This window comes from Phocaeicola sp. RTP21359st1_B8_RTP21360_211022, assembly GCF_040911965.1.
In the GTDB taxonomy this organism is placed as follows: Bacteria; Bacteroidota; Bacteroidia; order Bacteroidales; family Bacteroidaceae; genus Phocaeicola; species Phocaeicola vulgatus.
The window spans coordinates 1-51,662 of the sequence record NZ_JBDFXP010000038.1 but is presented as its reverse complement, the minus strand read 5'-3'; the positions used below and the strand labels follow the sequence as shown (position 1 = coordinate 51,662).

General features: G+C 49.9%; 64 protein-coding genes and 2 pseudogenes. 50 read left to right on the top strand and 16 right to left on the bottom strand.

Going from position 1 to position 51,662, the window contains the following annotated elements; translation table 11 throughout:
• The first annotated feature begins 182 nt into the window (after nt 1–182).
• From AB5062_RS17475 to AB5062_RS17340, 28 genes and pseudogenes are all read left to right on the top strand, one after another.
• Nucleotides 183–1,397, top strand: coding sequence for a site-specific integrase (locus AB5062_RS17475; protein WP_004292757.1), 1,215 nt, complete (start codon nt 183–185; stop codon nt 1,395–1,397).
• A gap of 521 nt (nt 1,398–1,918) precedes the next feature.
• Nucleotides 1,919–2,470, top strand: a complete 552-nt coding sequence (locus tag AB5062_RS17470; protein WP_004292758.1) for a UpxY family transcription antiterminator — start codon at nt 1,919–1,921, stop codon at nt 2,468–2,470.
• A gap of 103 nt (nt 2,471–2,573) precedes the next feature.
• Entirely contained in the window at nt 2,574–2,963 is a 390-nt protein-coding gene (locus AB5062_RS17465) for a hypothetical protein (protein ID WP_004292759.1), read from the top strand.
• 19 nt (nt 2,964–2,982) lie between these two features.
• Nucleotides 2,983–3,804 (top strand): polysaccharide biosynthesis/export family protein, encoded by an 822-nt coding sequence (locus AB5062_RS17460; protein ID WP_004292760.1) that lies wholly within the window; start codon nt 2,983–2,985, stop codon nt 3,802–3,804.
• Between the two features lie 18 nt (nt 3,805–3,822).
• Nucleotides 3,823–4,602: a helix-turn-helix domain-containing protein gene (locus tag AB5062_RS17455; RefSeq protein WP_124316200.1), complete on the top strand. Its 780-nt coding sequence runs from the start codon at nt 3,823–3,825 to the stop codon at nt 4,600–4,602.
• A gap of 20 nt (nt 4,603–4,622) precedes the next feature.
• Nucleotides 4,623–5,321, top strand: coding sequence for a GNAT family N-acetyltransferase (locus tag AB5062_RS17450; protein WP_004292762.1), 699 nt, complete (start codon nt 4,623–4,625; stop codon nt 5,319–5,321).
• Between the two features lie 151 nt (nt 5,322–5,472).
• Nucleotides 5,473–6,018 (top strand): AAA family ATPase, encoded by a 546-nt coding sequence (locus AB5062_RS17445; RefSeq protein ID WP_009145352.1) that lies wholly within the window; start codon nt 5,473–5,475, stop codon nt 6,016–6,018.
• 59 nt (nt 6,019–6,077) lie between these two features.
• On the top strand, nt 6,078–6,995 hold the full coding sequence (locus AB5062_RS17440) for an aminoglycoside phosphotransferase family protein (RefSeq protein WP_002779679.1): 918 nt from the start codon (nt 6,078–6,080) through the stop codon (nt 6,993–6,995).
• 4 nt (nt 6,996–6,999) lie between these two features.
• On the top strand, nt 7,000–7,419 hold the full coding sequence (locus AB5062_RS17435) for a peptidase C15 (protein WP_002788929.1): 420 nt from the start codon (nt 7,000–7,002) through the stop codon (nt 7,417–7,419).
• 156 nt (nt 7,420–7,575) lie between these two features.
• A complete protein-coding gene (locus AB5062_RS17430) occupies nt 7,576–8,121 on the top strand; it encodes an AAA family ATPase (RefSeq protein ID WP_004292764.1) in 546 nt (181 codons plus the stop codon).
• A gap of 96 nt (nt 8,122–8,217) precedes the next feature.
• Nucleotides 8,218–9,033, top strand: coding sequence for a bifunctional 2-polyprenyl-6-hydroxyphenol methylase/3-demethylubiquinol 3-O-methyltransferase UbiG (locus tag AB5062_RS17425; RefSeq protein ID WP_021416142.1), 816 nt, complete (start codon nt 8,218–8,220; stop codon nt 9,031–9,033).
• Nucleotides 9,034–9,068: 35 nt separating this feature from the next.
• Nucleotides 9,069–9,830 (top strand): 23S rRNA (adenine(2058)-N(6))-methyltransferase Erm(B), encoded by a 762-nt coding sequence (gene erm(B), locus AB5062_RS17420; protein WP_007841008.1) that lies wholly within the window; start codon nt 9,069–9,071, stop codon nt 9,828–9,830.
• 145 nt (nt 9,831–9,975) lie between these two features.
• Nucleotides 9,976–10,182 (top strand): annotated as a pseudogene (locus AB5062_RS17415) (topoisomerase DNA-binding C4 zinc finger domain-containing protein); the annotation flags it as partial.
• Between the two features lie 42 nt (nt 10,183–10,224).
• Nucleotides 10,225–10,312: pseudogene (locus AB5062_RS17410) on the top strand (chromosome partitioning protein ParA); the annotation flags it as partial.
• Nucleotides 10,313–10,403: 91 nt separating this feature from the next.
• On the top strand, nt 10,404–10,619 hold the full coding sequence (locus tag AB5062_RS17405) for a peptide-binding protein (RefSeq protein ID WP_002321610.1): 216 nt from the start codon (nt 10,404–10,406) through the stop codon (nt 10,617–10,619).
• A gap of 16 nt (nt 10,620–10,635) precedes the next feature.
• On the top strand, nt 10,636–10,908 hold the full coding sequence (locus AB5062_RS17400) for an antitoxin (protein ID WP_000301765.1): 273 nt from the start codon (nt 10,636–10,638) through the stop codon (nt 10,906–10,908).
• 1 nt (nt 10,909) lies between these two features.
• On the top strand, nt 10,910–11,776 hold the full coding sequence (locus AB5062_RS17395; RefSeq protein WP_007857419.1) for a methyltransferase domain-containing protein: 867 nt from the start codon (nt 10,910–10,912) through the stop codon (nt 11,774–11,776).
• Complete coding sequence (locus tag AB5062_RS17390; protein ID WP_071585656.1) at nt 11,773–12,012, top strand: aspartate/glutamate racemase family protein; 240 nt, start codon at nt 11,773–11,775, stop codon at nt 12,010–12,012. Before AB5062_RS17395 ends, AB5062_RS17390 begins: the two co-directional genes overlap by 4 nt.
• Before the next feature lie 156 nt (nt 12,013–12,168).
• Complete coding sequence (locus tag AB5062_RS17385; RefSeq protein ID WP_001255868.1) at nt 12,169–13,035, top strand: aminoglycoside 6-adenylyltransferase AadE; 867 nt, start codon at nt 12,169–12,171, stop codon at nt 13,033–13,035.
• Between the two features lie 843 nt (nt 13,036–13,878).
• The gene (locus tag AB5062_RS17380) at nt 13,879–14,838 is read left to right on the top strand and encodes a hypothetical protein (RefSeq protein ID WP_004292788.1); all 960 of its coding nucleotides are present in this window, start codon (nt 13,879–13,881) and stop codon (nt 14,836–14,838) included.
• The gene (locus AB5062_RS17375; RefSeq protein WP_004322045.1) at nt 14,835–15,599 is read left to right on the top strand and encodes a YjbH domain-containing protein; all 765 of its coding nucleotides are present in this window, start codon (nt 14,835–14,837) and stop codon (nt 15,597–15,599) included. Before AB5062_RS17380 ends, AB5062_RS17375 begins: the two co-directional genes overlap by 4 nt.
• A gap of 80 nt (nt 15,600–15,679) precedes the next feature.
• Nucleotides 15,680–16,882, top strand: a complete 1,203-nt coding sequence (locus tag AB5062_RS17370; RefSeq protein ID WP_004292790.1) for a DUF2012 domain-containing protein — start codon at nt 15,680–15,682, stop codon at nt 16,880–16,882.
• Nucleotides 16,883–17,411: 529 nt separating this feature from the next.
• The gene (locus tag AB5062_RS17365) at nt 17,412–19,727 is read left to right on the top strand and encodes a hybrid sensor histidine kinase/response regulator (RefSeq protein ID WP_004292791.1); all 2,316 of its coding nucleotides are present in this window, start codon (nt 17,412–17,414) and stop codon (nt 19,725–19,727) included.
• Nucleotides 19,715–21,016: a sigma-54 dependent transcriptional regulator gene (locus AB5062_RS17360; protein ID WP_004292796.1), complete on the top strand. Its 1,302-nt coding sequence runs from the start codon at nt 19,715–19,717 to the stop codon at nt 21,014–21,016. The genes AB5062_RS17365 and AB5062_RS17360 overlap by 13 nt, the downstream gene beginning before the upstream one ends.
• A gap of 26 nt (nt 21,017–21,042) precedes the next feature.
• A complete protein-coding gene (locus AB5062_RS17355) occupies nt 21,043–21,210 on the top strand; it encodes a hypothetical protein (protein ID WP_008673580.1) in 168 nt (55 codons plus the stop codon).
• Nucleotides 21,211–21,283: 73 nt separating this feature from the next.
• Complete coding sequence (locus AB5062_RS17350; RefSeq protein ID WP_004292800.1) at nt 21,284–21,919, top strand: RteC domain-containing protein; 636 nt, start codon at nt 21,284–21,286, stop codon at nt 21,917–21,919.
• 163 nt (nt 21,920–22,082) lie between these two features.
• The gene (locus tag AB5062_RS17345) at nt 22,083–23,546 is read left to right on the top strand and encodes an ATP-binding protein (RefSeq protein WP_004292801.1); all 1,464 of its coding nucleotides are present in this window, start codon (nt 22,083–22,085) and stop codon (nt 23,544–23,546) included.
• A 1-nt stretch (nt 23,547) separates the two neighbouring features.
• Nucleotides 23,548–24,702 carry a GNAT family N-acetyltransferase gene (locus AB5062_RS17340; protein ID WP_004292804.1) on the top strand — a complete coding sequence of 385 codons (1,155 nt, stop codon included), beginning with the start codon at nt 23,548–23,550 and terminating at the stop codon, nt 24,700–24,702.
• A 100-nt stretch (nt 24,703–24,802) separates the two neighbouring features.
• On the opposite strand, the gene mobC is transcribed toward AB5062_RS17340, so the two are convergent.
• From mobC to mobA, 3 genes are all read right to left on the bottom strand, one after another.
• Entirely contained in the window at nt 24,803–26,812 is a 2,010-nt protein-coding gene (gene mobC / locus AB5062_RS17335) for a conjugal transfer protein MobC (protein WP_004292806.1), read from the bottom strand.
• A 172-nt stretch (nt 26,813–26,984) separates the two neighbouring features.
• Nucleotides 26,985–28,232, bottom strand: a complete 1,248-nt coding sequence (gene mobB / locus AB5062_RS17330) for a conjugal transfer protein MobB (RefSeq protein WP_004292807.1) — start codon at nt 28,230–28,232, stop codon at nt 26,985–26,987.
• Nucleotides 28,211–28,657: a conjugal transfer protein MobA gene (gene mobA / locus AB5062_RS17325; protein ID WP_004292808.1), complete on the bottom strand. Its 447-nt coding sequence runs from the start codon at nt 28,655–28,657 to the stop codon at nt 28,211–28,213. Before mobA ends, mobB begins: the two co-directional genes overlap by 22 nt.
• Before the next feature lie 6 nt (nt 28,658–28,663).
• Here mobA and AB5062_RS17320 point away from each other — a divergent pair, with 6 nt between their 5' ends.
• A complete protein-coding gene (locus AB5062_RS17320) occupies nt 28,664–28,831 on the top strand; it encodes a hypothetical protein (protein ID WP_153880984.1) in 168 nt (55 codons plus the stop codon).
• On the opposite strand, the gene AB5062_RS17315 is transcribed toward AB5062_RS17320, so the two are convergent.
• Together AB5062_RS17315 and AB5062_RS17310 are read right to left on the bottom strand one after the other, a co-directional pair.
• On the bottom strand, nt 28,805–29,233 hold the full coding sequence (locus AB5062_RS17315; protein WP_032539464.1) for a hypothetical protein: 429 nt from the start codon (nt 29,231–29,233) through the stop codon (nt 28,805–28,807). The two genes, AB5062_RS17320 and AB5062_RS17315, sit on opposite strands and share 27 nt — an antisense overlap.
• A gap of 359 nt (nt 29,234–29,592) precedes the next feature.
• Nucleotides 29,593–29,949 (bottom strand): hypothetical protein, encoded by a 357-nt coding sequence (locus tag AB5062_RS17310; RefSeq protein WP_227238917.1) that lies wholly within the window; start codon nt 29,947–29,949, stop codon nt 29,593–29,595.
• Nucleotides 29,950–29,991: 42 nt separating this feature from the next.
• Between AB5062_RS17310 and AB5062_RS17305 the strand changes: the two genes are divergently transcribed.
• The 21 genes from AB5062_RS17305 to AB5062_RS17205 all read left to right on the top strand — a co-directional run bounded on the left by AB5062_RS17305 (nt 29,992) and on the right by AB5062_RS17205 (nt 46,227).
• A complete protein-coding gene (locus AB5062_RS17305) occupies nt 29,992–30,276 on the top strand; it encodes a hypothetical protein (protein WP_129593460.1) in 285 nt (94 codons plus the stop codon).
• 20 nt (nt 30,277–30,296) lie between these two features.
• Nucleotides 30,297–31,058, top strand: a complete 762-nt coding sequence (locus AB5062_RS17300; RefSeq protein ID WP_004322043.1) for a ParA family protein — start codon at nt 30,297–30,299, stop codon at nt 31,056–31,058.
• Between the two features lie 4 nt (nt 31,059–31,062).
• On the top strand, nt 31,063–31,473 hold the full coding sequence (locus tag AB5062_RS17295; protein WP_004322040.1) for a DUF3408 domain-containing protein: 411 nt from the start codon (nt 31,063–31,065) through the stop codon (nt 31,471–31,473).
• Between the two features lie 29 nt (nt 31,474–31,502).
• Entirely contained in the window at nt 31,503–31,856 is a 354-nt protein-coding gene (locus AB5062_RS17290; protein WP_004322038.1) for a DUF3408 domain-containing protein, read from the top strand.
• 2 nt (nt 31,857–31,858) lie between these two features.
• Nucleotides 31,859–32,572 (top strand): hypothetical protein, encoded by a 714-nt coding sequence (locus tag AB5062_RS17285; RefSeq protein WP_004322036.1) that lies wholly within the window; start codon nt 31,859–31,861, stop codon nt 32,570–32,572.
• 175 nt (nt 32,573–32,747) lie between these two features.
• On the top strand, nt 32,748–33,059 hold the full coding sequence (locus tag AB5062_RS17280; protein ID WP_004322034.1) for a DUF4134 domain-containing protein: 312 nt from the start codon (nt 32,748–32,750) through the stop codon (nt 33,057–33,059).
• A gap of 41 nt (nt 33,060–33,100) precedes the next feature.
• Nucleotides 33,101–33,436 carry a DUF4133 domain-containing protein gene (locus tag AB5062_RS17275; protein WP_004322031.1) on the top strand — a complete coding sequence of 112 codons (336 nt, stop codon included), beginning with the start codon at nt 33,101–33,103 and terminating at the stop codon, nt 33,434–33,436.
• Nucleotides 33,433–35,937 carry a TraG family conjugative transposon ATPase gene (locus AB5062_RS17270; RefSeq protein WP_004322029.1) on the top strand — a complete coding sequence of 835 codons (2,505 nt, stop codon included), beginning with the start codon at nt 33,433–33,435 and terminating at the stop codon, nt 35,935–35,937. The genes AB5062_RS17275 and AB5062_RS17270 overlap by 4 nt, the downstream gene beginning before the upstream one ends.
• Nucleotides 35,938–36,062: 125 nt before the next feature.
• On the top strand, nt 36,063–36,476 hold the full coding sequence (locus tag AB5062_RS17265; RefSeq protein ID WP_004322027.1) for a DUF3876 domain-containing protein: 414 nt from the start codon (nt 36,063–36,065) through the stop codon (nt 36,474–36,476).
• Between the two features lie 27 nt (nt 36,477–36,503).
• Nucleotides 36,504–37,142 carry a DUF4141 domain-containing protein gene (locus AB5062_RS17260; protein ID WP_004322026.1) on the top strand — a complete coding sequence of 213 codons (639 nt, stop codon included), beginning with the start codon at nt 36,504–36,506 and terminating at the stop codon, nt 37,140–37,142.
• Between the two features lie 3 nt (nt 37,143–37,145).
• Nucleotides 37,146–38,171, top strand: a complete 1,026-nt coding sequence (gene traJ / locus AB5062_RS17255; RefSeq protein WP_007841019.1) for a conjugative transposon protein TraJ — start codon at nt 37,146–37,148, stop codon at nt 38,169–38,171.
• 81 nt (nt 38,172–38,252) lie between these two features.
• A complete protein-coding gene (gene traK / locus AB5062_RS17250; protein ID WP_004322024.1) occupies nt 38,253–38,876 on the top strand; it encodes a conjugative transposon protein TraK in 624 nt (207 codons plus the stop codon).
• Nucleotides 38,876–39,142, top strand: coding sequence for a TraL conjugative transposon family protein (locus tag AB5062_RS17245; protein ID WP_008761198.1), 267 nt, complete (start codon nt 38,876–38,878; stop codon nt 39,140–39,142). The genes traK and AB5062_RS17245 overlap by 1 nt, the downstream gene beginning before the upstream one ends.
• Nucleotides 39,139–40,227, top strand: coding sequence for a hypothetical protein (locus tag AB5062_RS17240; protein ID WP_004322022.1), 1,089 nt, complete (start codon nt 39,139–39,141; stop codon nt 40,225–40,227). The genes AB5062_RS17245 and AB5062_RS17240 overlap by 4 nt, the downstream gene beginning before the upstream one ends.
• Before the next feature lie 19 nt (nt 40,228–40,246).
• Nucleotides 40,247–41,578, top strand: a complete 1,332-nt coding sequence (traM, locus tag AB5062_RS17235) for a conjugative transposon protein TraM (protein WP_004322021.1) — start codon at nt 40,247–40,249, stop codon at nt 41,576–41,578.
• A gap of 85 nt (nt 41,579–41,663) precedes the next feature.
• On the top strand, nt 41,664–42,656 hold the full coding sequence (traN, locus tag AB5062_RS17230) for a conjugative transposon protein TraN (protein WP_032539475.1): 993 nt from the start codon (nt 41,664–41,666) through the stop codon (nt 42,654–42,656).
• Nucleotides 42,653–43,210, top strand: coding sequence for a conjugal transfer protein TraO (locus AB5062_RS17225; RefSeq protein WP_004322018.1), 558 nt, complete (start codon nt 42,653–42,655; stop codon nt 43,208–43,210). Before traN ends, AB5062_RS17225 begins: the two co-directional genes overlap by 4 nt.
• A gap of 12 nt (nt 43,211–43,222) precedes the next feature.
• A complete protein-coding gene (locus tag AB5062_RS17220; protein ID WP_007841022.1) occupies nt 43,223–44,116 on the top strand; it encodes a toprim domain-containing protein in 894 nt (297 codons plus the stop codon).
• A 5-nt stretch (nt 44,117–44,121) separates the two neighbouring features.
• A complete protein-coding gene (locus AB5062_RS17215; RefSeq protein ID WP_004322015.1) occupies nt 44,122–44,631 on the top strand; it encodes a DUF3872 domain-containing protein in 510 nt (169 codons plus the stop codon).
• Nucleotides 44,628–45,149: a hypothetical protein gene (locus tag AB5062_RS17210; RefSeq protein WP_004322014.1), complete on the top strand. Its 522-nt coding sequence runs from the start codon at nt 44,628–44,630 to the stop codon at nt 45,147–45,149. The genes AB5062_RS17215 and AB5062_RS17210 overlap by 4 nt, the downstream gene beginning before the upstream one ends.
• 94 nt (nt 45,150–45,243) lie before the next feature.
• A complete protein-coding gene (locus AB5062_RS17205; protein WP_004322013.1) occupies nt 45,244–46,227 on the top strand; it encodes a phage exclusion protein Lit family protein in 984 nt (327 codons plus the stop codon).
• A gap of 122 nt (nt 46,228–46,349) precedes the next feature.
• Here the strand turns inward: AB5062_RS17205 and AB5062_RS17200 are convergent, their stop codons facing one another.
• The 11 genes from AB5062_RS17200 to AB5062_RS17150 form a co-directional block, all read right to left on the bottom strand.
• Entirely contained in the window at nt 46,350–46,553 is a 204-nt protein-coding gene (locus AB5062_RS17200; protein WP_008156960.1) for a hypothetical protein, read from the bottom strand.
• A 60-nt stretch (nt 46,554–46,613) separates the two neighbouring features.
• Nucleotides 46,614–46,859 carry a hypothetical protein gene (locus AB5062_RS17195; RefSeq protein ID WP_004322012.1) on the bottom strand — a complete coding sequence of 82 codons (246 nt, stop codon included), beginning with the start codon at nt 46,857–46,859 and terminating at the stop codon, nt 46,614–46,616.
• The gene (locus AB5062_RS17190; protein ID WP_004322011.1) at nt 46,856–47,074 is read right to left on the bottom strand and encodes a DUF3873 family protein; all 219 of its coding nucleotides are present in this window, start codon (nt 47,072–47,074) and stop codon (nt 46,856–46,858) included. The genes AB5062_RS17195 and AB5062_RS17190 overlap by 4 nt, the downstream gene beginning before the upstream one ends.
• 11 nt (nt 47,075–47,085) lie before the next feature.
• Entirely contained in the window at nt 47,086–47,343 is a 258-nt protein-coding gene (locus tag AB5062_RS17185; RefSeq protein ID WP_004322010.1) for a hypothetical protein, read from the bottom strand.
• A 27-nt stretch (nt 47,344–47,370) separates the two neighbouring features.
• Nucleotides 47,371–48,705, bottom strand: a complete 1,335-nt coding sequence (locus AB5062_RS17180; protein WP_004322009.1) for a PcfJ domain-containing protein — start codon at nt 48,703–48,705, stop codon at nt 47,371–47,373.
• A 4-nt stretch (nt 48,706–48,709) separates the two neighbouring features.
• A complete protein-coding gene (locus tag AB5062_RS17175) occupies nt 48,710–49,132 on the bottom strand; it encodes a PcfK-like family protein (RefSeq protein WP_004322008.1) in 423 nt (140 codons plus the stop codon).
• 17 nt (nt 49,133–49,149) lie between these two features.
• Nucleotides 49,150–49,743 (bottom strand): hypothetical protein, encoded by a 594-nt coding sequence (locus AB5062_RS17170; protein WP_004322007.1) that lies wholly within the window; start codon nt 49,741–49,743, stop codon nt 49,150–49,152.
• Between the two features lie 9 nt (nt 49,744–49,752).
• Entirely contained in the window at nt 49,753–50,043 is a 291-nt protein-coding gene (locus tag AB5062_RS17165; protein ID WP_004322006.1) for a hypothetical protein, read from the bottom strand.
• Nucleotides 50,044–50,062: 19 nt separating this feature from the next.
• Complete coding sequence (locus AB5062_RS17160; protein WP_004322005.1) at nt 50,063–50,284, bottom strand: hypothetical protein; 222 nt, start codon at nt 50,282–50,284, stop codon at nt 50,063–50,065.
• Nucleotides 50,285–50,295: 11 nt separating this feature from the next.
• The gene (locus AB5062_RS17155; RefSeq protein WP_004322004.1) at nt 50,296–50,514 is read right to left on the bottom strand and encodes a hypothetical protein; all 219 of its coding nucleotides are present in this window, start codon (nt 50,512–50,514) and stop codon (nt 50,296–50,298) included.
• Nucleotides 50,515–50,739: 225 nt separating this feature from the next.
• The gene (locus tag AB5062_RS17150; protein WP_227225167.1) at nt 50,740–51,162 is read right to left on the bottom strand and encodes a hypothetical protein; all 423 of its coding nucleotides are present in this window, start codon (nt 51,160–51,162) and stop codon (nt 50,740–50,742) included.
• Nucleotides 51,163–51,662 lie beyond the last annotated feature (500 nt).

The following is a 51,662-nucleotide window of genomic DNA, read 5'->3' as shown; positions in this document are numbered from 1 at the left end:
CAAAGGTCATTATACTTATCCTATGGTGGCGCAATTTTCAACTGGAATATTGGCGCACTTTTCAATTAGTATCTACAAGTGAGGATTTGAGGCGCTTGGATAAAAACAGTTAAGGGGCATACGGGAGGACAACCGTATGTCCCCGGCTCACTTATATTTTATCAGCAAAAAAAACGATTATTATGGCAACAATAAAAATCAAGTTCAGGTCCTCTTCGGTCGCAGGCAAAGAGGGCACGTTATGTTATCAAGTGATACACGGGCGGCAGACCCGCCTGATTAGTACGGGGTATAAATTGCACCTTTATGAATGGGACAAGGAAGCGGGCAAAATCCGCAGCGTGAAAGGCAATCCGGACCGGGAACGCTATCTGGAAGCCTTGCGTTTCCGTATGGAGGAAGACCAGAAACGGTTGAACGGCATTATCCGGAAGCTGGAACAGTCAGGGAAACTTTCTTCCGAGCAGATAGTCCTTGCCTATCACAGTCCGGAAGGACATGACGACTGTTTCTTTGTCTATGCCCGGAAAGTCATCGACCAGACCAAACGCATGGGGAAAGAGCGGACATCCGAAGTCTATGCCAGTTCACTCAACAGTTTCATCCGTTTCCGGGGCGAAGCGGGAGATGTACCTTTGGATGCGATGGATTCCGTCATGATGATGGAATACGAGGCTTACCTGAAGCAGAACGGGAAATGCCCGAATACGGTATCTTTTTACTTGCGCAATCTGCGTACCTTATATAATAGGGCATCGGAGGAAGGATTGGTGGAAAACCGCAGTCCGTTCCGCCATGTCCATACGGGAGTTGAGAAGACGGTCAAAAGGGGCGTATCCTCAGAAATCATCGGACGGATCAAGAATCTGGATTTGGAATTATATCCGGCCTTGGCTTTCGCCCGGAACCTGTTCCTGCTCTGCTTTTATCTTCGCGGCATGTCTTTCGTGGACTTGGCTTTCTTGAAAAAGAAAGATTTGCAAAACGGCGTGCTTGTCTATCGGCGGCACAAGACCGACCAACAGCTTTGCATCAAATGGGAGCAGCCCATGCAGGAAATTGTCCGGAAATACACAAATCCGGATTCTCCTTACCTTCTTCCCATCATCAAGGTGCCGGGAGAAAAGGAAAGACGGCAATACCTGAATGCCTCGCATGTGATGAACAAGCGGTTGCAAAAGATTGGCCGGATGGTTGAATGTCCCATCAAGCTCACGTTTTATGTCGCAAGGCATGGGTGGGCCAGCATCGCCAAGAGTCAGAATGTGCCCGTGCCTGTCATCAGCGAGGCGTTAGGGCATGATTCGGAAGATACGACCCGCATCTATTTGGCCCTACTGGATTCTTCGGTGGTGGACAAAGCCAACAGCAAGGTCATCCGGTCTATTGGCAGATAAGAATGATTGGGTACCCCCAAACACATTTTGTAAGTTGAGAGATTCCCCTTGAACCTTTCCCGTTCAGGGGGATTTTTGTTGGACAAAGTGGTAAATCTCTCTTTAAGAGATGTTTCGCACGCCGCAAAATTACAAAAAATACTGCAATCCACACAGGATGAATCCTGAAAATTACGTTTTGGGCGAACCTTCCCACAGGATTTGTTCGACAAAAGAAGAAGAATTGTTTGACAAATAAAAGTGTATGAATTAACAAACTGTTTATTTTCAAATAAATAGCAGGTTGGATACATCTCTTAAAGAGAGATGTACCGATAATGTACATGATTTCGAGTCTACCAAAGTACGATTGAGGTCATGCCGAAATAAGATAATGATAGCATATATAATGCTGGGGAATTTCCCCGAACTTTTGGATAATACCGTTGTAACTACATGTGTTTCAATATATAATAAACACTTGGAGGAGTCGGAAATGTATCCCTTCACCAACTAAGGCGTAAGGCTATCCATTTATTATCATGGACGAAATACTACCTATAGAGGATAAACTGCACTGGTATGCCATGCGTGACCTCAAACGCAGACATGCCAAATTGCCCGCCTACAAGATGTTCGAGAACTTGAAGGTGCAGTGTTTCACTCCTATGGTGCATCGTTTGGTCGTAGTTGGTGGCAAGCGGGTGGATCAGGAAGTGCCTTTCATGCAGGACTTGCTTTTCGTGAAAGACACGAGGGAGCATCTTGATGCCATTGTGGAGAGTACCCCCAAGCTTCAATACCGTTACAAGCTCGGTGTACAGCACACTCCTATCATCGTCCCTGTCGCAGATATGGAACGTTTCATCAAGGCGGTAGAAGCCAGTGATAATCCTAAGTTCTATTCCCCTGACGAGGTGACACCGGAGATGAGAAACCGGAAAATCCGCATCATCGGCGGGCAGTTGGACGGATATACGGGCACATTGGTGACCACACGTGGTTCGAAGACAAAAAGGCTGCTGGTGGAACTGCCCACCTTGTTGGCTGCCTCCATAGAAGTAGAAGCGGAGTATATTCAGCTTATTCCATGAGGATATGAACCGATTGTAAATTTTTCCCTAACAAACAGGAAAAATCAATCCCCCTTGCGACCGAAAATTAATGCTATTATAAATTGATTTAATCACAATTTCAATGAACAGGTTCGGCATAGAGCTTGGCAAGTTGATGGAGAATCATCTGTCAGACATACTTTTCAGTGAGCGTTCCAATAGAGAGCATATTCATCTGTACCGTGTTGATAATTATTGGGTGGCATTCGAACGTTCTGCTTTTCACCTTTGTCACATCTATACGAAATCGGTTATTAATGCGATGAAAGTGTTTCGTGTGCCCCTCCCTATTGTTGTGACAAGTGTAGAGGACAGGGAAATGCCATTTGCCGTAGGTGACATGGAGTGTATGAAAAGAACATTTGTAGAAAGGATATACAAGACAGGAAAGCCAGTTGACGGCAAATCATTCAATGAATGGCACTACCAAAACACCATAGTATTTCAAGACACAGGCTATAGAAGGTCTTAAACAAAGAAAAATCAGGAATATGAGTATAAATAAAGTATTTTACATCTTGCTCATTGTCGCAAGTACAGTGACACTGGGCTCGTGCGGTTCTTCCAAGGAAGTAGTTTATTTCCAGGATTTGAGACCCGGGGAAACAGAAATCAAGTTGCCTGAAGTGAAAGCCATTACAGTCCGACCGGAGGATAAGATTTCCATTATCGTCAACAGCCGTGACCCCCAGTTGACGGACTTGTTCAACCTGCCTTATGTGTCCAGGCAATTGGGTCAGTCTTTAAGGACAAATGGCGTGACGGCTTCAAGCAATCAAGGAGTATCCGCTTATACCGTAGATGCCAACGGTAAGATAGATTTTCCTGTACTTGGCAAGATACACGTGGCCGGAATGAAGCGGGAAGAAATCGCCGAATGTATCAAGAACGAATTGATAAAGGAGAATTTGGTGAAAGACCCTGTCGTGACCGTGGAATTTGCCAATCTCTGCATATCCGTGTTGGGCGAGGTGAACAGTCCGGGACGTTTCAGCATTGACCGGGACAGGCTGACCATACTCGATGCACTCAGCATGGCAGGCGACCTGACCATCTACGGAAACCGTTCCAAGGTGATGGTGTTACGGCAAGAAGGGGATGTGCAACGGGTGTACGGACTGAACCTCACTTCCGGCGAACACATCTATTCTTCACCCGCCTATTATCTGCAACAGAATGACGTGGTGTATGTGGAACCCAATGAAGTGAAAGCCCGTCAATCTACCGTCAACGGCAACAACGTGCGTTCCACCTCGTTCTGGATTTCGCTGGCATCGTTGCTGACTTCTGTGGCCATCCTCATTTTTAATTAATCACGTCCAATCTAAATATTGTATATCGTGGCAACTCAAAACAATATATCCAAACCTAAACAGAAGGAACTTGCGGAGAAGATAGGCGTTTCCGCTTCCCAGTTGAGCCGCATTGTCAGCGGCGAAACGAGAACGGTCAGCAGTGATATTCTCATAGGTGTGGCAAAGGAATTTAAGGTATCGACAGACTACATACTGGGCTTGTCCACCGTGAGCGTCCGTAAAAGCTACGATATTTCTGAATTAGGCTTGTCAGAGGGAGCCGTAAGGGGGCTTGTGACGGGCGCTGTTGATGTGCAAATCCTCAACCGCCTGTTGGAACACAGGAATTTTCCTAAGCTGATAGATTTGATACGGATTTATTTTCAGGACGCGGCGGCAAAGGGGATAATGGCACGAAACCAGCTTATCGAGATAGCAACGGCTTCCCTGTCCGACCTGATGAAAGAACACCCGGAACACCGGGCAGAAGCGAAGCAGGATTTACAGCTTTTGAACGCCCAAAAGATGGGGGAACATGAAGCGGAGATTGAAAAAATCAAAAATGTGTTCCTGGCTATCCTGCGGGACATTAAGAAAGACATAGACAACGGGGAACAGCTGGGAGAAGCTGTGACCGCCGCTATGTTCCAAGCCATGCGGGACGCACTGGCGGAACAGAAACAAAAACCGCTTTCCATTGACGATGTAACGGCGATGATAGCTGGACAGATCGGACAGCTTGCACCGATGGACGAGGAAACCGCCGACCTGTTTCAGCGGTTAGTAAAGAAAATGATTGAACAGGCAGAGAAATAAATGTAGGAGAATATTAGAAAATGGGAAAAAGCAACTCGTACTATATGCAGCTTCATGTAGAAGCACTGTTTACAATGAATGAAAAGAACGAACTTATGACTATAAGGGAACCATGGGACTCCACTTCACAGCCGGCTCCCCGCTTCTATTTGACAAGACCACTTTACGAAAAACCACATGCTTATTTTCGCGCTGACGTACCGAAAGAATTAAGAGAAAAACTACAATCAATTACCAACAGAGAGCCAGTACTGATGCTGCCGAATGAATCACCTATTTATGATAAAGAATATCGGCAACTATTAGGAGAAAGTAAGATTTCAGAAGATGCTTGTTTTTGGCTTCCTGAACAGCCAAAGTTAAAAGCCTGCTTACTCACTAAAGACAACATTGAGCCTCAGATGAGCCACTATTTTCCCTGGCTACCTGAAGAGTTGCTGGATGTTCCCTTTTGCGCTGCTTATTTGGAAGATTCTCAAGTCGTATCTATTTGTCGTAGTGTTCGGATTATTCTTGAGGCAGAGGAAGCGGGAATTGAAACGGCTGAACTTTACAGAAGAAAAGGGTATGCATTCCACACACTTGCAGAATGGGCAGAAGCAGTTAGACGAAATGGTAGTATTCCTTTGTATAGTGCGTCCACTTCTAACTTAGCCTCTTTAGGTTTAGCAAAAAAGGCAGGCGGCATTTTCTTTGGTAACGGTTTTTGCGTTTGCTGATTTATGGTTTTGGGGTATAATAAACTGTTTGAAGAAGAAAAGAAGCGGCTAAAATAGATTGCGGAGAAGTTGGACTTGCCGAAAAATCCAAACCCACAGCGGGGACGGAAAAAGAAATAGAGAACAGCAAATCGAAATAGGAGGAGTGAAAATGAACCAAGGAAGAATTATTGTGATTACAGGTTCGCCGGGAACAGGAAAGACAACAATTGCGTCGATTGTCGCAAAAGAATCGAACATGGATAAATCTGTGCATATGCACACAGACGACTTTTTCCATTATTTAAGCAAAGGAGCAATACCGCCGCATTTACCAGAGTCCAACGAACAAAATTTAGTTGTTATTGAAGCCTTTTTAGAAGCTGCAAAGCGCTATGCCCGCGGTGGATATGATGTAATTGTAGATGGAATTGTAGGGCCGTGGTTTTTAGAACCATGGAGAGCCCTTGTTCGAGAAGATTATGAAGTACACTATATTGTTTTAAGGGCCAGTAAAGAAGAAACTATGAAGCGAGCTGTGGAGCGCTCAAAATTAGACAGAAAAACAAATGTTGAATTAGTAGAAACCATGTGGGAGCAATTTTGCAATCTGGGAATATATGAATCGAATGTTATAGATACGACCACTTATTCCATTCAAGAAACTGTTTCCGCAGTACAAGAAAAAATCGCAAGTAGGGCAGCGTTGTTGTCTTAGATTTTTTTGCTTTTTTGTGGTATATTATCCTCAGACAGAGCTAAAGGAGAGAGCGGAACATGAAAAGCGATTATTCAAAAGAAAGCATCACAGAGTTTTTAAGCCGAAAGTACGGTGAGGATATAAGGCTTTTTCCGATAAAAGAAGGGCAGGAGTCACAGGCGTATTGGTTTTCGCGTGGCGGCAGAGAATATGTCGTGCGCATAAATTCAAATATGGAAGGCTTCAAAAAAGACAAATACGCCTATGAGCACTTCCGCTCGGATAGAGTTCCTATTCCAGAGGTTGTTGAAACAGGCAACTTTGACGGCACGCACTACTTCTGCATCAGCGTAAAAGCGGACGGGATTACATATGAGGACTCCGATGAAGAAACGGTTGTGCGACTGCTCGGCGATATTACGGATGTAACCGAAGCAATATCGCGAACCGATATATCAGGCACTTCCGGCTGCGGCGTGTTTGACAGCGATACGGGAAACGCTCCGTTTTACAGCTGGAGAGAATATCTTGCGGAGGTATTCGAGAGAGACTGGACGGCGGTAAGCAGGAGCTATGTTAACCTCTCACTCATCGACGAGCTTCTCGCGGCATATCGTGAGCTTATATCTTATTGCCCGGAAGAAAGAGCGCTGTTCCACGGGGATTTCGGCTCGAATAATGTTATCGTAGGCAAAAAATCGAGGATAAGTGGCGTTATAGACTGGGACTGCGCGGCTTACGGGGACTTTCTTTACGACATCGCGACCGCGTATTTTTGGCGGACATGGCTCATGTGCATGGAAAAAACTGCGGCGTATTGGGAGAGAAAATACTCTCACCTGCCGAGATATACCGAGCGAATTTTATGCTATGAGCTGCGGATAGGGCTGACGGAAATATACGAAAACGCTGTCGAAAACGATACTGAGACAACAGAGTGGCTTCAAAACAGGTGCCGCGAGATTTTGAGAGAATACAGACAAAGAAAGGCATGATAAAATGAGAATACTGTTCACAGGCTTTGACCCGTTCGGGGGAGAGAAAATCAATCCTGCGGGAGAAGCCGTAAAAATGATGAAAAACGAAATACAAGGCGCGGAAATTTTAAAGCTCGAAGTGCCGACGGTGTTTGGAAAGGCAGGAGAGGTTCTTAAAAAAGCGGTGGAGCAATACAGACCCGACGCGGTGGTGTGCGTAGGTCAAGCCGGAGGGAGAGCCGCCATTACTCCCGAGATGATAGCCGTGAACATAATGGACGCGCGCATTCCCGACAACGCCGGAAACAAGCCGTGCCACGAGCTTATAATAAAAGAGGGAAGAGAAGCGTATTTTTCCTCACTTCCGGTGAAGGATATCGAGAAAAATCTAAATGATAACGGAATTCCGTCGTCGGTATCGTATGGAGCGGACAACGAGTAAAAGAGTGACCGCCGAGATAACCCATTGCTCGGCGGTGTTCCTTTCCAAGTTAATTGCGTGATATAGATTGAAAAGTGGATAGATTTATGATATAGTGGATAGATTTATGATATAATGAGTTATCAACAAATCGGAATTTGTGGAGGTAAAATATAGATGAATCAAGGTAGAATTATTGTAATCACAGGTGCGCCGGGGACAGGAAAAACTACAACGGCATCTGCTGTTGCAAAAGAATCAGATTTGGAAAAGTCTGTGCATATGCACACAGATGACTTTTATCATTATTTGAGTAAAGGGGCAATACCACCGCATTTGCCAGAATCAAATGAGCAAAATTTGATTGTCATTGAAGCGTTTTTAGAAGCTGCGAAGCGATATGCTCGTGGGGGATATGATGTAATTGTTGACGGTATTATCGGACCGTGGTTTTTAAAGCCGTGGCAAAGTCTTGTTCGGGAACATTATGAGGTGCATTATATTATTTTAAGGGCAAGTAAGGAAGAAACCTTGAAGCGAGCTGTTGAACGCTCAAAGTTAGACCGAAAAACAAATATCGAATTGGTAGAAACAATGTGGGAGCAATTTTGCAATCTGGGAATATATGAATCGAATGTTGTAGATACGACCAATTATTCCATTCAAGAAACTGTTTCCGCAGTACAAGAAAAAATCGCAAGTAGGGCAGCATTGTTGTCTTAGATTGTTTTGGTGCAATTCCCATTTATCGAGCAGATGAAGTTGGGGAGCCGCCTGGAGGCGGCGGTGCCGAAGGATAAAATAGGAGATGTTAAGGTTATGAATAATGAATACGATAATGAGAAGTTTTTTGAAGAATATGCAAAGATGTCCCGCAGTAAAGAGGGGTTAAAAGCTGCTGGTGAATGGCATCAATTAAAACCTTTGTTTCCTTCGTTAGAAGGAAAATCTGTTCTTGACTTGGGGTGCGGATATGGCTGGCACTGCAAGTTCGCAGAAGAACAAGGAGCTACAAAAATATTAGGGATCGATTTAAGTAAGAAAATGATTGAGGAAGCCCAAAAGCGCAATTCAGGAAATCAAATTGAATATCGTATTAGCGGATTAGAGGAATATGACTATCCAGAAAATGAATGGGATTGTGTTATATCTAATTTAGCTCTGCACTATATAGAGGACATAGTGGAAATATTTCAAAAAGTGTATAGGACATTAAAACCAGGTGGAATTTTTCTTTTTAATATCGAACACCCTGTTTTTACCGCAGGAGTTGGGCAGGATTGGATTTATACAGATGATGGGAAACCGCAATATTGGGCGATTGATAATTACTTTATAACAGGAGAACGAAATACACATTTTTTAGGATGTGATGTAGTAAAACAACATCACACACTTACACAGATTATAATGGGATTGCTGAACAATGGGTTTGAGCTTAAAGTTGTAGAGGAAGCAGACTTTTTAGAAGAATTTGATCCACGCTATAACGAAGAAGGTGTATCAGAACTTGATGAACAATTTGAGCGGTTGCCAGACGGACACGAAGCAAAACGCAGTTACTATTTAGGCTTCCGACAAGCACAAAGTGAAGCAAGACCAAACATTGTTATTAGTCTATTGAAGTTAAATTAGATGCTAAAAATTTGTAATTAAGAAGGAGTGATTACATGAACAAAAATATAAAATATTCTCAAAACTTTAATATAAAATATTCTCAAAACTTTTTAACGAGTGAAAAAGTACTCAACCAAATAATAAAACAATTGAATTTAAAAGAAACCGATACCGTTTACGAAATTGGAACAGGTAAAGGGCATTTAACGACGAAACTGGCTAAAATAAGTAAACAGGTAACGTCTATTGAATTAGACAGTCATCTATTCAACTTATCGTCAGAAAAATTAAAACTGAATACTCGTGTCACTTTAATTCACCAAGATATTCTACAGTTTCAATTCCCTAACAAACAGAGGTATAAAATTGTTGGGAGTATTCCTTACCATTTAAGCACACAAATTATTAAAAAAGTGGTTTTTGAAAGCCATGCGTCTGACATCTATCTGATTGTTGAAGAAGGATTCTACAAGGGTACCTTGGATATTCACCGAACACTAGGGTTGCTCTTGCACACTCAAGTCTCGATTCAGCAATTGCTTAAGCTGCCAGCGGAATGCTTTCATCCTAAACCAAAAGTAAACAGTGTCTTAATAAAACTTACCCGCCATACCACAGATGTTCCAGATAAATATTGGAAGCTATATACGTACTTTGTTTCAAAATGGGTCAATCGAGAATATCGTCAACTGTTTACTAAAAATCAGTTTCATCAAGCAATGAAACACGCCAAAGTAAACAATTTAAGTACCGTTACTTATGAGCAAGTATTGTCTATTTTTAATAGTTATCTATTATTTAACGGGAGGAAATAATTCTATGAGTCGCTTTTGTAAATTTGGAAAGTTACACGTTACTAAAGGGAATGTAGATAAATTATTAGGTATACTACTGACAGCTTCCAAGGAGCTAAAGAGGTCCCTAGCGCCTACGGGGAATTTGTATCGATAAGGGGTACAAATTCCCACTAAGCGCTCGGGACCCCTTGTAGGAAAATGTCCTAAGTGTGGCAACAATATTGTATTAAAAAAATCGTTTTATGGTTGTTCAAATTATCCTGAATGTACCTTCACTTTAGCTGAACATTTTAGAAAGAAAAAACTCACCAAAACAAATGTAAAAGAATTACTAGAGGGAAAAGAAACCCTGGTAAAAGGAATCAAAACGAAAGATAGAAAGTCCTACAATGCCGTTGTAAAAATCGGAGAAAAGGGATATATTGATTTTATCTATGTATGAGAACGTATTTTTTGAAATGCTTGAGCGAATCATTCAATTAGAAAACGAAAAAGAATAGAATCACAAATCACAAGTGATTAATCACAAATCACTTGTGATTTGTGATTGTTGATGATAAAATAAGAGTAAGAAGAAATAGAAAGAAGTGAGTGGTTGTGGGAAATTTAGGCGCACAAAAAGCAAAACGAAATGATACACCAATCAGTGCAAAAAAAGATATTATGGGGGATAAGACGGTTCGTGTTCGTGCTGACTTGCACCATATTATAAAAATCGAAACAGCAAAGAATGGCGGAAACGTAAAAGAAGTTATGGATAAAGCCTTAGAAGAATATATTCGGAAATATTTACCTGACAAACTTTAAAAGGAGTGAAAATGAAATGGCAGTTACTTATGAAAAAACATTTGAAATAGAGATCATTAACGAATTATCGGCAAGCGTTTATAATCGAGTATTAAACTATGTTTTGAATCATGAATTAAATAAAAATGACTCTCAATTATTGGAAGTCAATTTATTAAACCAATTAAAGCTTGCAAAACGTGTAAATCTTTTTGATTATTCTTTAGAAGAATTACAAGCCGTTCATGAGTATTGGCGGTCAATGAATCGCTATTCAAAACAAGTTTTGAATAAAGAGAAAGTGGCTTAATATGGCAAATATAGTCAATTTTACTGACAAACAATTTGAAAATCGCTTAAATGATAATTTAGAAGAATTGGTTCAAGGAAAAAAAGCGGTTGAATCGCCAACCGCTTTTTTACTTGGTGGGCAACCAGGGTCAGGGAAAACGAGTTTGCGATCAGCAATTCTTGAAGAAACACAAGGGAATGTTATTGTCATTGATAAAGAGGGGTTAAAAGCTGCTGGTGAATGGCATCAATTAAAACCTTTGTTTCCTTCGTTAGAAGGAAAATCTGTTCTTGACTTGGGGTGCGGATATGGCTGGCACTGCAAGTTCGCAGAAGAACAAGGAGCTACAAAAATATTAGGGATCGATTTAAGTAAGAAAATGATTGAGGAAGCCCAAAAGCGCAATTCAGGAAATCAAATTGAATATCGTATTAGCGGATTAGAGGAATATGACTATCCAGAAAATGAATGGGATTGTGTTATATCTAATTTAGCTCTGCACTATATAGAGGACATAGTGGAAATATTTCAAAAAGTGTATAGGACATTAAAACCAGGTGGAATTTTTCTTTTTAATATCGAACACCCTGTTTTTACCGCAGGAGTTGGGCAGGATTGGATTTATACAGATGATGGGAAACCGCAATATTGGGCGATTGATAATTACTTTATAACAGGAGAACGAAATACACATTTTTTAGGATGTGATGTAGTAAAACAACATCACACACTTACACAGATTATAATGGGATTGCTGAACAATGGGTTTGAGCTTAAAGTTGTAGAGGAAGCAGAACCGCCTAAAGAGATGATGGATATTCCGGGTATGGAAGATGAACTTCGCCGCCCGATGATGTTACTTGTAAAGGCGATAGCGAAAAAATAATATCTCTATTAGGAAAACTGATATACCCCAATTTAGAGAATGGCATAGTAATTCCTAGTGATAAAGAGAAAATGATTGCACTGGCAAATAAATACATTGAAAAAGAAAATGTAGATGCACTCATTCTCGCCTGTACGGAGCTGCCACTTGCCATAAAGCCCGAAGATGTTAATGTGCCAATCGTGAATACAACCCAAGTACATATCAATGCAATTTACCAATATGCAATTCGATAAAAATAGCAAAGCCAGCCGAGCCAGTCAACGGTCAAGATGAACGGCGCATTTCATGCGCCGCCGTTGACAGCCCCGCCCGTCTTTGCTAAAGGGTAATCAAGGCGGGAAAGCCCTAAAATGGCTTCACACCTATTTCAATAATTGGAGGAGATAAAAATGAGATCAGAAAAGGAAGTTTATGATATTGTTTTGAATTTTGCAAAAACAGACAAACGCATTCGCATGGTTACTTTGGAAGGATCTAGAACAAATACAAATATTCCGCCTGATGATTTTCAGGATTTTGATATTACTTTTTTTGTTACGGATATGGACAGCTTCACAAGTGATGATAAATGGCTAGATATATTTGGTGAAAGGTTGATTCTGCAAAAGCCGGAAGATATGGAATTATTTCCAGCTGTAGAAAAGGGATTTTCATATTTAATGCTGTTTACTGATGATGTTAAGATAGATTTAACTTTGCTGCCGCTGGAACTGATAGACGAGTATTTTACATGGGATAAACTGGTAAAGTTACTGTTGGATAAAGACAACCGTATCGTAAAGCCGCCAATACCAACGGATATAGACTACCACTTGCAGAAGCCTACTCAAAGAATGTTTGACGATTGCTGTAATGAATTTTGGAATACTACAACATATGTAGTAAAGGGCTTATGCCGCAAAGAAATTCTTTTTGCTATTGACCATATGAATGATATAGTACGAAAAGAATTGCTTCGCATGATTTCCTGGCTGATTGGTATCAAACAGGGATTTCATTTCAGTTTGGGAAAAAACTATAAATTTATGAAGCAATATGTCCCAGAGGAATTGTGGGAACGACTTATGTCCACTTATAATATGGATTCCTATCCCCATATGTGGGAATCCTTTGAACAATGTATGGCATTGTTCCGGGAGGTTTCGTCAGAAGTGGCATGCCAGTTGGATTACCAGTATCCACTATATGATGAAAAAATCAGTAATTATGTGATTCGGCAAAAGAAAAAATATGGCATTGAAGATGATAACAAATAAAATTTTTTCAATCGAAAAAATTTATTTTGATTATTCAATTTTGAAAAACTGAATACCTCAAAATCAGAAAGAGCGCGGACAAGCACTTTGAGGGATTGGCCGCCTTGTCCACCCATCCAGCGGGGCGGCGGGCGGCGGTCAAGGCCGGGTGTAACCCCGTTCATTTCAGCCTTGACGGTTGCCCGCTGTCCTGCTACTTTTCCGGGAGTGTGGCCACAACTTCGGGACACTTTGTCCACAAGTCGGAGCGTAGGACGAGGGACGGGGGCTTTCATATACCTGCCGCCGTTCTCTGAAAACAGGCCGATTTTTTGCTCATTCCCATTCGCAAAAATTCAGCCTGTTTTCCTGCCGGAGCAAACGGGGTGCAAGAAGCACCGCACCCCGTTTCCTCTGTCAGCCACGCCAGCAGGTATAACACACTACACTTTGCAAGCAAAGTCGTGTGCCAAAGGGGGCACCCCTTTGGAAACCCTAGACAACAAAACAGGCGGTATGCTGCCCTCTCCGGGAGCATACCGCCGTTTGTTGTCAGCAGCCCGTTTCACGGTCTGCGTGTAGTTCCTTGTAAACTGACCTAAGGTGGAAGCTAAAACAAAGTTTTATCATGAAGGATTATATTTGGACTAATGAAAGTGTGAATAAATGATTGGGAAAAATAAACCTTTCACCTCTTTTCTGGTGAAAGACTGAAAGGCACTTTGTGCGAGTGTCGTTTCAATGTGAGCCATCTTAGAGTAAAATCAGGATGGCTCACATTGGGTTAAAAGGATGAAGAGAAACTTGCGTTTCGTAGAAAATGTGGTAAAAGGTATCAGATGAAAGATGACCGGGATATGAACTATGACATCAATTAACAATAAAACAATTACGAGCGTATATGAAAAAATGAAAGCTTACGAGAGAATAAGCAAGAAACTGTTCATTTTGCTATTCATGCTGGTCTTTTATGGGTATTCATCCATAATTGCACAGCCGTCCATACCCGCTGGTCAGGTAGATATATTTGTAGGGGCGGATTTCAACTACCGGGATTTGTTTCACAATGGGAAAATATATGAGATTTTGCTGAATCTGACTCCCGGTGTGAAATGGAACATGGGCAAGGGGTGGCAGGCGGCAGCACAGGCATTAGTGCCGGTGTATAACGACTATGGCGACCGATACAAGAAAGTACGGTTGAACATGGCGGTGTTATCTAAAGAGGCGCATTGGCGATCCCGGTGGTTCCTGAAAGCAAGCGGCGGCTTGTTCGGCAGGGAGCGGTATGGATTGGACTTGAAAGGGATGTATGTCGTAAACCGCTGGTTGGCATTGGAAGTGCAGGCTGGATTAACCGGCTATTGTTCAATGGCAGTGGACTGGGAAGCAAGTACCCCCAAACGGATTACCGCCTTGCTGGGCACCGATGTCTATCTGAACAAATGGAATACGCAGTTCCGCGCAAGGGGCGGACGTTTCCTCTATGAAGATTATGGAGCCATAGTTGAAGCCATGCGGCATTTCAACCACTGTACGGTCGGATTGTACGGCGAGTATAGCAACGAGGGCGGCAAGAATGCCGGTTTTAAGGTGGTGATGATGATACCGCCTTACAAGCGGAAACGGCGCACTGTCAATTTCCGTCCGGCTTCTAATTTCCGCCTGACATACAGTATGGAAGGTGACGCCTATGCCAACAAAATGTACACGACCGACCCGGAGGAGAACGAACGCGAGGGCTGGTTTGACCGCAATGCCCTGCAATGGGGCAGCAACACCATGAAGCCGGACTTCTCGGAAAAGGAAGGAGGGCGGAAATGAGAAGATTATTGATTGGCCTCCTTGTCGTGATGGGCTGCATTCCGATATTGAGGGCGCAAGAGTATTCGGGCGTTACCGGCATGATCCACGTGCCCACGGCGGAAATGGCGACAGAGGGAGAAGCCCGTATCGGTTTCTTCTTCCTGAATCAGGAATTTCTTCCTGACACCTACCAGTATGAAGGAGAGAAATTCAACACGACCAACCATTTTCTGGCCATCACCCCCTTCCCTTGGATAGAAATAGCGTATGTCTGTACCATACTGAAGGGGATTGACAACGATGGCCATGTCGGACATAATAAGAAAGACCGGTACTTTCACCTGAAAGTGCGTCCGCTGAAAGAAGGCAAATGGTGGCCTGCAATTGCCATAGGCACCCAGGATCCCGGCAGCAAGGTGAACGAGTCCTATGCCGAAGGCAAATATCCGGTCAACGACTACTTCCAGAATTATTATATAGCCGCCAGCAAACACGTCATGTACAGGCGGAATGAATTTGGTTTTCATTTGACCTACCGCTATTTTACATCGGATTTCAATGCCAAATGGCGGGGCATAGCCGCCGGTATCACCTATCGCCCGTCCTTTGCCAGAAACCTTCGGGCAACGATAGAATATACCGGTGACGATATCAACATCGGCGCAGACTGTTTGTTGTGGAAACACCTCTTTTTGCAGGCAACCTTGCAGAATGGGAAACATTTCACAGGTGGCCTGTGTTTCAAGTTAAACCTGTTGGGCAAGACCCACCCTGATTGAAGACACAAACAATACGGATATAACTACTAGAATACAGAATTTCAAAATAACCTAATTTAATCGTTTAATTATTTTTAGAAATGGAAAATCTTAGAAATCTATCAAGATGGGGAATGTTCGCATTCCTTAGTGTGGCTTTGTGCACCAGTTTCGTAGGGTGCAGTGACGATGATCCGGATTACAGCAACGTGACGCCGCCCACGGTGTCCGTATCGCACAGTATCAGCGGGCGTGTCACCGGCATGGACGGCAACGGCCTTTCGGCTACCGTGAGCATGAACGGCGAATCGACACAGACCGGCGCAGATGGCACGTTCACTTTTGACGATGTGGATGCCGGAAGTTATACCCTGACGGCTTCCGCTCCGGGGAAACAGTCCAAGGAAACAACCGTCACCGTTGCAGAAAGCGGAAGCGGAGCCAATGTCGTATGGAACGTGTCATTGCCCAATGAAGGCACGACCATTGAAGTAGCCGCCAACGGCGATACGGAGGCCAACGTGACTTCAGAGACCATCGAAGGCAATGACGAGGGCGCGGTCACAGTGGCTGTCACCGTACCCGAGACGGCGGAATTGCCTGCGGGAAGTTCCATCGTGGTTACCCCGCTTTACACGCTGGATGAAGCCGAAGCCAATACCCGTGCCACTTCCCGTGCTGCCGAAAGCGTCATGCTGATTGGTACAAGCGTGGCTTGCACCGATGCGAACGCCACGCTTTCAAGTCCCATCGAATTGGCTTACGATGTGGATGCGGAAGTGGCGCAATCCATCACGGCACAGAAATACGTGAACGGGCAATGGGTGGATGCAGAATATACTGTAGAAGGCGGACAAGTAATCGTGTTTGCCGACCAGTTCACTTCCTATACGTTGCTCTTTGGAGCGGATGTGACTTCTTCCTCCACAAGCACGCCGTTGGCCTTTGAACAAGACCTGTGGGACAACCTGTATGGATCGGGTGACATGACCGTTGGTTCGGCCTCGTTCACTTATCACATCGGAACGGAAATCACTTCGTCCGGGACCAGTCGGATAACCGCTTACCTGATTGAGATTCTGGCCCGCATTGCCGGCGCAGGTGTCACTACGGCTACGGGAACTTACCCCATCAATGTGACCTTGCCCGTCGGTACGGCCTTGCACGTGGCAGGTACTCAACAAGTGACCACTTTGACCGTCTCCGCATTGAACCGTTCCGTCAGTGGAAGACAATACGGTGATGTGGCAGTCGTGACAACCTCTTACAACAGAAACCATAATGGAGGGACGAGTGACAATTGATTGTTGTTTCTCACCTTGTAGACAGATATATTAAAAAGCACTGTCTGCAATTACCTGCAAGTAGTTATAATAGCCGCCCGGAATCAGGACGGCTATTTTTGTAGCTGTATCCGAAGCAGGAAAGAAATCGTAAGTTTTCGGGAACCACAGGTACAACCTTTGCATGTGAAATGGCGACTGCAACTATGAACCCAAATGTTGTAGTCGCCATTGTTTTGTTGTACCTGTATGCAAGTAGTTGCATTGTCTATCAGACTCTCTGTGCATTTTGCATTGTCTGCACTCTTGCCGGATGTTGTAATATCCGTTCGTTCGGATGCCTGCGTTACGCTTGCATAATCCCAATGACTATTTTACAATCAAACACCCGTCATGGTGCGGCTCAATTTGTTTTGAATCGTTCTAAAAAAATAATTATTCATAAACTCTGAACCGGTCGCATGGATTGTGGTTGATAATTTCTATTTTTGCCCATAAACGAGGTAGCACATTCTGATGAGAGAATGCACTACGGATAATATGACTAGCAATGAAAGTATCCTTGACACAAAAGATATATGCCGGGAACTTCCTGTTGCTGGCCGCCATAGTCGGAATGGTGGTTATCCTCTTTCGTGAGCGTAGCCGGATGCGGGAGATAGATTTCGAAGTGCATGACCTGCAATCGGTACGGAATGACATCCATGCCGCACACCTTCACATCACCGAGCTTTCCCTGCTGGGCGAGAGCCTGATCAGCCAAGAAAATGCAGATACGGCAAACTATCGCCAGAAACGGCTGTCCACAGACAGCCTGCTGCTGGCCTTGAAGCCCCGGTGCAGGCAGCATGTACGTCCCGAACAGATAGACACGCTCCGGCACCTGCTTGCCGACAAGGAAATGCACTTGTTCCGTGTCGTGGAAGCCATCGGGATACAGGATGCTGCTGACAGTCTGCTTGTCCACCATCTGCCCAAAGTGGCGGAACGTGCCACCCGCATACGCACCGTGAGGAAAAGAAGGGACAATATACTGGGAGCGTTGGGCGCCAAGAAAACCGTCCGGGTTTTGCCTTCCGCCGGAGAACTGCACGCATTCAGTGACAGCCTGATTGCCATGCAGCAGGAAGGGACGGAGGATATGGAAACCAGTGCCGACAGCCTGTACGCCCGCAATCTGGCATTGAACGCCCGGCTGAACCACCTCATCAAGAATCTGGACAGGCAAGTGCAGGAAGCCTTCTTTCAGCGTGAGCATAAGATAATGGAAGCGCAAAGCCGTTCCACGCTCCTGCTCACCTCTACCTTGTCCACCGCCATCCTCCTTTTAATCCTGTTCCACATCGCCATCCACCGGGAAATCCGCCGCAATCATGGCGAAAAAAAGAAACGCGAAGAACTTATCGGCGAATTGCAGGCGAGCAATGAGAAGAACCGGCAATTGCTGCAATTCCGTCACAACCTGATGCAGACTGTCAGCCATGAAATGCGCACGGCCCTGACGGCGATAAGCGGCAATGCAGAACTCCTGCTCCGGGATGAAGCCCTGGAAGACCGGGTACGCCACATATTAACCGTGCGTGAATCTGCCAGCCGCATGGCTTCCATGACCACCGAGCTGCTGGAATTTTTCAGGCTGGAGATCCATAAAGAAAAGCTGCATATCCGTCCATTCCGCTCCGAGTCAATAGCAACTGTGTTGGAAACGGAGTTCGCCCCTTTGGCTGAAGCCAAAGGAATCGAATTCGTGACTGACAACCAGACGACAGAAGTGCTGGGAGGCGATAAGGAGCGCATATTGCGCATCGGAAGCAACCTGCTCTCCAATGCGGTCAAGTTTACCCGCAGCGGTCGCATTACACTCTGCACGGACTATAAGGACGGCAACTTCATCCTGTACGTGCAGGATACCGGGACGGGCATCCCGGAAGAAAAGCAGGAACAGATTTTCGCCCCCTTCGAACGTCTGGGCAATGCTGTGACTCAGGACGGCTTCGGGCTGGGCCTTGCCATTGTGACCAATCTCGTACAGCTGATGCAGGGTTCTGCTTCCGTACAGAGCAAACCTGGCATAGGAAGCCGCTTCACCGTTGTCCTGCCGCTGCCGAAAGCCGAAGAAGTACCGGAAGAAGAGAAGTCAATGGATGTCCGTCCTTCACTGGCCGGATGTTCCGTGCTGGCCATAGACAACGACCCGGTGACGCTCCGCCTGATGCGCGAGATGTACCTTCAATGTGGCGTTTCATGCGACAACTGCCTTACGTTGGCCGAGCTGACCGACAGGATACGGAGCAAGGATTATGACCTGTTGATAACAGACTTGAGAATGCCGGAAGCGAACGGCTACGAGATTCTGGAACTGCTGCGCATGTCCGACATCGGCAATTCCCGTGAACTTCCCATCGTGGCAGCTACTGCGGCCGGCTATGTATCGGAGGAGGAACTGAAAGAAGCCGGATTTTCCGGATTGCTTCCCAAGCCGTTTTCCATAGACGAACTGATGGAGGCGACACGGCACTGCATCCGTGAAAGAGGGAACCGGCAGCCGGACTTCTCCGCCCTGTTGGCTTTCGGCGACAAGCGGAAAACATTGGAGCAGCTGATTGCCGAAACGGAGAAAGAGATAGAGGAAGTCCGGAAGGCATCCGAAAGGAAAGACTTGACAGCCTTGAACAGCTGGGTACACCATTTGAGGAGCTCATGGATGGTGATACGGACGGAACGCCCCTTGCAGAAGTTGCACGAAGCCATCCACAAGGAACCGTACTCGGACGAAGAAGTCGCCTATGCAGCCCGTGCCGTGTTGGAACAAGGAGAAACCATCATAGAAGCCGCCAGAAAGGAGATGAAGAAATGGGAAAGATAATCGTAGTGGAAGACAACCTTGTGTACAGCAGGTATGTCTGCAATTTTTTGGAAGAAAACGGATACCGGACAGTCAGTACCTCCGATTGCACCGGTGCCCGGAAACTGTTTTCAATGCTGGAAGATGACGACATCGTGCTTGCCGACCTCCGGTTGCCTGACGGTGACGGCATCCTGTTGCTTGAAGAACTGCGCCGCGAGGGGAAGCACAATCCCTACGTCATCATGACGGATTATGCGGAAGTGCCTACCGCCGTGCGTTCCATGAAATCCGGAGCGGAAGACTATATCCCCAAGAAACTGCTGACCAGCCAGCTTCCCGCCATGCTCCAAGACTTGCAGAAAAGGCAGTCATTCCATGAGGAACCCCTGTTCATAAGGGAGAGCGAAGCCTACCAGAAAGTATTCGGACGTCTCCACGTCCTAGCCAAAGCCGACATCTGCGTGATGGTTCGGGGTGAGAACGGTACAGGAAAGAAACATATCGCTGAAAAGATACATGCCCAAAGCGACCGTGCGGACAAACCGTTCGTGACAGTGGACTGCGGGCTGTTATCCGAAAGTCTGGCCGCTTCCGCCTTGTTTGGGCATGAAAAAGGGGCTTTTACCGGGGCGGTCGGGCGCAAGGAAGGCTATTGGTCGGAAGCCGAGGGAGGAACGTTGTTCCTGGATGAGATAGGCAACCTTCCCCTCGGCGTACAGCAGATGCTGCTCTGCGCCATACAGGACAGGCGTTACCGTCCTGTCGGCGGCACAAAAGACAGGAAAGCCAACGTGCGCATCATCACCGCAACGAACGAGAATCTGGAAGAAGCCATATCGGAAAGGCGTTTCCGCCGGGACCTGTATTTCCGATTGAGTGAGTACACCGTGAAAGTACCCCCGCTCAGGGAATGCCCGGAAGACATCCTGCCGCTTGCTGAATTCTTCCGGGAACTTTACAACCAAGAGCATGGCAGACAGGTAAAAGGTTTCGATGCGGAGGCGAAGAAACGGTTGCTGGCCCATGACTGGCCGGGAAACGTACGGGAACTGAAACAGGCGGTCCAATCCGCCGTGCTTTTTGCCCAAGGGGAATTGGTGACGGCGGAAGAATTGAACTTGGATGAGTCCGGAAAGCCTTCCGATCCTGACATTGCCTTGAAAGGGGAATGCATGGAAAAGAAGCGGATATGCCAGGCTTTGGAAAAGGCCGGGCATAATCGGAAAGAGGCCGCCAGACTGCTGGGCATAAGCCGGAGCACGCTGTACGAGAAAATGGACCTGTATGGGATTCAGACGAAGAGGTGACATGGCAGGGGAAAGGACGAAACGGAATGGAAAAAAGCGGAAAGAAAGGGCGGTACTGTGTACGAAAAACGGACACCTGTCCGGAAGTCGGACACGGGAAGGAGGCTGCCTATTCTTCCTTAAAACAAATTTTCGTCTGCCAAGAGCTTGATTTGCAAGAAATTGCATACAAGTTCATCACCATAACATTGTAATTGGACTATCATTTGCTCCTATGGATGTATGTGCGCACATTTCATCCGAGTAAAAACAAAAAATTAGGAACAAATGGAACATCTCACCTTGACGGAAACCGAGTTTTTCCGTCTGATAAGCAATCCCGACAGCCGCACCGGGTTACGCACGGCCTACGATGAGTTTACACAAAGGGTCATCCAACTCTGTCTCATCCCGCCCGAAAGCGGACATCCGGTACACGCCCTGAGCTATGCGGAAACGGAGCTGCAATACCATGAGGCCCTGCAAGGCAGGAGCCATGAGAGCGAACTGAATCTGCATGTACACAAGGCCCTTGCCTTTGTGCGCAAGATGCTACGGTTCCTTGCCCGGGAATACCATCCGTTGCCGCCCTCCCACATGTTTACCGGCGAGAAAACCGGCGCCCCTCCTTCTGATGCCCCTCCGATATGTTGGACAGGCAGCATATCCGACCTAGTGGAATTATTGTACGGGCTCGACACCCTGAAATGTATCAACGGCGGAGAAACCGGTATCCAGGAACTGATGGTCCATTTCTCCCGATTCTTCGGCATGGAGTTGAAGCCCAGTCAGTGCTACAACGCCTATGTGGATATCCGTCGTCGGAAAAATGACAGCCGTACCTATTTCTTCGACCGGGCTTCCGAAAAGCTGAACGAGCGAATCGTGAAAGACGATGAGCGGGAACGGGCACGCAAGAGATGAAAGTTTTTCTGTCTGATTCATGACCGGGAACAAGGTGTATGGGTAGAAGCCCCTTGCTCCCGGTTTCTTTTTCCTGTTCTAGCAATGACAATTTGCAAGAAAATGCTCCAAAATTTCGTATCTGTCGGTCAAATGATTATTTTTGCCCTCCAAACGATTACGCATGAATATAACCAATATAGACGACATACGCAAACTGGCCTCCGGCGATGAAGGGGGACGGACAGAATACAAGCTGATCACCGGGCAGTTGGAGCGCGGCATGGAGACACTGTGCGCCTTCCTCAACGGCGAGGGCGGTACGGTACTGTTCGGCGTGGCTGACAACGGGAAAATCACCGGTCAGGAAGTGAGCGACAAGACGAAACGGGAAATTGCGGAAGCCATCCGCCTATTCGAGCCGTTTGCCACGATAACGGTCTCATACGCAAACATTCCCGACACGGACAAACAGGTCATTGCCTTATATGCTGAGGAACAACGCTATATGCGTCCGTTCACATATAAAGGCAGGGCTTACCAGCGGATAGAAAGCGTGACGTCTGTCATGCCGCAGGACAAGTACAACCACCTGCTGATGCAAAGGGGCGGCAAATACAGTTGGGAGGCAATCCCCAACCCCGACCTGCAAATCAGCGACCTCGACGAGAATGTCATCATCGGTGCGGTACGCGCCGGAATCAACTGCGGACGCCTGCCGGAAACCACCATTCGCGAAGAAATACCCGCCATCCTTGAAAAATTCGACCTGTTGCATGACGGGAAGCTGAACAATGCCGCCGCCGTACTGTTCGGGCGCAATCTGTACGACTATCCCCAATGCCTGTTGCGAATGGCAAGGTTCAGAGGCACAAGCAAAGAGGAATTCATAGACAACCAAAGACAGCAAGGGAACATCTACGCGCTATTGGACGCTGCCATGTCGTTTTTTTTCAAGCACCTGTCCTTGTCGGGTAAAATAGAGGGGCTGTACCGTGAAGAAAAGCTGAGCATACCTTACAAGGCATTGAGGGAATGTTGCATCAACGCCTTTTGTCACAGAGCCTACCACCGTCCGGGCGGTTCGGTGGGCATCGCCATTTATGACGACCGCGTGGAAATAGAGAGCAGCGGCGCGTTCCCTCCCGACATGACCCTTGAAAAACTGCTTGGCGGACACAGTTCAGAGCCGCCCAACCTCATCATAGCCAACGTGCTTTACAAAAGCGAGTTGCTGGAAAGCTGGGGTCGCGGCATCAGCCTGATGATAGACGAGTGCCGCCGTGCCGGCATACCCGACCCGGAATTCCACACGGACGGGAGTTCCGTATGGGTGGTATTCCGCTATGAGATGGAAACGGCTGGACAAGCATCCGACAAGCATCCGACAAGTACCCGACAAGCACCCGACAAGTACCCGACAAGCATCGTCCGGCTCATTGAACTGATAGGGGAACACACTTGCTCGCTGAAAGAAATGATGGGAATGATGGAACTGAAGGACAGGGAGAATTTCTTGGGCAATTACCTTAACCCGTCTATGGAAGCCGGATTGGTGGAACCGCTCTATCCTGACCAGCCGAAACATCCCAAGCAGAAATACAGGCTCACCGAACAAGGAAAGGCTTTGCTGGAAAGGGGTGAGTAACATGGTGAAGAAGAAAAGGAAACACGGCGGACACTACTGCAAGGTATGCGGCTGCCACAAGTCCAACGAGAGCTTCTCGGGCAGAGGACACGCGCTGCACATCTGCAAGGAATGCCAGTCGCTTCCAAAGGACGAACAGGCGGACATGATGCGCTGCAACGAGGTGGAACGCGCCGCGTTCCGCTTCCCCATGAGGCGGCAGGACTGGGAACTGCTGGAAAAATATGCCAAGAAGTACAAGGACAGGGAGTCGGGAAAATTCGCGCAGGAGATGCTGGACATGAAACGGGGCGTTTTTGTGCCGGAAGAGGACGATGAAGAAGCGGATGAATGGAACAACGACATTTTTCAGGTAGCGGAAACCCCGTTTTCGGAATTGGAGGAAGACACCCGTACCGCCATGGAGGAACTACTGGAGGACAACATCAACGAGTACATGATACACAAGGACTATATCCCCGAAGGGAAGGACTTGCAGGACATAGCCGATTGGGTGTTGAAGGAAACCAATGACACGTTTTACTTGAAAGCCGTTCCCGATGACGCCTACCGCAGGCTGGTGGATGATACCGTCCGGAAGATGGTCAAGGAGTGGAAAGACGACGGCTTGGAGATAAAGACCTACGCCGAGTCGCTCACGATCATGGAAACGGAACGGCTCGTCATCCGCAAAATCACCCGCAAGGACACGGGCGCGTTGCTCGCCCTCATGGGCAAGTCGGAAGTCATGTACGCATGGGAACACGGCTTTGACAAGAAGGAGGTGCGCCAATGGGTGAACCGCCAGTTCTCCCGTTACCGCAAGGACGGCTACGGGTATTTCGCCCTTGTGTTGAAAGACGGGGGCAAACTTATCGGACAGGCCGGGCTGATGAAAAGCGTGATAAACGGGAATGAAGCGGTGGAACTCGGCTACATCCTGGACAATGCGTATTGGCACAACGGCTATGCCACGGAAGCCGCCCGAAGATGCCTGCGGTACGCTTTCGAGAAACTGGGCTTGCAAGAGGTCTATTGCAGCATCCGTCCCGAAAACACGTCCTCCATCCGTGTGGCGGAAGCCATTGCCATGAAACCTTGCGGCAGCCATACCATTATATACAATGGAAAAGAAATGCCCCATCTGCTGTATAAAACGGAGAAACCAATGCAGTAATTTTCATTTCAATTGTCAATCAACGAGAAAAGGACAATCCTTAACCCGGTCTGAACATCCAGCCAAGTTAAGGATTTTCCTTTTTTCGCCTATGGCGTTTTTACTTGCCCTGCAAGAGGTGTTGCAGTTCCGGGTCGGACTGGATGCGCTGCAACTCGTCGGCGACAATCTGCCGCACTTCCGCCTTGATGCGGTTGTAGTTCTCCTGTATCATTTCCTTCATGCGGTCGTTGCCGTCGGCATCGGTGAAGTCCGTGATGACGGGGATGGGCTTGTAAGCCTGTTCCTCGCGCTTCACCTTCTCCACGTCCACCACAATCTCGCAATGAAAGATTTTCTGCTCGATGCGCTCGTTGAAGTTGTCGGCCACCGCGCCCACGAACATGCCCTGCGTCAGCGTGGAAATCTTGCTCGCGGGTATCAGGCTCTCCATCTGCGTGTTGATGGAGGTGGACTTGTCCTCCCGGTTGATGGTGACGCTCTGCCGCTTCTGCAAGATTTTGCCGAAACGCTCGGAAAGCGTTTTGGCGGTCTCACCAACGACTTGACCCGAAAAGATGTTTCCCACCGTGTTCATCACGACCGCCGCTTCTTTGTCCCCATAATCGCGTTTCAACTGCGAAAAGTCCTGAAAGCCGAGGCAGACCGCCACCTTGTTGCTTCGGGCAGTGGCGATAAGATTATCCAATCCCTTGAAGTAAATCGTAGGCAGCTCGTCGATGATTACCGCCGACTTCAGCTTGCCCTTCTTGTTAATGAGCTTGACAATTCGGGAATTGTACAGACCCAACGCCGCGCCGTAGATGTTCTGACGGTCGGGATTATTGCCGACGCAGAGAATCTTAGGCTCATCCGGGTTGTTAATATCCAACGTAAACTCACTGTCTGACATGACCCAATAAAGCTGTGGGGAAATCATGCGCGAGAGCGGTATCTTCGCTGATGCGATTTGCCCCATCAACTGCTCGGCTGCACCTCCCTGCCAAGCGTCCATAAAGGGCGAAAGATAGTTTTCCAACTCCGGATAGCTGGTGAGAATAGGGAAAACATCCTCATAACGTCTGTTCAGCAACTCAATGGCGTGTGGGAAGGTGCAATACTTTCCATCCTGATAAATCCGTAAAAACCAGATAATACTGGCAAAAAGTATAATCGGACTCTCCACGAAGAAGTCGCCTTGCTTTTGCACCCAAGTTTTGTTCAAATTTAATAAAATGGTATAGGCACTTTCGTAGGCATCGGTGATGTCCTCCATGAAATCCGGGTGAATGGGATTGCAGCGGTGGCTCCGGCGCGGGTCGTCGAAGTTAATGACGTAGAACTTCGGCTTGACCTTGTAGCCGTCGCCGTGGTTCATCAGGTGGTTGTAAGCGATGGTGGAAAGGTCGCTGAACTTGAAGTCATAGATGTACATCGAGTAAGATTTTTCAATCATCTGCTTGATAAAGCTGTTTACCACGGCATACGACTTTCCGCTGCCCGGAGTGCCCAATACGATGGAAGCGCGGAACGGGTTTACCACGTTGATGTACCCGTCGTTCCACTTCTTCCTGTAATAGAAGCGCGTAGGCAGGTTCACCGAATACTCGTTCTCCATGAGGCGCGTCTCCTGCATGAAGCTCTCGTTTTCCACGTTGAACACGTCATCCATGAGGTTGGTGCGCAAGAGGCGGCTCATCCACGTGCCGGACATCAGGAGGCAGACATAGCCCGCCGCCATCGAAGCGGCATAGAAGGCTACGTTGGCTTCCACGGGCAGCGGCAGGGAGAGCATCCACCAGTTCAGGAAGAACAGGGCCAGCCCTGCGGCAAGCACCGTCCAAATCCTGCCCCACGTGATTTTTTCCTCCTTCACGCCCTTTGTACCCAAGCAAGAGAGAGCCAATAGCAACAGCGCAAAAAGTTTTGTGTAAAGGATATGGTGGAACAGTCCGGCGGTGCGGTCGAAATTGACCAGCACCCGGTCCACGACACCGATGTCGATGCCCCACAGCCTTACGGCTTCATACCCGTACCAATAGAGGTGGACGACCACCAGAATAATGCTCACGGCGCGGAGAAAGTCCATGATTTTCGCCAACGCCCTCAAATCGTCTTCCTGTTGTGACATAAATCTGTTTCTGTTTTTAAGTTGAACAATATGTCCGCAAGGCTTTCCCCGGACATAAGCATACCTCAAGTCCGACCTGAGCCTATCTCAAGTCCGAGGTGAGGCTACCAAAGGTCTGACCTTAGATAGCCAAAGGTCTGACCTTTGCTTGGATGCCCTGCGGACGGATAATTTATAATCCCAAACCCTTCCGGCGTTTCTTCCGCTTGCGTTTGAGTTCGCGCTCGAAGGCGGCTTCTTCCGCCTGTGCGCCCGATGCGTCGCCGCCAAGCAAGCCCAAGCCCGTGGAATGGCTCTCGCCGTGTTCCACATAGGTATGGGCTTCCGCCTGCGGTTCGTCCCGTGTAAGGGTGAACGGCATCGGCGGCGTGTCCGCATACGGCAAAGTGAAGTGCTCCTGCAAGGCGTTGGCGGAAAATTCCCTGCCCAGCCGGGAGCCGTTCAGCACACAGCCCGTGCGGTGGTCGATGAAGGTCGCCCCGTAGATGCGCCCCCCGTCCGTGTGGCGGAACACCACATCCACGCCCTTCGCTTTGAGCAGGGCGACAAATTCATCCTTGCGGTACGTCCTGTCCAATACGGCAGCGACGGTCTTGCGCGTCATGTCCGCCAGACGCTTGTCGCGGATTTGGGCATTGGGATACTCAAACCTGCGCAGCACGGCTTCATAGCCGACGGACTTCCCGATGCAGGATGCCTTGAAGGGATTGCCGACCTTGTTCCCGCCATCATCGGTGGCGGAATAGACCAGTCCGTGATACTCGCGTCCGTTCACCATGCCACGGGCTTCCTCCACAGTGACGTTGTAGAGGGAGAGCAAGGCGCGGTATTCGCCCATTGTCCGGAACTTGTAGGTAGCCATCACCGCCTTGACGGTGTTCGACACCTGACGCTTCACGTCTCCCTGCGAGGCATCCACCTTGCGCAAGGAATTGTCGTTACGGTGCTGCCTGCGGTCGGCGGGGTGCAGACCGTACTTGCGTTCCAGCTCCGTGGTGATGCGCTTGCTGCGGCGATGGATGAAATCCTTGTTCAACCGCCTGCCATTCTCGTCCACATTGACGGAGACGATATGCAGGTGGTGGCGGTTGATGTCCTCATGTTTGAAAATTAGATAAGGCTGGTCGCCGTAGCCCAGCTTCTCCAGATACTCCCGCGCGAGACTTTCCATCTCCATGTCCGTCAGGCGGTCGTCGGGATGCGGATTAAGGGAGATATGGATGACCTTGTTCCGTGTGCGGACGTTCTCCGGCATGTACCGTTTGAAATCCTGTTCGGCACGGGCGATGTCCACCCGTCCGCTGCCATCGTCGAAGACCTTGTTCCCGGCGAGCAGCTTCCCCTCGCCCTCGTTCACTTTCATGCCGTTGTAAGCCAACGCCCCGTACAGCGACGTGCCTACCGTGATTTTTGCGACCATCTTTCCTGAAACTCCCTTGAAAGTTCAACGACCTGCCGCGTGATTGCGGCCAGTTCCTTCGTGCATTGCTCCAGCTTGTAGAGCAATGCCATCGCCTTTTTCTCCGAGAAATGGCAGCGCAGCTCCTTGACCGTCTGGTTATAGTTGTTCCCCACCATGCGGTACTGCGCATGGAAAGCGGACAGCTTCGTGCAGTAGTCGAGCAGCGTCTTGTCCGTGACCAGTACCCGGAACGGCTGTCCGAAGAAGTGCGCCTTCAGGAACACCGCCCTCGCCTCCACGCCGGACTTGCCGTGCATAGCGAGGAACCTGAGCCATTCCCCGTCGTCGAAACGCACCATCACGCAGTGCGACTTGCGGCTTTCCCGTGGATGCCGCCCCCACTTGGGACTGTCAGTCCCGTTCTTTTTCTTGTTCTCGTTCATATTACAATGGATTTAGTGGTGTCACGGCATAAGCGTAGCTTCGGCAACCGCACCGCAGGTGGAAACAGGCTTCCCGACTTCGGAGAGGAAGCCCTCCCCGTGAGGGGCAAGGTCGTTTCGGGAGTAACCCGAAACCCTTTGAGTTACTCAAAGGACACCTTGCTGTGTCTTTGAGGACACAAAAATCCGTGGTAAACGGATTGGGGATAGACCTGCCATTACCCATTTATAAGGCATCGGTCGCCCGATACCTTTCTGCTGCCCAAAAGAAGGACGGAGCCGGGGTCTGCGGTGCGCGCTTTCGGCTTTGCCCTGCCGCTTGGGTGCAAAGGTAGGGTGTTTTCCAAGTCTGAAATACGGCTCAAAAACGCCACAAGCTGCCACGACAGCGCCAAATGCTGCCACGCAAGTGAAAAAAACATAGTTGCCTGCCTGTCCGTTTTCAGATTTGCGAACCGGAAGGCATTCTTGCCCGCCTGCCAGTTCACCTGCCTGCCTGTCAGTCTGCTTGCCCTTGTGCCTGCCTGCCGGCACGCTGGCATACAGGCATTGGAGCGGGGAAATGCCAAAGAGCATAAACCAGCCAAACAAAGAAACTGTTGGAAAGCGATGGAGGAATGTGCTAAGATGTCCACGAGACTACATTTAGCACAAGTGAAAAAGAGTTCTTCATGTTTGTAGTCAATATGTTTGCGAATCCGCAAGCATTCTTGCCCGCCAGCCTGCTCACCTGCCTGCCAGTCTGCTTGCCCTTGTGCCTGCCTGCCGGCATACAGGCATTGGAGTGCTGAAATGCCAAAGAGCGAAAATCAGCCAAGCAAGAAAACTATTGGAAAGCGATTGGTAGGAATGAATTAAGATGTTCATGAGTCCACATTGGCCACAATAGAAAAAGTTCTACCTATTTGTGGCCAATATGCCTGCGAACCTACAAGCTAGCATTCTTCCTTGCCAGGTGGCAGGCATTCTTGCCCGCCTGCCAGTTCACCTGCCTGCCAGTCTGCTTGCCCTTGTGCCTGCCTGCCGGCACGCTGGCATACAGGCATCGGAATGGTGAAAATGCCAAATAACGGCCACAAGCCAAACGCAAGATGAGTGGCGATAAGGCCGGGTAAAGAACGCCACAAGCTGCCACGACAACGCCAAATGCTGCCACGCAACGGCAAAAGGATACAACCTTTGAGAAAGCCCCTTTCCTTTGCAGGCGAAACGGTCGGCACGCCTGCCTGCTTCCGGGCTGACATCCTTGCCAACCTGCCTGCCAGTCCGCCAGCCCTTGTGCCTGCCGGCACACAGGCATACAGGCAAAGGCTTGGTGGAAAGGCAAAGGGCGGATGCCGTTTCAATGGGCCAAACGCCAGGAAAAGCGGTGGAAAGGGTGGCCAAAGAACGCCACAAGCTGCCACGACAACGCCAAATGCTGCCACGCAACAGCAAAGAGACACAACCTTGGCGAAAGTCATTTTCCTTTGCAGGCGGAATGGTCGGTATGCCTGCCCTTATGCTTGCCTGCCGGCACACAGGCATGGATGGGAACAGGCATACCGGGAGGGATGCCGGACTGCCTGCTCGCTTACCGGGCGGATGGCTGCCGACCGGACCAAGAAACGGATGTCTAACAAATAAAAAAGAAGAAAGCATGAAAAAAGAACCTTTGTTCATCGCCTTCTCCACCCAGAAGGGAGGAGCAGGCAAAACGACACTCACCGTACTGATGGCGAGTTACCTGTATTACGTGAAGGGATATGACGTGGCGGTCGTGGACTGCGACTATCCCCAGTTCAGCATCAAGGACATGCGCGAACGCGACTTGAAAAGTATCGAGCGCAACCCGTACCTGCGCAAGCTGGCATACGAGCAGTTCAAGCGCATCGGCAAACGCGCCTACCCGATTGTGGGGAGCCGTCCCGGCAACGCGATTGAAACGGTCAGGCCATTTGTCGAGTCGGCGACACCGCCCGACTTCATCTTCTTCGACCTGACGGGTACGGTGAACAACCTCGACCTGATCCGGACAGTAGCGACGATGGACTACATCTTCTGCCCGATAGCCGCAGACCGTTTCATCATGGAAAGCTCGCTGAAGTACGCGGGCGTCATCAACGACACGCTGATCACTACCGGCAAGTCGAACATCAAGGGCATCCGCCTCTTGTGGAACATGGTGGACAAGCGCGAGAAGACCGACCTGTACGACATCTATGACAAGGTGATAGCCGGGATGGGGCTTGAAGTGCTGGACACCAGTCTGCCCGACAGCAAGCGTTTCCGCAAGGAAGGCTCTGAGGAAGGCGACCGCCCGTTTTTCCGCTCCACGCTGCTGCCGCCGGACAAGGCATTGGCGAAAGGGAGCGGCATCGATGCCCTCGCGGAAGAAATACTCGGCATCGTAAAGCGTTGAACCGATGGCCAAGAAACTCGATGTCGATATTGACCCCGGCAAGTTCCTGGATTCGTTCCGTCCGGAAATGCCCGCGCCCGCCTCCCCGGGGAGCCTCGGAACAGATGGCAACACTTCCGCAAAGGAGGCCAGGCTGGCGGAAAAACCGAAAGCAAAGGTGGGCAAGGATGCCACGGAAAAGGAAGAGGAATACCTGGAACGCTTCCTCCATGCACCGAGAATCCCCGTGTGTTCGGGCAAGACCGCCTACATCCGCAAAAGCTACCACGAGCGGATACAGCGTATCGTGCAGGTCATCGGGAAGAACGGGCTTACGTTGTCGGTCTATGTGGACCGTGTGCTGGAGCAGCACTTCCGCGAATACGAGGAAGTGATCCGCCGACTTTACAAGAAAAATTACGAGGACATTTATTGATTTTATTCACCCTAAAAAACGAAAACAAGATGGGATTTTTCAATTCGAGAATGAAAAAGAAGGGGAATGGCAACCCGAAGGCGGACACTCCCCAAGTGAACAATCTGGAAAAGGCGGACGTAGTCATCCACATTGTGGACGACACCCAATTAGAAAAAGCGGCGGTGTTCCTCCGCTATCTGACGCCCAGACAAGGAGCGCACCGCCAGTGCATTTACCTCAGCCGTGAGATGCACGGGAAGCTGTCCCGCATTGTGCGGACACTGGGCGGGAACGGCAGCACCATTGGCGGGTACATCGAGAATGTGCTGGAAGAGCACTTGCAAACCTATGGGGACGACATCAATGCCCTGTTACGCCGTGAAACCTCGCAACCGCTCTGACGATGGCCGAGCTGCTCATCGTGCTGATGATGGCCTTCAACCTATGGATGGTCATCTACCTGACTTGGGAACGCCGGGAAGAAAACGTACCCAAGGAGGACAAGGAAAAGGATGTGGGCGCACCGGAAAGGTCCGGCGACATCATGGGGAAAAGCCTGTTCCGGATGCCTGAACGAAAACCGCAGGCTGCTGCACCGATGTCCAATGCCACCGTGCAAGCCCCCGGCGAGGAGGTGGACGAGAAGGACGTGGCCTTTGACGATGAAACTGCCTCCCCCAATAGCCGGCTTTCGGGAGCCAGGCCGTCGCGCCAAGTGCCCGACGAGGAACTGGACGAGGTGTTTGCCGACAAGCGTGTTTCCGACATCGGGGCGGAATATGACGAAGACGGAGATGATGACGGCGAGCCTCATGAAGCGGGAGGCATGACCTTCGAGGACATCGACCTTGCCATGCGGACGGTGAAGAAACCGAAAGCCACGAAAGAGGAACGCCGTCACGCCGGAATGGTGTTCTGCGACATGAAGGGCAACGAACTGTTCGCGATGATAGAAAAGAGTTCGGAAGCGACCCGCAGGAAACTGGACGAGCTGATGGACTACTATCTGGACTCCGTGTCGGCGGCGCAGGCAAACACTACACCGGTGATTATGCCCAAGAAAGCGCCCGCAGTTCCGGACAACTTCGAGGACTTCAACATCCGCGACTATGTATAACAAGTAAAAACGTAACAGCAATGCGAAAAAAGAAAATCGACTACGGCTAAACCATCGGCTTGCCACCGAGACCACTAAATCCCAAAAGCCGGCTTCATCCAAAGCCGCAAGAATTAAAACAAGTATCAACCGCCAATGGGAACATCCAACCCGGAGGCACAAAACAGAAAAGATTATGACAAAGACATTGAAGAAAAAGCAAATCATCCTCGCGGCCCTCCTGCTGGCTGCCAACATCCAAGTTTTCGCGCAAGGCAACGGCATGGCGGGCATCACCGAAGCCACCAGCATGGTCACTTCCTACTTTGACCCGGCGACGAAACTCATCTACGCCATCGGCGCGGTCGTCGGGCTTATCGGAGGCATCAAGGTGTACGGCAAATTCAGCGCCGGCGACCCCGACACCTCGAAGACCGCCGCAAGCTGGTTCGGCGCGTGTATCTTCCTGATTGTAAGCGCGACCATCCTGCGCTCGTTCTTCCTCTAACAAACGGGTATCCTATACATATATAATAAGGTATAAGGACAATGGCTGAGTACCCCATCAACAAGGGCATCGGCCGTCCGGTGGAGTTCAAGGGCCTGAAGGCGCAGTACCTGTTCCTGTTCGCGGGCGGGCTGCTCGCCGCCTTCATCCTCTTCATCATCCTCTACATGGCAGGCGCGGGCCAGTGGCTCTGCATCGGCTTCGGCGCGGTATCCGCCTCGTCGCTCGTGTGGCTCACGTTCCGGCTGAACGCGAAGTACGGCGAACACGGGCTGATGAAGTTGGGCGCGGCACGGATGCGCCCACGCCATGTGCTCCACCGCAGACGGGTGTCCAATCTGTTAAGACGAAAAAAGAAGAAAGGAAGAAACGTATGAGAAACATCATGAAAGCCACCACGCTGGAAAGCCGCTTCCCCCTGCTTTCGGTGGAACACGGGTGCATCGTCTCGAAAGACGCGGACATCACCGCCGCCTTCGAGGTGGAGCTTCCGGAGGTCTATACCGTCACGGCGGAGGAATACGAGGGCATCCACGCCACGTGGTGCAAGGCAATCAAGGTACTGCCCGACCATTCGGTGCTGCACAAGCAAGACTGGTACGTGAAGGAACGGTACCGCCCCGACCTCGGCAAGGAGGGCATGGGCTTCCTCGCCCGCAGCTACGAGATGCACTTCAACGAGCGCCCGTTCCTGCACCACAAGTGCTACCTGTTCCTGACGAAGACTACGAAGGAGCGCATGAGGCAGCAGAGCAACTGGAATACGCTGTGCCGGGGGCATATCGTACCGAAAGAAATACAGGACAAGGAGACGGCGGTGAAGTTCATCGAGGCGGTGGAGCAGTTCGCGCGTATCCTGAACGATTCGGGGCATATCAAATTGCGCCGCCTCTCCGATGACGAGCTTACAGGCACGGACAAGGAGACGGGCATCATAGGCAGGTACTTCGCCCTGTCGCTGGGCAACGCGGACTGTCTGGAGGACATCGAGATGACGGCAAGGGAAATGCGCGTCGGCGACAACCGCCTGTGCCTGCACACCCTGTCGGACACGGAGGACCTGCCCGCAGCGGTGGCCACGGACTGCCGTTACGAAAGGCTGTCCACCGACCGCTCGGACTGCCGCCTGTCCTTCGCCGCGCCGCTGGGACTGCTGCTGCCCTGCAACCACATCTACAACCAGTATGTCTTCATCGGCAACAGCGACGAGGAACTGCGCCGCTTCGAGAAAACGGCGAGGAACATGCAGTCGCTCTCCCGGTACAGCCGCCAGAACGCCATCAACCGCGAGTGGATTGAAGAATACCTGAACGAAGCGCACTCGCAGGGGCTGAAGTCCGTCCGCGCCCACTTCAACGTGATGGCGTGGAGCGACGACGCGGAGGAGCTGAAACGCATCAAGAACGACGTGGGCAGCCAGATGGCAAGCATGGGCTGTGTGCCGCGCCACAACACGACGGACTGCCCGACGCTGTTCTGGGCGGGCATCCCCGGCAACGCGGCGGACTTCCCGGCGGAAGAGTCGTTCCACACGTTCATAGAGCAGGCGGTGTGCCTCTTCGCGGGCGAGACCAACTACAAGGACTCTCCGTCCGCCTTCGGCATCCGCATGGCGGACCGCATCAGCGGCAAGCCCCTGCACATCGACATCTCCGACCTGCCGATGAAGCGCGGCGTGACGACCAACCGCAACAAGTTCGTATTGGGTCCTTCGGGCAGCGGCAAATCGTTCTTCATGAACCATCTGGTCAGACAATACTATGAGCAAGGCTCCCATGTGGTGCTGGTCGATACGGGCAACTCCTACCAAGGGCTGTGCGAGATGATACACCGCAAGACCAAGGGAAAGGACGGGGTTTATTATACCTATACGGAGGACAACCCGATTTCCTTTAATCCGTTCTACACGGAGGACAAGGTGTATGACATCGAAAAGAGGGAAAGTATCAAGACTTTGTTGCTGACGCTGTGGAAGAAGGACAATGAGCCTGCTACCCGTGCGGAGGAGGTTGCACTTTCCAATGCCGTGTCGCAGTACATAGGACGTATTAAGGAAGACAACAGCATTGTCCCATGCTTCAACACGTTCTACGAGTTTATAGACACGGATTATCGCAAGGTATTGGAAGATAAGAAAGTGCGTGAAAAGGACTTTGACATTGCCAGTTTCCTGAATGTGCTGGAGCCGTACTACAAGGGCGGTGAATATAATTACCTGCTTAATTCGGACAAGGAACTGGACTTGCTACACAAGCGGTTCATCGTCTTTGAAATCGACCAGATAAAAGAGCACGCCATCTTGTTCCCGGTTACGACAATCATCATTATGGAGTTGTTCATCAACAAGATGCGCCGTCTGCAAGGTATCAGAAAGATGATAATAATTGAAGAGGCTTGGAAGGCGATTGCTTCGGCGAATATGGCTTCCTATGTAAAGTATCTTTATAAGACGGTCAGAAAGTATTTCGGCGAGGCAATAGTGGTGACGCAGGAGGTGGACGACATCATCAGCTCGCCCATCGTCAAGGAGTCCATCATCAACAACTCGGACTGCAAGATACTGCTCGACCAGCGGAAGTTCATGAACCGCTTCGACCAGATACAGGGATTGCTGGGGCTGACGGAAAAGGAGAAGTCGCAGATACTTTCCATCAACCAGTCCAACGATTCGTCCAGACGATACAAGGAGGTGTGGATAGGCTTAGGCGGCACACAGTCGGCGGTGTACGCCACGGAGGTGTCCATACACGAATACCTTGCCTATACAACGGAGGAAACGGAGAAGATGGAAGTCCGCGAACTGGCGGGGAAGCTGGGCAGCGACATGGAAGCCGCCATACGGCAGATTGCGGAGAAACGTATGGACGAAGAAAAGTAACCGATGGAAACATCACCCGACCACAGACGGCGTTTGAGGCCACCTTATACGGCATATAAGGGTGTATCAAACGGCGTATGAGGTCAAGACACATTTTATCAACAAAAAAACAAGAATTGAAGATTATGAACATTGAACTGACAAAGACACAACGGCTGCTGCTTTGCGGCGGTCTGATAGGCTTGGCGTCGCTGATGCTGCAAGCCTGCGAGACGGTAATGAAAGAAAACGAAGACATCCGCGAGAAGATTTGCGGCAACTGGCAGAGCGTGGAGGGCAAGCCCGACATATTGGTGTACAAGGAGGGCGCACTTTACAAGGTGACGCTGTTCCGCAGGGCGGGCGTCCACCGGAAACTGAAGCCGGAGACCTACCTGCTGCAAAGGGAGGCGGACGGTAACCTCTACCTGAACACGGGCTTCCGCATCGACGTGGCATACAACGAGGAAACGGACATCCTGTCCTTTTCGCCTAACGGCGACTATATCCGGGTGAACACGGATGAAACAGCCAATGGCGAAAAGAAGAAAGAACAATAAGAATGTACCACTAAATCCAATGTGAATATGAGACAAAAACTGAAAATGCCATTGGTGGCAGCCTGCCTGTGCCTTGCAGGTGCAGGCACGGCAAACGCCCAATGGGTGGTGTCCGACCCGACGAACCTCGCGCAGAGCATCATCAACTCCGCCAAGGAGATGGTGGAAACGGCGGGCACGAAAGCCAACACGCTCAACGGCTTCTTGGAAACCAAGAAAGTGTTTGAGCAGGGAAAGAAGTATTACGACGCGCTGAAATCCGTACATGACGTGGTGAAGGGCGGCGTGAAGGTGTCGAAAAGCATCGGGTTGGTGATGGAAATATCAGAAATCTATGTGGATAACTACCAGAAGATGCTCTCTGATGAGAACTACACGCCGGAAGAGCTTGCCGCCATATCGTCGGGCTACACCATGCTGATAGACGAGAGTTCGGACGTGCTGCAAGACCTGAAGAACGTGGTGAACGTGACGGGGATGTCGCTCACGGACGCGGAACGGCTGGCGATTATCGACAACGCCTACCGCAGCCTGATGAACTACCGCAACCTCGTGCGCTACTACACGAACAAGACCATATCGGTGTCCTACCTCCGGGCAAGGAAGAAGAACGACATGGACCGGGTGATAGGACTCTACGGAAACCCCAACGAAAAATACTGGTAAGTTATGGGAGAGTTCGACAACCTTCACCAGATACTCCTTTCGCTCTACGACGAGATGATGCCGCTGTGCGCGGACATGACGGGCGTGGCGAAAGGGCTTGCCGGGCTGGGCGCGTTGTTCTACGTGGCGGTGCGCGTGTGGCAGTCGCTCGCCCGCGCCGAGGCGATAGACGTGTACCCGCTGCTCCGCCCGTTTGCGCTCGGTTTGTGCATCCTGTTCTTCCCGACCATCGTGTTGGGTACGATGAACAGCGTGTTAAGCCCCATCGTGCAGGGCGTACACGGCATCCTCGAAGAACAGACCTTCGACATGAACGAGTACCGGGAGCAGAAAGACAAACTGGAATACGAGGCGATGATGCGCAACCCGGAGACCGCCTACCTCGCCAGTGATGAGGAATTTGACCGCCAGTTGGACGAGCTGGGCTGGTCGCCCTCGGACTTGGTGACGATGACGGGGATGTACATGGACCGGGCGGCGTACAACATCAAGAAGACGGTGCGTGACTGGTTCCGGGAACTGCTGGAACTGATGTTCGCCGCAGCCGCGCTCATCATCGACACGCTCAGGACGTTCTTCCTCGTGGTGCTGAGCATCCTGGGACCGGTAGCCTTCGCCTTTGCCGTATGGGACGGCTTCCACTCGACGCTCTCGGCGTGGTTCAGCCGCTACATACAGATTTACCTGTGGCTTCCCGTGTCGGATTTGTTCAGCACCATACTGGCGAAGATACAGATTCTGATGTTGCAGAACGACATACAAGCGATGCAGACCGACCCGAACTTCTCGGTGGAGGCGAGCAACGGGGTGTACATCGTGTTCCTCATCATCGGCATCGTGGGCTACTTCACCATCCCGACGGTGGCAGGCTGGATCATCCAAGCAGGTGGCGGCATAGGCAGCTACAACAAGAACATCAACACCGCCGGGGCTTTGGGCGGCAGCGTGGCGGGAGCCGCCGCAGGAAACGTGGCAGGCCGCGCGGGCAAGCTCATCAAGGGAACGGCGGGAAAGCTGTTCCGAAGATAGGCATTCCGGACAATCCGTTTCCGTGAGTTGCCCGACCCTTAAAAACGGATTATTGAACAATTAAAAGACGAAAAGAAGAAAATGGAATTCAAATCACTCAAGAACATCGAGACGAGTTTCCGGCAGATACGTCTGTTCGGCATCGTCTATACGGCGGCCTGCGCCCTCGTGGTGGTCTGCTCGGTGGTGTGCGCCTTCCGCTTCGCCGAGGCGCAACGGCAGAAGATATACGTCCTCGATGGAGGCAAGAGTCTTATGCTCGCGCTCTCGCAGGACCTGTCGCAGAACCGCCCGGCGGAAGCCAGGGAACACGTGCGCCGCTTCCACGAACTGTTTTTCACCCTCTCGCCGGAGAAAAGCGCGATAGAGCACAACGTGAAACGCGCCCTGCTCTTGGCAGACAAGAGCGCGTACAACTATTACGCCGACTTCGCCGAAAAGGGCTTCTACAACCGCATCATCGCCGGGAACATCAACCAAGTGTTGCAGGTGGACAGCGTGGTGTGCAATTTCGACCGCTATCCCTACGAGGCGCGGACATACGCCCGTCAGATGATTATCCGCGAGAGCAACGTGACGGAACGGACATTAGTAACCGCCTGCCGCCTGCTCAACGCGAGCCGCTCGGACGACAACCCAAACGGCTTCACCATCGAGGGCTTCACGGTATTGGAGAACAAGGACATCCGGACGATTGAAAGATAATGCGTATGGGAAAGATGAAAAATCTCATTGAAAAGTGGACCACCGGGCTGAAAGGTTGGTTACGCAATAGGCTGGACGCCCTGCCGCCCAAAGCACGGCTTAGGATAGTCCTTGCGGCATTTGCCGTGTTCGCCTCGCTCTGTCTCTACATGACTGCCGCCGCAATCATCGGCTTCGGCAAAGGGGAAGAGGCATTGGAGATACGGCACATCGAGAAGTTAGAAATATATAATAAGGTGTATCACTCAAATTTGAATCCACAATGAAATTATCAGATTGGATATGGGAAAAGATGGAAAACTTGCAGGATGCCGGATTCCGATGGAAACCGACCTTGAAGTTCTGCCATCAGGTGCTTCGCTTGGATTACAATGCCATTGCCGATTCCATCGTAAGGAACGGGCATCGCCCGGCAATTACGGAAGAGCAGGCAAAAATACTCTGGGATTACCGTTTCTTCCGGAATCTGGACCAGACGGAACGCAGCGGCTGGCACAAGGTTATGGATGTACTGCAACAAACCGATTGGGGCAAACAGCAGGTCTGGTTGTTGTCCGGATTGAAAATGGGGAATGAAACACTTCCCCAAAAACTGAATGCCATGTACACGCTGCTTTGTAGTGCCCATACGGGTAAAAGCCATACCCTATGTCCTCTGCCCAATCCGGAAGAAGTGGCTACCGCCCATAAGCTGGTAGGGTATTGCATGAAGGACGAGGAACTCGACTACTTGAAGCGGCTTGCCCTGCATGGGGAATATCCGGGAGACCTGACCGCCATCAGGCATGGTCTGATGGATATGTACCAAAAGATAGAGGACCTCGAATGGGAACGGGCCAAGGAAATGCGTGCGGACAATCACTGGTCGGCGGACTCCATCGATGCGGCCATCCAGGAGGAAAAAGGACGGATTATGCGCAGTGCCTCCGATTTGTACGAGCAGAAAGTGCAGGGCAAGTTCCCGGACGACTATCGGAAAGCCCTGCACCGGGAACGGATGGTGCTTCATGGACTCTCTCAAAAGGGATGGGACGGGCAGACAAAAATTCCGAAACCTCTGTTGGTCAAGTATGGGTTGGCGGAATCATTCGGAAAAATAAGCGATGCGTTGATGGATTACATTATCCGTTGTGACATGGGAGACGATACTTATCCCAAGCATATGGTAGGGCATCATAACCGCATCATCAAAGAACAGTCCCGGATAGGATTGGAACGCTTGGAACACAGGTTGTTTCCGGATAAAAACAAACCAAAGCTCCATCCGGCTTCTTTGGGTACGCATAAAATGCCCATTCGCTTACAGAATCAGGTAAGCAAAGAGAATAAAGGTATAAAAATCAGACTTTGACAAGCTAATTGAACTGATGATGGAAACAAAAGAACAGAAGAATGAATCAAGAACAAAAGAGAAAAAGCCGCTGACGGAACAACAGCGTCAGCAAAGGCAGAAGATGCTGGTCTATCCGCTGATGGTGCTGCTGTTCGCCGGGTGTATGTGGCTCATCTTCGCGCCGTCCTCCGAGGACAAGGAGAAAGAACGGCAGGGACAGGGATTCAACACGGACATGCCCATGCCCGAAGACTCCAAAATCATCGGGGACAAGGCGAAAGCCTACGAGCAGCAGGATTTGGAAAACAAGCGGAAGGAACGCCGGGGCATGGTGGGCGACCTCTCCGCGTTCTGGAACGACAGCGACGGTGACACGCCAACGGACGATGCCGACACTTCGGACGATTACCGCCTGACACGGACGGAAACGACCGACGGGGAAACGGCGGACGAAAGACAGGCGGGCATCCGCACTTCCGCTGCCGCCTACCAACGGCTGAACACCTCGCTGGGCACGTTCTACGAGCCGCCGAAGGAGGACACGGAAAAGGAGGAACTCCGGGAGCGCATCGACGAACTGGAAGCCATGCTGGTGGCGCAGGATAGCAAGCCTTCCACGATGGAGGAACAGGTCGCCCTGTTGGAAAAGTCCTATGAGCTGGCGGCGAAGTACCAGAATGACAACAATGCCGGACAAGCCGCACAGCCCGATGAAACGGGAGGTTCTGTGAGTACAGGCGAAAAGAGCATGAAGGCAGAACCCGTAAGCGATGTAAGGCGGACGGTGGTGTCCGCCCTGCCGCAGCCCATGACAGACTCGGCGTTCATCGCGGACTATTCGGGGGAACGCAACTACGGCTTCCACACCGCCATCGGTGCGGAGGAAACGACGGGGAAGAACACCATCGCCGCCTGTGTGCAGGGCGACCAGACGCTGACGGACGGGCAGACGGTGAAGCTCCGGCTGCTGGAGCCGATGCGCGTGTCGGGGCGCGTCATCCCCCGGAACACGCTCCTTGTGGGCGCGGCACGGTTGCAGGGCGAAAGGCTCGGCATCGGCATCACCTCGCTGGAACACGGGGGAAACATCATCCCGGTAGAACTGGAGGTGTACGACAGCGACGGGCAGGCGGGCATCTTCATACCCGGCTCGATGGAGATAGACGCGGCAAAGGAAATCGGGGCGAACATGGGCAGCTCGCTCGGAAGCAGCATCAACATATCGACCGACGCGGGGGCGCAGCTCGCCTCCGACTTGGGGCGAGGGGCGATACAGGGCATCTCGCAGTACATCTCGAAAAGGATGCGCACGGTCAAGGTACATCTGAAGTCAGGGTACAGGGTATTGCTCTACCAAGAAAAGGAATGAACAGTCCAAAAACATAAAGGCAAAAAAAGAAAAAATAATCAACAAACTAATTTTTATTTACCACTAAATCCAACGTAAAATGAGTATCAAGAAAGTAATGACAATGTTTGCCCTGCTGATGGGCATCGCCTGTGCGAGCTACGCGCAGGGAGTGACGAACGACAGCACTGCCACCGCCAAGGAGGACGGGCTGGAACTGGTGAAGGACGTCTATCCGCAGACGGAGGAGGACGGCGACCTGTACCACGGTCTGACGAAAAAGCTGATGTTCGACCGCATGATACCGCCGCACGGCTTGGAAGTCACGTATGACAAGACCGTCCACATCCTGTTTCCGGCGGCGGTGCGCTACGTGGACTTGGGTTCGCCCAACCTGATAGCGGGCAAGGCGGACGGTGCGGAGAACGTCATCCGTGTGAAGGCGACGGTCAAGAATTTCCGCAACGAGACGAACATGAGCGTCATCACGGAGGACGGGTCATTTTACACATTTAATGTGAAATACGCCGATGAGCCGCTTATCCTGAACGTGGAAATGAAGGACTTTATCCACGACGGCAGCACGGTGAACCGACCGAACAACGCGCAGGAAATCTACCTGAAGGAACTGGGCAGCGAAAGCCCGATGCTGGTACACCTCATCATGAAGTCGCTGCACAAGGAGGACAAGCGCAAGGTGAAGCACATCGGCTGCAAGCGTTTCGGCATCCAGTACCTGCTGAAAGGGATTTATGTCCACAATGACCTGCTGTATTTCTACACGGAGATAAAGAACCAAAGCAATGTGCCGTTTGACGTGGACTACATCACGTTCAAGATTGTGGACAAGAAGGTGGCGAAGCGTACCGCCATGCAGGAACAGGTGCTGTTCCCGCTCCGCGCCTACAACTACGCCGTCCGTGTAGCCGGGAAGCGGTCCGAACGCACGGTGTTCTGCCTTCCGAAGTTCACCATCCCCGACGGCAAGCAGCTCGTGGTGGAGATGAACGAGAAGGACGGCGGACGCCACCAGACGTTTACCGTGGAGAACGAGGACTTGGTACAGGCTGAAACCATCAACGAACTGCGCGTGCGATGAAAGGAAAGGTACTGTTTATTGTAACGCTTCTGTTCGTCCTCCTGGCAGGACGGGCGGAAGCCCAACGGTGCCTGCCGAAGATGCGGGGCATCGAGTTGAGAGCCGGGCTGAACGAGGCGGACGGCTATGTGCTGGGAGCCATGCTTTCGAGCTACGCGAAAGGTGGGAACAAGTGGGTGTACGGGCTGGAATACCTGAAAACCAGCCACGGATACCGGAGTACGACCATCCCTGCGGCACAGTTCACGGCGGAGGGCGGTTACTACTACAACTTCCTCTCGGACGCGAAAAAGGTGGTGTTCTTCTACGCTGGCGCGTCAGCCCTTGCCGGGTACGAGACGGTGAACTGGGGCGGAAAGACGCTGTACGACGGGGCGAGGCTGAACAACAAGGACGCCTTTGTCTATGGCTGCGCCGCCACGCTGGAAATGGAGCTGTACCTCGTGGACTTCATTGCGCTGACGGCCTCGCTGCGTGAACGCTTCCTGTGGGGCGGCAGCATGGGCGTGTGCCACACGGAATACGGGATAGGCGTGAAGTTCATCATCAACTGAATGTGCGCCTATATGGATATAGAAGCGATGAAACGCTATCCGCTGGAGGACTTCCTTGCACGGCTGGGGCATCATCCCGTGCAAAGACGTGCCAACGCCATCTGGTACAGGTCGCCGTACCGGGAGGAACACACGCCTTCCTTCAAGGTAAACCCGGAAAAGAACCTCTGGTTTGATTTTGGCGAGGGCAAGGGCGGTAACATCTTCGCCCTTGCGGGGGAGTTCATCCAAAGCGGCGACTTCCTCACACAGGCGAGGTATGTGGCGGAGGTGGCGGACATGCCGTTGCAGGACTATGAGCAACGCCGCACCCCCGAAGTGCGGCAACCAGCCGGACACAGCTTCGAGGACGTGGAAGTGCTGCCCTTGCAGAGCCGGGCGTTACTCCATTACCTGCAAGAAAGGGGCATACCGTCCGCCATAGCCATCGCGAACTGCAAGGAGATGCGCTACTCCACGCACGGGAAACGGTATTTCGCCGTGGCTTTCGGCAACTGCGGTGGCGGCTACGAGATACGCAACCCGTTCTTCAAGGGCTGTGTGCCGCCAAAGGACGTCACCCTGCTGCCGTCAGGCTCTGCCGTTTGCAACGTGTACGAGGGCTTCGTGGACTACCTTTCCGCCCGTGCATTAGGCATCGGCGGCGGGGAGGACCACCTTGTCCTCAACTCGGTGTCCAATGTGGCGAGGGCGTACCGGCATCTGGACGGCTACGGAACGGTGCGGTGCCACCTTGACAACGACGAAGCCGGGCGGCGGACATTGGAAGCCCTGCGCACACGTTACGGCGAAAGGGTGTCGGACTGCTCCGGCATCTACGGCGGATGCAAGGACTTGAACGAGTATCTGCAAAGCCGTCTGAAACAAAACGAGAAGAACAACAAGAACATCAAACTTAAAATGTAACGGTTATGAACATGAACAAATTAAACAATACACGGAAAGTGAAAAGAAACATAGTAAAATCATTGGCAACCCTTTGTCTGGGGCTGCTCTCTGTATGCTTCACCGCCTGCGATGACGATTTGGACGTGACGCAAGCCTATCCGTTCACGGTGGAAGCCATGCCCGTGCCGAAGGAACTGGCGCAGGGCGAGACGGCGGAAATCCGTTGCGAACTGGTACGCGAGGGCGAGTTTGACGGGGCGGTCTATACCATCCGCTATTTCCAATACGACGGGGAGGGCACGTTGAAGCTGGATAACGGCTTGGTGTTGCAGCCCAACGACCGCTACCTGCTGGAGAACGAAAAATTCCGCCTATATTACACCTCGGAGTGCGACGAGTCGCAAAGCCTGACCATCACGGTGGAGGACAATTTCGGCAATGCCTGCGAGTGGGAATTGGAGTTCAACAACGACTCGGACGCGGAAACGGAGGGAGGCGTCGCTGTGTCTGACACCTTGAACGCCAGCCGATGATGCGCAAGGCGTTGCTCCTGCTGCTGGCGGCTGCCCTCTGTGGCAGCCTGCCGGCACAAGACACGGACAGCATGGCGGAACTGCTGGCATCGTTTAACAATCATCCCAAGGCTGACATCGCCGTTGAACTGATAAAAAAGTACGAGGGACTGCACGACCGTTCCGATTACCCCTACTACGGCTACGGGCATCGCAGGTTGCCCAACGAAAACCTTTCCTATGACATGACGGAGGCGGAAGCCGAAGCCCTGCTCCGCAAGGATTTGGCGGTGCGCTACAAGCTGTTCCGCAAATTTGGTAAAGATGCCTTGCTTCTTACCGTATTAAGTTTCAATGTGGGTCAAGGGGTATTGCTTGGTCACGGCGGACACCCGAAAAGCAAACTCATCCGCAAGCTGGAAGCCGGGAATCGAGACATTTACCGTGAATATATCGCTTACTGCCGGTACAAAGGAAAGCAGCACGCCATGCTATTCAATCGAAGAAAAACAGAATTTGCGTTGCTATATATTCCGTGATATGATTAAAATTCCTTGCGGTAAATAATTTCGCAAGGAATTTTTGCTTCCAATACAAATAAACATATTATCTTTACAAATAAATTTTCGAAAAATGAAAGAGCCGAAAGAAATCTATTATTTACCTGTAGAACAGTTATCTGATGATGTTATTCAATATATTGAAAAAGTTTTTGAGTTATTAGATGCTGTAAAAAATGATTGCAATAGCAATAATTTTTCTCGCCGATTTACTTTCATAAGAGATGAGAAAGCTATTAGTGATGTTGCGGAAATTAAAAAAGATAATAATAAATTAAATCATATATATATCAACGAAAATTTCTGTCAGTATTTATGGTCTGTTTGTGTCTATCTTATCGCATATTTTGAAAATGTTATACATATCCCTATGATGGATGCTGTTGGTATTAATAAAAATGGATATAAGCCCAATATGATAGATGTAGAATATGGCAATGATTGTTTTTTCAGAGGACGGCAATTATTACATAACTTTAATAGAGATGCATATTGGGTTACTCCAAATATCTGTAATCCGCAGCAATTTGAAAATATTATAAGCCATGCGAATGATGTCTATTGTGCTGCAATAGCATTTATATATGCTCACGAGTTTTCACATAATTATTTGGGGCATACACAAATACAGCAAACGCTTTCTCGTTCAATAAATGATGAAATTGCAGCAGATGATATGGCAATTAGCTTTATTCAAACTGAATATAACTCTGCATGGGGAAGAACCTATAAGGCAGGAATTGCAACTACATTAGCAGCCCTTTTATTAATGGGAGAGGATTCTATTTCTGGTGGTGGAACCCATCCAGATATGGATGTTCGAATAGAAAATTTGGTTACTAAACTGGAATTGCACGAAATGGATCTTCTTTGGGGCTATTTAGGGGTTGCTTTAAGATTATGGCTTCTTGTTTTTGATGGCTTATCCATCAAAGAGGATATGCAGCAACCGGGGTTTGGTTCATACAAAGAGATATATTTATATTATATAGAAAAATTAAAGATTGTCAGGCAACAACGTTATCCTACAATTATCAAACCAGACTGGGATATATAATTAATGACTTCATTGGATTTTTCCATCTTATCGAAGATGGGGGCAACGGTTTCTTTGCTACTTTCTTATCCGCCGACCTGCTCATGAAAGAAAGTAGCGGGCGGCAAGCCTGCCGCCCGATTTTACCGCTTTATCCTTTGCAGCACACGCTCAAGTGTGCGCTCGGCAATGGGGCGTGTGTCCTTGTTCCAAAGGTTATACCCGTGTACGGATATTCCCACGCTCCGCAAATCTCGGATATAACCGGACGCTTCATCTTGCGTGGGCAGGTAAACGAACTGCACCCATGCGTCCCTGCCGTCTGTCAGTATGAAATAGTATTTCATTTCGCTTGTTTTTTCAGTTGTTACGAATGGAGTGTGGGCGGTGTTTCCACCGCCACGCACTCAAAATTCCTTTATGTCGGCGATAGCCGTGCAGCGTGTGAGCCATTCCTTTACGCAGGGCATGTTGTATTCGGAAGTGATGACTGCCGTATGCCCGTTTATCTGCGTAAACCTCGTACTTTCATAGTCCTCCACCCATCCTTTGAGGCTGTCCGTTCCCCATGCGTCCGCATCGGCGAACATATTGTCCAAAACCTTGATAGGGTCGCTGAACGTCACTATCAGCGTTTCATATCCTGCGCTCATCGTCTGCCCTCCTTCGCTTTAATCCATTCGTCACGCAACCGCCTGCACTCGTCCAATGTGGGTTTCACGCAGGAGAACAGTTCTCCCGTTGTGGTGTCCCGATAGTCATATTGGTACATCGTGCGGACTTTGCGCCCGATTTTCAGTTGGAATTTCTCGTATTTCTCACCTGCCGTGCAGGTGCTTACTCCGTTAATAGTCATTCTTGTTGTCATAGCCTTATCAATTAAAATTCAACAATCAGTAATCTGTTCTCCAAACATTGGTCGGGGTCGGATGCCTTTTTCTGTGTCACCCACAGATGGTGTGCGCCATACCCGAATGCGAAAAGGGCGTTGAAAAGTTTCTTTCGGGCGAACACCTCCATTACCCCCCTTACATCCTGCTCGTCCTTTGTCAGTACAAGCGTGTTCAACAATTCGATGAACATTTCAGGCAGTTTCTCGTGCCACCCGAAAATCATGTTTTCTATTCTCACTTCCATATCAATAAGTATTAAGTTGTTAAACGATTACGCTGCTTCTTTCATCCGTTTCCGTATCTGCTCGGCATTGTCCTCCACCAATTTGATGATGCGGTCGTGGTATTCGGTGTTGGAGTTGCATACGCCACGGCTCTGCACCACTTTTAATGTCCGCAAGTCCACCTCCACTGTCTCGATGCGTCGCTCGTCTATCCGTGCGGAAAGTATCAGGGAGTTCTCATTGTTGTAGTAGGCGTTGGCATAGACGCAATGGTGCATGGCTTTCCCCTCCTCGTAGAACTCGTCCACGCTTTGCAGCACCTTGACGATGATTAGACCGTCCGTCAGTACAAGGTTGAGGAATGCGGCTTTCTTTCGGATATACTCGTCTTTCTCTTTCGCCATTTCTTCCAGACGCTTCCGCTCACGCTCCAACCGCTCGGCTTCCCACTCCCTGTGTTGCTGCTGCCGTTCACGCTCCAATTGGACTTGCCGTTTCCCCATATACAGGTCGTGAGCCGCCTTGAAATCGGGCGGGCATATGAAACGGGGGTTGCGCAAATCTTTTCCCAATCTCTCTAAGAGATATACGAGGTCGCACCACAATGAGATGTCGGTTATGGCATATTTATTCCGCATGGCTATCTTGTACGAGTTCCAACATCTGTCAAGTACCTGCGGACGGGAGAGGAAATAGCGCAAGTGTTCGATGTTGCCCGACTTCAGCAATGTTTCCGCACGGCTGTCCGAAAGGATAGCCTTGAAGAAGTCGTAAGGCAGTATGCCGTGCAGGTTGCCGTCAAAGCCATTTCGCTTAATTTCGGGGATAATCCGTCGGCGTGGATAGGTGCATATCGGGTCAATGTCATACACCTTATGCTGGTTGTTCCTGCGGATTTCCATCGGGCTGTCCTCGTTCCACAAGTCGTAGTAGAGAAGTGAAAAGCCACGCAACCTTGCCACTGTCTCGGACTTGCCGTCAGGAGCAATCCACCGCTGTGCCACCTCAAAGATGGAATACTCCGCCTTTTGCCCGACTTTCTGACGGCTCCTGACGAAAAAGAAACGTATTACCTGGTAGCCTTTGCAGGTGGTGATGATGGAGAAATACTCGTTGTCCACGAACACCCTCTTTCGGGTGTCCGTGATTTCCAATGCCGTGCCGCAGTTCGGGCAGGTGCATCCGCAAAGCGTGTCGGCAAGGCTGTGTCCGCTTTTCCATGCGTGTCCGCACTCCGTGCAGGTAATGACGCCTTTTGCAGTCCGCCTGCCGTAGTGCTTGAAACAATGGTGGAAAGCGTAGGTTCTCTGTGCGTTTGTCAGTTCGGGCAGGGTTGCGCTCAGACGGATGACTTCTTTCTGTATGGGTGTCTTGGGTTTCATAGGTTCAGAATAATGAAAGTTCAACTTGTTGTGCGTTTGTCTTTTGGTTCGCCTTAGCCTTGTTCCGGTTTTGCATCTTGCGCAGTTCCTCGTCTTGGTATTGGCGGATGGCTCTCTGCCTTGCTTCCGCCTTTTCCTCGTCCGTCAGTTCAACTCCGCATACCATGACTTGGCACGGGATTGGTTTGCCGATGTCGATGTCGTCCTCGTCAAAATAGTGTACCGCTTGCGACAAGACTTCCCCTGCGGTAACGCCTATGCCGTTGCCTCCATTGCATTGGCTTTTCGCCCAATGCAACAAATAGGTGATGCAATCGTCCATGTTCTTGTTCGGCTTGCTGTAACTTGCTGCAAACAGCTTGTCCTCCGCCGCACGGCTGTCCAAATAGGCTTGGATGGTCCGCTTGAAATGGTCTGTTCCGTTCATATCTGTATGTATTTTAGTTATTTGAAAAATTCTCCGTTGGATAAAAACTCGTATTCGTTGGCTTCGCAATCACGCTCAAAGGCTTCCTCGTTGCTAGCATATTCCACATCATCCCTGCAAAAGCGGAAAAAGCTGTCGATGCAGTCATTCATCAAGTCATACAAGTTCGTATGCTTGTCGGGGACTTTCAGAAAGTCGTATATGGGTTTCAGTATGTCCATGTCCGCACAATAACCCGTCAGCACACAATCATTGGTTACGGATATCCGACTTCTGCGCTGTTTGTGGAAGTCCTTTTTGTGCCAATAGGTCTTGGGCTTGAAAAGGTTGTGCCAATAGTTGTTCACGATGAATTTCAGCAACCGCACACCGCACAGTTCTTCCTCTTCCCCGCTGTAATTTGAGATGAATTGGAAATTATAGGTACAGGCATCATAATTCCACCTGCTTACCTTTACCTTGAAAATCTCCTCAAAGGCTTTCAACGTTGCCCTGTTGTCGGATGCGTCATATTCAAAGCCTTTCAACCACTTCCAATAGGCGTTCTCTTTCGCCTTGTCCGAAAGCTCGTCCACCTTGTAAACTTCGTATTTCCTCGTTTCCGTTCTCATAACTTTGCTCTATTGTTCGTCCAACATATTGTGATAAAACAACTCGTCATCCCGTCCGTAGATTTCCATCGTAGGGTTGTTGTCGTTTTCCGCAGGGGACAGTCCTTCCACCGTTTCGGGGTTCAATTCGTAGTCGCAATAGATGACGTTCTCGTCCATACCGATATGGCTGTTCACGTCTTTATCTTCCCATGAAAGAATGATGGATTTGGCTTCTTCATAGCTGTTCGCTTTGATGGAGAAGCGGGTACGTTCCCAGCAAGTTACCTTGCAATCCATATAAAAGTCAAAAGTTTCCATTGTCTGTAATTTAAGATGGTTATACGGTTTTCTGTAAAATCTCTATGTGGTATTGGGGCGGGCATTCCAAGATGAGAAAGGCGATGAAGTCCTTTCTTGCCTCCTTGTTCAACTCGTGGTACAACCTCCTGAATGAGGAAAAGTTACCGTTGATGCACACCTCTACCATATACTCGAAGATGTTGTCCACCTCGTAATACCTGCATTGTTGTGCCACTGTCTTGCTGTGTCTTTTCGCCATATCCGTATGAATTAAAGGGTTAATAACCAAATGAAAATTCCGATAGCTGCCACTACTGAAAGCAGGGCGGTGAGGATGCCGAACATGAAGTTCAACATACCCAGCAGGATTTCCCCTGCGATGCCCACCGCCAAACCTCCTGCGCAAAGGGTAATGCCCCATGCTGCTCTCACCATTGCGGACAATACGCTCCGCATAGCCTTTCCGATGTCGTTCAATGTCATTCTCATATCTTCCAATTTTTAGATTGTTGTTACTTGTCTTGCTCGGATGGGGAGGTCGGGTCGAGTCCTTTTTCTTTTCGCCTCTCCGTATGTCCGATGTCTCCTTGTGACGTCTTCCGACCGCGCACCGGTCGTTTTCGTTTCAGGGGAAAAAGCAAAGGTCAGGGGAGTAGGTTCAGCAAATTTTTTCGACAGAATACTACCTGAGCCTGCGAAGTGTGGAGATTGTGGCTAAAAAATTTGTGTTCCTAATCCCGTCTTTACCTTTGCCCCTGCAACGAAAATGACCACTGATGCCGTCTGGAATGGCGGCATGGGGACATTGGCATACACTTGGAGAGACGGAAAGGAAAAGGGGGAAGTATGTGAAATGGCGCAACGCGCCACAGGAAAATCGAAAGGGCGGCGCAACTGACAAGGGAAAGCCTCGCTTTCCTGCCGCCGTGACGGAAGTCCCGTGACCGTCATTGTCATGCGGGCATGGCTTGCGGTCGCGGGTGTTCCTCCGGCGGCATCTGTCTGAAAATGGTCTTGCCTGCCATTGCTCCGATTGGCAACGGCAGGGCAAGACGGTTGGAAGACAGGCCACACATGACAGCCGGGAATAGTCGCAGGAGCAGATTCACGCTTGCCGTGTCCTGCATCCGGCGGCATTTCCGGCTGACAACGGAAACGAAAAAAGAAAAACGAATAAGACGGTCTTGGCCGTTCAGCACAAGCACATAAAAGAAGTGTCCGCGACGATGGCAGTGTCACTGGTGACATTGTGGTCGTCGTGGGCTTTTCTTTGCTTGTGCTGCTTCTGAAATGGGCTTGCGCACATCAAGCCGGAAGCCGTTTTCAGAACAGGAAAAATGATGGAGGATAAAATTTGCGGGCGAAATAAAATTGCGGGAAATTTTGCAAAGACGGGGACTGTTTTGTACCTTTGCAAAAAGTAAGGACGTTCTTTCGCTTGATGCAAAATGAGGCAGATTATAGAAGTTCGCTGGTTTCTAAACCGTTAACAAGTCTGTTTTGTTTCTCTGTTAATTATCTCATAGCTTGAAAGATACAATTTTTATTGTGTCTTGCGAGGTGAAAGGTGATTTTCTTGGTTATCCCTGCTGCCGTGAGCCACCGTTGGAGTGGTCCTTGCAGCATCTTGTCCTTGA

Coding starts and splice junctions, on each gene's coding strand:
- AB5062_RS17195 (WP_004322012.1), bottom strand. CDS start 46,859: ATGAGCGCAGGATATGAAACGCTGATAGTGACGTTCAGCGACCCTATC.
- traK (WP_004322024.1), top strand. CDS start 38,253: ATGGAATTCAAATCACTCAAGAACATCGAGACGAGTTTCCGGCAGATA.
- AB5062_RS17240 (WP_004322022.1), top strand. CDS start 39,139: ATGAAATTATCAGATTGGATATGGGAAAAGATGGAAAACTTGCAGGAT.
- mobC (WP_004292806.1), bottom strand. CDS start 26,812: ATGTCACAACAGGAAGACGATTTGAGGGCGTTGGCGAAAATCATGGAC.
- AB5062_RS17185 (WP_004322010.1), bottom strand. CDS start 47,343: ATGGAAGTGAGAATAGAAAACATGATTTTCGGGTGGCACGAGAAACTG.
- AB5062_RS17175 (WP_004322008.1), bottom strand. CDS start 49,132: ATGAACGGAACAGACCATTTCAAGCGGACCATCCAAGCCTATTTGGAC.
- AB5062_RS17225 (WP_004322018.1), top strand. CDS start 42,653: ATGAAAGGAAAGGTACTGTTTATTGTAACGCTTCTGTTCGTCCTCCTG.
- AB5062_RS17290 (WP_004322038.1), top strand. CDS start 31,503: ATGGGATTTTTCAATTCGAGAATGAAAAAGAAGGGGAATGGCAACCCG.
- AB5062_RS17360 (WP_004292796.1), top strand. CDS start 19,715: ATGGGAAAGATAATCGTAGTGGAAGACAACCTTGTGTACAGCAGGTAT.
- AB5062_RS17435 (WP_002788929.1), top strand. CDS start 7,000: ATGAGAATACTGTTCACAGGCTTTGACCCGTTCGGGGGAGAGAAAATC.
- AB5062_RS17425 (WP_021416142.1), top strand. CDS start 8,218: ATGAATAATGAATACGATAATGAGAAGTTTTTTGAAGAATATGCAAAG.
- AB5062_RS17470 (WP_004292758.1), top strand. CDS start 1,919: ATGGACGAAATACTACCTATAGAGGATAAACTGCACTGGTATGCCATG.
- AB5062_RS17460 (WP_004292760.1), top strand. CDS start 2,983: ATGAGTATAAATAAAGTATTTTACATCTTGCTCATTGTCGCAAGTACA.
- AB5062_RS17450 (WP_004292762.1), top strand. CDS start 4,623: ATGGGAAAAAGCAACTCGTACTATATGCAGCTTCATGTAGAAGCACTG.
- AB5062_RS17265 (WP_004322027.1), top strand. CDS start 36,063: ATGAACATTGAACTGACAAAGACACAACGGCTGCTGCTTTGCGGCGGT.
- AB5062_RS17365 (WP_004292791.1), top strand. CDS start 17,412: ATGAAAGTATCCTTGACACAAAAGATATATGCCGGGAACTTCCTGTTG.
- AB5062_RS17315 (WP_032539464.1), bottom strand. CDS start 29,233: ATGCTCTTTGGCATTTCCCCGCTCCAATGCCTGTATGCCAGCGTGCCG.
- AB5062_RS17215 (WP_004322015.1), top strand. CDS start 44,122: ATGAACATGAACAAATTAAACAATACACGGAAAGTGAAAAGAAACATA.
- AB5062_RS17395 (WP_007857419.1), top strand. CDS start 10,910: ATGGCAAATATAGTCAATTTTACTGACAAACAATTTGAAAATCGCTTA.
- AB5062_RS17465 (WP_004292759.1), top strand. CDS start 2,574: ATGAACAGGTTCGGCATAGAGCTTGGCAAGTTGATGGAGAATCATCTG.
- AB5062_RS17205 (WP_004322013.1), top strand. CDS start 45,244: ATGAAAGAGCCGAAAGAAATCTATTATTTACCTGTAGAACAGTTATCT.
- AB5062_RS17150 (WP_227225167.1), bottom strand. CDS start 51,162: ATGCCGCCGGATGCAGGACACGGCAAGCGTGAATCTGCTCCTGCGACT.
- AB5062_RS17165 (WP_004322006.1), bottom strand. CDS start 50,043: ATGGAAACTTTTGACTTTTATATGGATTGCAAGGTAACTTGCTGGGAA.
- AB5062_RS17170 (WP_004322007.1), bottom strand. CDS start 49,743: ATGAGAACGGAAACGAGGAAATACGAAGTTTACAAGGTGGACGAGCTT.
- AB5062_RS17260 (WP_004322026.1), top strand. CDS start 36,504: ATGAGACAAAAACTGAAAATGCCATTGGTGGCAGCCTGCCTGTGCCTT.
- traM (WP_004322021.1), top strand. CDS start 40,247: ATGGAAACAAAAGAACAGAAGAATGAATCAAGAACAAAAGAGAAAAAG.
- AB5062_RS17285 (WP_004322036.1), top strand. CDS start 31,859: ATGGCCGAGCTGCTCATCGTGCTGATGATGGCCTTCAACCTATGGATG.
- AB5062_RS17475 (WP_004292757.1), top strand. CDS start 183: ATGGCAACAATAAAAATCAAGTTCAGGTCCTCTTCGGTCGCAGGCAAA.
- AB5062_RS17375 (WP_004322045.1), top strand. CDS start 14,835: ATGAGAAGATTATTGATTGGCCTCCTTGTCGTGATGGGCTGCATTCCG.
- AB5062_RS17305 (WP_129593460.1), top strand. CDS start 29,992: ATGCCGTTTCAATGGGCCAAACGCCAGGAAAAGCGGTGGAAAGGGTGG.
- AB5062_RS17400 (WP_000301765.1), top strand. CDS start 10,636: ATGGCAGTTACTTATGAAAAAACATTTGAAATAGAGATCATTAACGAA.
- AB5062_RS17275 (WP_004322031.1), top strand. CDS start 33,101: ATGGCTGAGTACCCCATCAACAAGGGCATCGGCCGTCCGGTGGAGTTC.
- AB5062_RS17300 (WP_004322043.1), top strand. CDS start 30,297: ATGAAAAAAGAACCTTTGTTCATCGCCTTCTCCACCCAGAAGGGAGGA.
- AB5062_RS17355 (WP_008673580.1), top strand. CDS start 21,043: ATGGAAAAAAGCGGAAAGAAAGGGCGGTACTGTGTACGAAAAACGGAC.
- AB5062_RS17440 (WP_002779679.1), top strand. CDS start 6,078: ATGAAAAGCGATTATTCAAAAGAAAGCATCACAGAGTTTTTAAGCCGA.
- AB5062_RS17210 (WP_004322014.1), top strand. CDS start 44,628: ATGATGCGCAAGGCGTTGCTCCTGCTGCTGGCGGCTGCCCTCTGTGGC.
- AB5062_RS17220 (WP_007841022.1), top strand. CDS start 43,223: ATGGATATAGAAGCGATGAAACGCTATCCGCTGGAGGACTTCCTTGCA.
- AB5062_RS17385 (WP_001255868.1), top strand. CDS start 12,169: ATGAGATCAGAAAAGGAAGTTTATGATATTGTTTTGAATTTTGCAAAA.
- AB5062_RS17445 (WP_009145352.1), top strand. CDS start 5,473: ATGAACCAAGGAAGAATTATTGTGATTACAGGTTCGCCGGGAACAGGA.
- mobA (WP_004292808.1), bottom strand. CDS start 28,657: ATGAACGAGAACAAGAAAAAGAACGGGACTGACAGTCCCAAGTGGGGG.
- AB5062_RS17155 (WP_004322004.1), bottom strand. CDS start 50,514: ATGAGAATGACATTGAACGACATCGGAAAGGCTATGCGGAGCGTATTG.
- traJ (WP_007841019.1), top strand. CDS start 37,146: ATGGGAGAGTTCGACAACCTTCACCAGATACTCCTTTCGCTCTACGAC.
- mobB (WP_004292807.1), bottom strand. CDS start 28,232: ATGGTCGCAAAAATCACGGTAGGCACGTCGCTGTACGGGGCGTTGGCT.
- AB5062_RS17340 (WP_004292804.1), top strand. CDS start 23,548: ATGGTGAAGAAGAAAAGGAAACACGGCGGACACTACTGCAAGGTATGC.
- AB5062_RS17320 (WP_153880984.1), top strand. CDS start 28,664: ATGGATTTAGTGGTGTCACGGCATAAGCGTAGCTTCGGCAACCGCACC.
- AB5062_RS17430 (WP_004292764.1), top strand. CDS start 7,576: ATGAATCAAGGTAGAATTATTGTAATCACAGGTGCGCCGGGGACAGGA.
- AB5062_RS17245 (WP_008761198.1), top strand. CDS start 38,876: ATGCGTATGGGAAAGATGAAAAATCTCATTGAAAAGTGGACCACCGGG.
- AB5062_RS17190 (WP_004322011.1), bottom strand. CDS start 47,074: ATGACAACAAGAATGACTATTAACGGAGTAAGCACCTGCACGGCAGGT.
- AB5062_RS17345 (WP_004292801.1), top strand. CDS start 22,083: ATGAATATAACCAATATAGACGACATACGCAAACTGGCCTCCGGCGAT.
- AB5062_RS17380 (WP_004292788.1), top strand. CDS start 13,879: ATGACATCAATTAACAATAAAACAATTACGAGCGTATATGAAAAAATG.
- AB5062_RS17370 (WP_004292790.1), top strand. CDS start 15,680: ATGGAAAATCTTAGAAATCTATCAAGATGGGGAATGTTCGCATTCCTT.
- AB5062_RS17180 (WP_004322009.1), bottom strand. CDS start 48,705: ATGAAACCCAAGACACCCATACAGAAAGAAGTCATCCGTCTGAGCGCA.
- AB5062_RS17350 (WP_004292800.1), top strand. CDS start 21,284: ATGGAACATCTCACCTTGACGGAAACCGAGTTTTTCCGTCTGATAAGC.
- AB5062_RS17270 (WP_004322029.1), top strand. CDS start 33,433: ATGAGAAACATCATGAAAGCCACCACGCTGGAAAGCCGCTTCCCCCTG.
- AB5062_RS17280 (WP_004322034.1), top strand. CDS start 32,748: ATGACAAAGACATTGAAGAAAAAGCAAATCATCCTCGCGGCCCTCCTG.
- AB5062_RS17200 (WP_008156960.1), bottom strand. CDS start 46,553: ATGAAATACTATTTCATACTGACAGACGGCAGGGACGCATGGGTGCAG.
- AB5062_RS17160 (WP_004322005.1), bottom strand. CDS start 50,284: ATGGCGAAAAGACACAGCAAGACAGTGGCACAACAATGCAGGTATTAC.
- AB5062_RS17295 (WP_004322040.1), top strand. CDS start 31,063: ATGGCCAAGAAACTCGATGTCGATATTGACCCCGGCAAGTTCCTGGAT.